Source organism: Actinoplanes sp. NPDC049548 (assembly GCF_040676695.1).
Classification (GTDB): Bacteria; Actinomycetota; Actinomycetes; order Mycobacteriales; family Micromonosporaceae; genus Actinoplanes.
The window spans coordinates 56060-111377 of sequence record NZ_JBFAPM010000020.1; the positions used below are offsets into that span (position 1 = coordinate 56060).

Below are 55318 nucleotides of genomic sequence, written 5' to 3' on the forward strand. Positions count from 1 at the left end.
TCTATGTCACAGCGGAACATCTGTGTGTCCGGCCAGGCCGCACAGGCCAAGGCCTGCACCGTTCGCGAGGTCCTCGACCGCGTCGGCGGCAAATGGAGCATCGGCGTGATCATCGAAGCCAGCCAGGCCCCGGTGCGCTTCACGGAGCTCGAACGCAAGATCGTCGGCATCAGCCGCCGGATGCTGACCCTGACGCTGCGCAACCTCGAACGCGACGGCCTGCTGACGCGGAAGGTCTACCCGACGGTCCCGCCGAAGGTGGAGTACGCCGCCACCGACATGGCCCGGGAGCTGTACGAAACCCTGGTCACGCTGACGGACTGGGCGGAACGGCACCGCGAGGCGATCGCGCAGTCCCGCAAGGCCTACGACAGCAGCCGGGACGTGGCCACGGCCTGAGTGCCGTTCATCGATGTGGCCGGTGCCGTGGCGGCCGCCCGTGAGCTGCTCCGGGCCGACGGCGGCCGAACGGGCGTTCGTAGTGGGAGTCGAAGTTGTCGCGGACCGGCTCGAGGCCGCGCCGGTCGTCGACGGTCACCGCGACCGGCATCGGTGTCGGGGTCCTGGTGAACCGGGCGGGCGTTCGCTCCGTATGGCTTGGGGCGGGGACGAAGTCTCGCGTATCCGGGGCACAACGATGCGGGAAGGGGTTGATGATGCTGGGCGCGGTCCTGGTACTCACGATCCTGGTGGCGCTCATCGCGGTATCCGCCTGGCCGGCCATCCGGGACTGGCGGCACGAGAAGGCGCGGTCGCCCGAGGCCGACAGCGTTGCCGCCCCGGCCGTGGTGCCTGGTCCGGGGACGCTGGAGGGTGTCCTGGCGCGGCAGCTGATGGACCAGGAGATCAGCAGGCGGCAGTACATGCACGCCATGGAGGCGCTCGCGGAGCGGGACAGGGATCGGCACCCCTTGCCCGACCTGCCGGAAGACTTCCTCTTCTAGGTGCGGTCGTGTCGCGGGCCCGGTGCCGTCAGAGCGCTGCGCGGACGGCTGCTGCGTCCGCGAGGTCGAGAGCTCGCGCCGCCATTGCGGCGGCCTGCTGGGTGTCGGTGTCGCGCACTGCCTGTTTGACCTCCGGAATCATCGGTGGTGCGACGCTCAGCTCCCGCACGCCGAGCCCCGCCAGCAGCGGCACCGCTGTCACGTCTGCGGCCAGCTCGCCGCAGACCGAGACGGACACCCGGTCGCCCGCGCCCCGGCAGACCGCGTCGACCAGCCGGAGAACGCCCGGATCCAGCCCGTCCGCCAGGGAGGCGAGTGCCGGGTTGCCGCGTTCGGCCGCCAGCGCGTACTGCGTCAGGTCGTTGGTGCCGACGCTGAAGAAGTCGACGTGCGGCGCGAAGGTCGCCGCCTTCAGCGCGGCCGCGGGCACCTCCGTCATGATGCCCACTTTCAGGCCGGGAGGAGCGCCGCGCCCGGCCCGCGTCACCGCCTCGTCGAGCATCCGGCGTGCCGCCAGCAGCTCGTCCACCGTGCTCACCATCGGGAACATGACATTCACGGGTACGTCGTGCGCCACGCGGACGATCGCGAGGAGCTGGGCCGCGAGAAGTGACGGGTGGGCCAGGGAGTGCCTGATTCCCCGTACCCCTAGGAAGGGGTTGTCCTCGGCGGCGGCGGGCGCATAGGGCAGCGGTTTGTCGCCCCCGACGTCGAGCGTGCGGATCGTGAGGCGCCGGCGGTCCAGCGCCGTCGCGATCTGGCGGTAGACGGCTTCCTGCTCGTCGACGCCGGGCGCCCGGTCACGGCCGAGGAACAGGAATTCCGTACGGATCAAGCCGGCCAGATCCGCCCCGCACTCAGCCGCGGTGATGGCGTCCGCGACCGACCCGACGTTCGCCCCCACGCCGACGAGCACGCCGTCCCGGGTCTCCGCCGCCTCGGATGCCCGGGACAGGGCCCGCGTGCGGCGGGACGCCTGCGCGGCCGCCCGTTTCCGCAGGGACGCGAGCACCGGCTCCGGCGGTTCCACCCGGACCTCGCCCGTGGCGCCGTCCAGCGCCACCGTCGTGCCCTCGGGGATGGCGAGCAGCGCGGGACCGACGGCGACGACCGCGGGGATGCCACGGGTGCGCGCGAGGATCGCGCCGTGCGACGTAGGACTGCCCGCGGCGAGCAGGATGCCGGCGATCCGCGACGGGTCCAGGCCGGCCGCGTCCGCCGGGGCGAGGTCGGCCGCGATCACCACCCCGTCCGCCGGCACCGTCGTGGCAGCGGCGCCGAGCAGGACACGGAGCACCTGCAGCCGGACGGCGCGGACGTCGCTCGCCCGAGCCTTCAGGTACGGGTCGGGCAGGCCGTCGAACTCCGCTGCGATCCGTGCCGCCGCGTCCGCCCACGCCTGTGGGGCCGGGGAGCCCCGGGCGGTCCGTGACCGTACGTCGTCGAGCAGGTCGGTGTCGTCGAGCAGCAGGAGGTGGGCGTCGAAAATGTCGGCCTCGGGACGGTTCCCGACGGCAGCCCGGGTTCGGTGCAGCTCCTCCCGCACCGTCGAGAGGGCGTCCTCGACGCGACGCCATTCGCGCTCGAACCCCTGCGACGGGTGGCCGGGGATCTCTGGCTCGGCGCTGTCCACATGCCGGGCCGGGCCGATCCCGATGCCCGGCGACGCGGCTCGCCCGCTCAGGCCCGCATCCGGCGACGGAGGTGGTTGACCGGCTGGCGCAGGGACGGGGCCCTCTGCCGGCGCAGGGTGCGTCTCGTCGAACGCTCGGTTTGCCAGGGCGATGACGGCGTCGACGGCTTCGGCGGCCTGGGGGCCGGAGGCGCGTACTTCGATCTGATGTCCCTGCAGGACGCCGAGGGTCGCCACGCGGGAAAGGCTGGCCGCCGGCACCCAGTCCGAGCCGGTGGTGGCGTTGCGGATCTCCGTGGCCGCGTCGAACAACCGGACTTGCGTGACGAGGCGCGCGGCAGGGCGTGCGTGCAGCCCGTGCGCATTGACCACGGCCACCGTTGCCGACGGGCCGCCTTCTGGCGGGCCGGCGGGCGGGCCCGTCGGTTGCGTGGCGCCGGGCGAGTGCGGCGGTCCTGCCGGGCCGAGGTGGGCCTGCTTGCCCGTGAGGGCGGCGGCGGCCTCGACCGCCACCTCCTCGCGGGTCGCTTCGCCCGCCGCGGCGACCGTGGCGGCGATGAGGCCCTCGACCAGGGGCGCGGCCGTCAGTACGACCCTTTCCCGGAGGTCGTCGTCCAGGAGGTCGAGGGCCAGCTCGGCGGAGAGCACCGCGCTGCCGAGGTCCATGAGGACCACCACGCCGTCGCCCTGGTCCGCGGCCGCGATCGCCTCGGTGATGGCGACCGCGTCCGTGCCGAACGTCGTGTCGTCCAGACCGGCAGCCACCTCGAGCGGCACCGGACGGTCCGGGACCATCTCGGCCGCCAGCGTCGCGGCGGCGCGGGCCAGGGCGCGGCTGTGGCTGACGATGACCAGTCCGACCATCCGGTCAGGCCTCCCCGGGCAGTGACGCGGCGGCGGCCGTCAGCAGCAGCGTCGCCGACGTGGCGCCGGGGTCCTGGTGGCCGGCGCTGCGCTCACCGAGGTAGCTGGCCCGGCCCTTGCGGGCGACCAGCGGGATCGTGGCGTCCCGCCCCTCCTCCGCGGCCCGGACCGTGGCCTTCAGGGCTTCGCGCAGCGGTTGCCCGGCGGCGAGAGCGGCGTCCAGCGCGTCCACCGCGGGGGCCAGGGCGTCGACCATGGTCTTGTCGCCCACCTCGGCCTTGCCGCGCATCACCACGCCGTCGAGGCCCGCGCGCAGCACCCTGGCGAAGCCGTGGGCGTCCAGGGCGCCGGCGTCGCCCGCCGCGGTGGCCATGCGCAGGAACGCCGTCCCGTACAGCGGGCCGCTCGCGCCGCCCACCTTGCTGACCAGGGTCATGCCGGTGCGCTTGAGGAGCTCCGCCGGAATGGCGGGCGGCGTCTCGTCGTGTGCCGCGACCACCGCGGTCATGCCGCGGTCCATGTTGGCGCCGTGGTCGGCGTCGCCGATGGCGGCGTCGAGCTCCGTGAGCCGGTCCTTGTGCTCGGAGACGAGGCGGGCGAACTCGCGGATCCACGTCGTCAGCGCAGCGGTGTCCACGGTGTCGGTCATGCTGCCCCCTCTCGTGCGCACCGGGTCATGCCGCTCACACTCCCCAGCGCAGCGCCGGCGTACGCACCGGGGCGTCCCACAGCCGCAGGATGTCGTCGTCCGCTTTCAGCAGCGTGACCGAGCAGCCGGCCATGTCGAGGCTCGTGATGTACGGGCCCACCAGTGAGCGCGCGACGCCGATGCCGTTCTTGCCGAGGATCGTCGCGATCTCGTGGTACATCACGTAGAGCTCGATGAGCGGGCTGGCGCCCATGCCGTTGACGAACGCGATGACCCCGGAGTCGCCGGTGAAGTCGAGGTCCGCGAGGATCGGGCTGACCAGCATCTCGGCGATCTCAGCGGCGGGTGCGATGGGCACGCGGCGGCGCCCGGGCTCGCCGTGGATGCCGATGCCGAGCTCCATCTGACCCTCCGGAAGCTCGAACGTGGGCTTCCCCGCCGCGGGCACGGTGCAGGAGGTGAGGGCGACGCCCATGCTGCGCCCGTTCGCGTTGACCTTGCGGGCGACGTCGGCGACCTCGGCCAGCGGCCGGCCCTGGTCCGCCGCGGCACCGGCGATCTTCTCGAGCAGCACGGTGACGCCCACCCCGCGGCGGCCGGCCGTGTAGAGACTGTCCTGCACGGCCACGTCGTCGTCGGTGACCACCGCCGTGACGGAGACACCGGTCTCGGCCTCGGCCAGCTCCGCCGCCATCTCGAAGTTCATGACGTCGCCGGTGTAGTTCTTCACGATGTGCAGCACCCCTGCACCGCCGTCGACCGCCTTGGTGGCGGCCAGGATCTGGTCCGGCACGGGCGAGGTGAAGATCTCGCCCGCGCAGGCGGCGTCGAGCATGCCGGGGCCGACGAAGCCGGCGTGCAGGGGCTCGTGCCCCGACCCGCCGCCGGAGATCAGCCCCACCTTGCCGCGGACCGGGGCGTCGCCGCGGTAGACGATGTGGTTCTCGTGGTCGACGCGCAGCTCCGGATGGGCGGCGGCGACGCCGCGCAGCGCGTCGGTGACGACGGTGGCCGGGTCGTTGATGAGCTTGTTCATCGGGGCTCCTCACCAATCTGGCTGGAGGGGACGGCCTGCTTCTCACAAGCTACGCCGATCACCGGCGGTCGTCGCCGGGCCTGTGGACAACCCGGCCCTGTGGACAACCCGGGCCGTGGACGAGCCGTTGGGCCGGGTCCCACCTTTCGGCGGGTTGGACGAGTAGGGGCGCTTCCTCCATTGCGCGAACTCTGGAATGACATTCCGCACTTTGTGATCGCGTTGCGAAGGAGTGCGCCGGTGGAGGGTTCTGTCCGACACCTGTCATCGGCATTCCGATCAATAATGCGTGGCCGGAGGTCAGCGGGTGGTGCCGCGGCGGTCCTGTCCATCCGTCCAGGCAGGACTCGTTGTCGCCTGTCGCGGGTGACCAGATACTGGCGGCCGTTCCTATCAATGGGGGGATGATGATCGGAACATGGAAAGGCGGCCGGCTCGCGAATGGCCCGAGGCCGCTGCTCGCCATCACGATCACGACAATGCTGATCACCGGCCTCGCCGTCGCGGATGGTCCGGCGGCCGCTGGCGCCGGCGGGTGGCTGGAGATCCAGAGCCTCGACGGCAGGGGAAACAACACACGGCATTCCGGCTGGGGCAGCAGCGGCCTGCCCTATTCGCGTACGGCCCCTGCCCGGTATGCGGACGGGCTCAGCGCCCAGGTCGGCGGCCCGAACCCGCGCTACCTCAGCAACCGCATCTTCAACGACTCGGTACGCACGGCCGAGGGCGCCACCGTCGGCGTCGACGTGTTCAGCGAGACCCAGGTCAGCCAGTGGGGCTGGGCCTGGGGCCAGTTCCTCGACCACAACATCGCCATGCGCGAGGGCGTGCTGGCGAGTCAGCCGCACGGCGAGGACAGCCCCATCGAGACGGTCCCCGGCGACCCGTACGACCCGGTCCGTAACCAGGTGCCGTTCACCCGGTCGGGCAGCGCGCCCGGCACTGGCGTCACCGGTCCCCGGCAGCAGGTCAACATGCAGAGCTCGTACATCGACGCCGCCGCGGTGTACGGCGGCACGGAGGATCGCCTGGAGTGGCTGCGCGAAGGTCCCGTCGACGGCGACATGTCGAACAACGGCGCGCGCCTGCTGCTGCCTGACGATTACCTACCGGTTCGCGGTAGCCGCGGTGCGCCGGACAGCGCGCCGGAAATGGAGCTCGGCGGGCAGCTGGCCCGCGACTCCAGCCCGGCCGTCGTCGCCGGTGACGGCCGGGCCAACAACAACGCCGTCCTCACCGGTATTCAGACGCTGTTCGCCAGGGAGCACAACCGCATCGTCGGGCAACTGCCGAGCGGCCTGAGCGAGGAGACGAAGTTCCAGATCGCCCGGCGCGTCGTCATCTCCGAGATCCAATACATCACGTACAACGAGTTCCTTCCGGCCATGGGCGTCACGCTGGCCGGCTACCGGCGATACGACCCCACGGTCGACGCGACGGTGAGCAACGAGTTCTCCACCGTCGGATACCGGGCGCACAGCGTGGTGCACAGCAACATCCCGGCCGAGACCAACGCCGACCGCTACACGGCGGACGACATCGAGGCGCTGCGCCGGCAGGGCGTACAGGTCACCCTCAGCCCGGACGGCACGAAGGCGAGCCTGGTGGCGAAGATCAGCCTCGCCCAGTTCAACCCGAATCTGGTACGCCTGTATCAGCTGGGCCCGCTGCTGCAGGGCGTCGGGCTGCTCCCGCAGTACAAGAACGACGAGCAGGTCGACATCCTCCTGCGCGACGTCCTCTGCCCGCCCGCGCCGGGGCAGCCGCCGTGCCTGGTCGACCTCGCCGCCATCGACGTGCAGCGGGGCCGCGACCACGGCATGCCCTCGTACAACGATCTCCGTCGCGCGTACGGTCTGCCGGCCCGCACGTCCTTCGCGGAGATCATCGGGGAGTCGAGCGAGTCGTTCCCCGTCGACCCGTTGCTCACCCCGGGCGACGAGCTGAACGACTACAACAGCCTCGACTACACCAGCATCACGAACCTCTTCGGCAGCGACGTGGGCCCGATCAACGGCCCGGCGGAGGACTTCACCGCGTACACCGCAACCCGGCGCACGCCGCTCGCGGCGCGGTTGAAGGCACTGTACGGATCGGTGGATGCCGTGGACGCCCTGGTCGGCATGATGTCCGAGCCGCACCTGCCGCGCTCGCAGCTCGGGGAGCTCCAGCAGGCGATCTGGACGGACCAGTTCGGGCGACTGCGTGACGGCGACCGGTTCTTCTACGGCGCCCAGCAGCCGGCGCTCGACCGGATCCGCCGGACGTACGGTATCGACTTCCGTCATTCGCTCGGCGACCTGATCGCGGCGAACACCGACATCCCGCGAACGGACCTGGCCGACCACGTGTTCTTCGTGGGTGGGTACCTGCCACCCACCGCGTGCCGGGTCAGCTACCGCGTCACCGAGCAGACCGGCACCGGGTCAGGGACGTTCACCGGCACCATGAAGGTCACCAACACCGGCCGCACGAGGCTCGGCAACTGGATCGTCCGCTACCGGTACGCCGACGGCCAGCAGGTCACCGGGGCGAGCAACGGCGTGGCGGCACAGAACGGCACTGATGTGCAGATCGTCAACTCAAACGCCACCACCGGCATCGCCCCCGGACAGACCCGGACGGTCGCCGTCGCCGGCACCTGGTCCGCGCGGAACCAGCGCCCAGCGGGCTTCAACCTGAACAGCACGCAATGCTCCTGAAGGTCGAGCACGACCGCGGCGACAGCTGAGCGGCGGGCAGCCTGACCGGCTCGTCGCCACGGTGGACAGGCCGCGGTTCCGGGCGGTCGACGATCATCAGGACGCCGGTCGCAGGGCTACGCGCCGCACCAAGCGCCCTGCGAACGGCACCACGCCCAGGCAGGTCGCGCCGATGGCGGTCAGCACCACTCCGGTGCCGCCGGATCCGTCGGCGCCGGCCGTGAGCGCACCCACCGCGGCGAAGACGCCGACCCAGATGGCCGTACCCAGCGCCGACCAGCCGACGAACCGCCCGAACGGCATCCGGACGGTGCCGGCGACGATCGGTACCACCGCGTGGATCACCGCGACGAAGCGGATCGCCACCAGTGCCCCCGCACCGTTGTCCCGCAGGTACGCCTCGGCGCGGTCCCACCGCTGCGCGCCGATGCGGCGGCCCAGCCGGGTCTCGCGCAGCCTCGGGCCGAGCGCGCGGCCCACCGCGTACCCGGTTATCTGGCCCGCCATCGCACCGGCCGTACCGGCAGCGACCGCGAGCGCGAACCCACCCGGGCCGTGCGGCAGTGATCCGGCGAGCATCACCACCGACTCGCCGGGCACGAACAGCCCCAGCAGGAACGTGGTCTCGATGGCGCTGCACAGCGTCGTGAACAGCAGCACCGGCCACTGGTCCAGAGTGGCCAGCCAGGCGACGAAGGAGGACGCGGCGCTCATCAGTTCGGCGATCACACCCTCAGCCTTGTGATCACGGCGGCTCGGCACCATCGGGCCATCCCCGGATACGCCCCTGAGACGACCCCGAGTGGTCCTAGAAGAAGTCGCCGGAGACGGTCAGCCTCCTCCCACCGACGGTCGTCGCGACCACCTCGTACGTGTCGTCACCGGCGTCGCGCCCACCCTTCGCCTGCAGGTACCTGGCGGCGAAGACGTGGGTGCCCTCGGCCAGCTTCTCCCCGGCGGCGAGCGTGAAGCGGTAGACCAGGAAGTCCGGCTGGTGCACGATCGTGCTGTCGATGCGGGTTCCGGTGACGTCGTGGACCGCACCCTGGTCGGTGAGGCCGGCGGTCTGCCGGACGCGCACGGTGACTTCCAATGCGGTGGCCGGCTCGTCCAGCTTGAGGGTGATCTCGCTTCGCGCCGCGCGGTCGCCGTCGGTCACGACGGAGCCGTCCGCCCACAGCGCTCCCGGCTCCGCCCTGCTGCCGCCGGTCTGTGCGGGCGACGAGGGGTTCCGCGACGGTCGCCGGGAATGCTGCGGACTCGCAGAGGCCTCAGGCGTGGGGCTTGTCGGAGGCGCGGTCGTCGGGGTCCGTGACAGGGTGACAACCGGGGGAGCGGCGGGCGTGCCGTGGGTGTCGGCGTCCCTGCTGAAAGCCCAGCGTGCCACGCCGCCGACGCCGATCACAGCTGACACCGCCAGCGCCGCACCGGCGACCCGGGCCAGCTGCCAACGCGGCGTGCGGCGGGTGTCGGTCTGCGCGCGTGAGGCCCGGCCCGCAATGCGCGGCCGAAGCGGGCGGCGGCGCGAGGCCCGCGGCCCACGCCCCAGGTCCAGCTCGGGCGGGGTTTGCGGCCGATGGCCGGAGGCCGGCAGCCCGCGGACGCTCCGGTCCGCGGCGGGGAGGTCGGCAAGCCGTTGCGCCATCCGGTCGAGCATCGCGGCCCGGTCCGGATGATGCTCGGCCGCCGCCCGGCCCAACAGGCCGCGCAGATCGTCGTCGTTCACCGCGTCGCCCTCCTTCCGCTGGAACGCGTCGCCCGGCAGGGGAGGGGCACCTGCGGACAGCCGATGGTCATCGCGCCGCCTCCCAACCGTCGAACCGGGACGCCTCGTGGGGCCCGAGCAGCTCCGCCAGCTGCCGCGCACCCCGGGAGGTCTGGCTCTTCACCGCACCTACCGAGATGCCGAGGACCTGCGCCACCTCCCGCTCGGACAGATCGAACGCGTAACGCAGCACCACGCACACCCGGCGCCGGTGCGGCAGGCGACGCAGCGCGCTGCGGACGTCGAGGACCGCCGGCACGTCGGGGTCCGGCGAGCCTCGGGTGCCGGCCAGCAGGTTCAGGCCGAGCAGGCCGCGTCGTTCGCGGACCCGGCGGCGGACCCAGTGGCGGGTCAGGTTGGTGACGATGCCGCGGGCGTACGCGACCGGATCGTCGGCCGTCTGGACCCGGGACCAGTGCCGCCACACCTCCGTCAGGGCGTCCGCCGCCAGGTCGTCGGCGACCGCGGCCTCGCCGGTGAGCAGACAGGCCAGGCGGGACAGCTCGACGTGATGCCGTTCGAAGAACGCGTGGAAGGCCGCGGCGTCGTCCGACATGCTCGCCTCCCGTCTCCGGCTATGACCGCCGAACGGGGGCGGCGGTCCGCAACACGGTAGTTCCCGGCCGCGGCGCCGGCTTCCTCGGCAGTGGCCCGCACGGTGGTCCAGGTGTAGCCGCGATGACGCTAGAGGGGCCCCGCGGAGCCGGGCAAGCCGGGTAAGCGGAGGCTGTGGAAAGCGCGGGCAAGCGGCGGCTGTGGAAGCTGCCGGCAGCGCGGCGGCATGGCCTGGCGCCTAGGTTCCTAGGATGCCGAAGAGAGCGCGACCGGGCAGACACCCGGCCGCGCATGAGAGCCGTCGATCAGGCCGGACGGCGGATCGCCCGCACGCCCGCCACCACCAGCGGCGCGAACAGCGACGTGAACACCAGCCCGTACGCCACCGTCAGGCTGACCGGCACCGTCATCATGCCGACGAAGGCCGCCACGTACATCGCCGGCGCCCACCAGCCGAGCACGCCCGCCCGTGCCAGTCCGACGTACACCAGCAGCAGGCCGAGGAAGCCGATCATGTTGGTGCCACGCCACAGGCTCAGCAGCCCGCTGGCATCCACCGTGTCGGAGATGCGGACCGCGACGTCCATCGGGACCGTACGGCCGATCACCATCCGCCACCAGTCGTCCTTCACCGCCCCCGAGATGTTGAGCATCGTGAGGACCGCGCCCAGCGTGCCCAGCAGGGTCAGGATCCGGCCCTTCGTGCCGCGGACCAGCAACGGGACGACCAGCAGGCCGACGCCGGTGAGCAGGTTTCCGTAGTGCAGCAGGATCGCGGACGTCTCGGTGAGCGTCGTGTCGCGGGCCAGGGAGCTGATGTAGTCGGCGGTGCCCGGCCCGTTCTGCGGCGGGCAGGTCAGCATGCCCGCGAGGTAGAGGGCCGGGCCGGCGATGAGCGCACCTCCGGCGAGCCGGTACAGCGTGCGACGGGTACGGGCCGACGGTTCGGTCGAGGCGGTCGGTGCGGTCGGGGCCGAGACGGTCAGGGTGCTCACGGTGGTGCTCCGTTCGGTGCGGTCGTTGGTCACGCCGACCACCCTGCCGATCCGGGTGCCCGCGGCGCGTCCGTCGTCGCGTACCGTCTCCGGCCTGCCGTTTCCCCCGGATGGTGGACGACCCCGCAGGGCGTGGGTCCGTCGTTCGGCGGACTCCGGGCGGCTACCGCGTCCGTACGATCGGCAAGCGTGACCTTTGATCCGCGTGCGGTGCCGCTCGTTCTGGGACCCGTCGTCGGTGCCCTGGCGGTGGCCGAGGCGAACCTCGACGCCGCCTTCGCGGCCCGCCCGGAGGCGATCTGGGGGCCGGGGCTGCTGCTCGGCGCCGGTATCGTCCTGGCCGCCTGGTTTCCGCTGGCCGGCACCCTGCTGGCGGTTGCCTGCTTCCCGCTGGGCCTGCTGGTCGGCGCGGACGACATCGGCGGCGCGGGGCTGATCGGGCTCATCGGCGTGGTCGCCTGGGCCGGGTGGCGTCTGCCGCCGCGCCGCTCGGTGCCGGCGTTGCTCGCCGCGATCCTCGCCGGTGCGCTGACGTCGCTGCTCGCCGGCCAGTCGGTGTGGGAGGCGATCTTCCAGCCGGCCATCCTGCTGCCCGGCTGGGCGCTGGGCCGGCTGAGCCGCACCAACGGCGAACGGGCCGCCGAGCTGACCCGCCTGGCCGCCGCCCTCGACGCCGAACGCGAGCGCAGCGCGCACGCCGCCGTGGTCTCGGAACGTACCCGCATCGCCCGGGAGGTGCACGACGCGGTGGCGCACTCCGTGAGCGTGATGACGTTGCAGCTCGGCGCGCTGCGGCGGCAGATCGACAACCCGCAGCACCGCGAGCTGGTGCACGGCCTGGAACGCCTCGGCCGGCAGTCGGTGGAGGAGATGCGCGGCCTGGTCGGCATCCTGCGCGACCGGGAGAGCGCCGGCCCGCCGGCGCCGGAGCCGTCGCTGGCCCGGGCGGGCGACCTGGTGAGCGAGGTGCAGGCGGCGGGTCTTCCGGTACGCCTGGAGGTGCGGGGCGAACGCGGCGACGTGCCCCGTCTGCTCGACGCGTCGGCGTACCGGGTGCTGCAGGAGGCGCTGACGAACGTGCTGCGCCACAACGGGCCGGCGCCGACCAGCGTCACCATCGACTACGCCCGCGAACGGGTCGCGCTCAGCATCGTGAACGAGGCCGCCGCGGCGCCGCCGGCGGCTCCGGTGCCGGGCGGGCACGGCCTGGTCGGCATGCGGGAGAGGGTGTCGCTCTTCCGGGGAACGTTGCGCGCCGGTCCGGAGCCTGGCGGCGGTTTCGCGGTACGGGCAAGCTTCCCGCTCGAGGTGGCGCGGTGATCCGGGTGGCGCTCGTCGACGACGAGGCGATGATCCGCGTCGGGCTGCGGATGGTGCTCAGCGGCGAGGACGACATCGAGGTGGTCGGCGAGGCGTCCGACGGCGACGAGGCGGAGGCGCTGGTTGCCCGCGTACGCCCGGACGTCGTCCTGATGGACGTCCGCATGCCCCGGATGGACGGTATCACCGCGGCCCGCCGCATCTGCGCCGACCACCCGGAGAGCAAGGTGGTCATCCTCACCACCTTCGACGAGGACGCCCACGTGGAAGCGGCCCTCCGCGCCGGCGTCAGCGGCTTCCTCCTGAAGGTGGCGCCGCCGGAGGACCTCGTCGACGCGGTCCGCACGGTCGCCGCCGGCCGCGGTCTGCTGGACCCCGCGGTGACGCTCCGCGTGATCGCCGCCTTCGCCGGCCGGCCGGACCCCGAAGAGCAGGACCAGGCCTCGCCGGCGGCCGCCGTGCTGGACCAGCTCACCCCGCGCGAGCTCGACGTGCTCCGGCTGCTCGCCGAGGGACTCACCAACGCCGAGATCGCCGCGCGGATGTACCTGGGCGAGGCGACCGTGAAGACCCACCTGTCCCGGATCCTCATGAAGCTCGGGCTGCGCACGCGCGTGCAGGCCGTCGTCTTCGCGTACCGGAACGGTCTGGTCCGCGGCTGACCGCTCACTGCCCGGAGGCGGCGACGGAGCTCTCGATGTCGAGGCGGACGGCCGTCAGCGCCCGTGGCGGGCGGCCGGCGAAGGGCAGCAGGTACGCCCTATGACACGGGATCGCCTCGAAGGTGCGCTCCCCGCAGTGGATGCGCAGGAACCAGCGACCGGCCGCCTCGTCCGTCTCGAGCGCGGTGATGTCCTCGTACGGGATGCGGTAGCTGCTGCTGATCCAGTGCTGAGTGACGCCACGGTCGTCGACGACCGTCCGGATCCGCCAGTTGAGCAGAAGAAAGGCGACGAAGCCCAGCAGCAGCGTGACGCCGACGACCGTCTTCACGATGGGCTCGAAGGCCGCGTTCCGGACCGCGTACGCCACCAGCGACGGCACGATCGCAGCCGCGCCGACCGCCAGACAGCTGGTCAGGACGAGCCACGGCACGTGCCGGTAGACGCGGGGTTCACTGTCCATGGCGTTCAGGTCACCAGCGTGAAGTTCGGGATTCTGGGCTCCCGCTGGTCGCGGGGGAGGTGAATGTCCTGGACCGTAGCGCCCTCGGGAAGGGGTGCGCGTGAGATGCCGATTCCTCGCAGGCAGTTGTCGCACCAGAAATGACCGTAGCCGATGCCTCGTTCACGATCGCCGGTGAAGACCAGCCGCAGGCTCTGGTGCCCGCAATGAGGGCATGCGACATGAGGATCGTGAGGTATGGCGTCGTAGACGTCACTGTAAGCCACCAGCCAGTCGTCGTAGGTGGCCATCATCTCCTCCTCGGCTCCGGCCGCACCGGCTGATTGTTCCACCAGTTCTCCTCGTGCGCGTACGCACGGTCCTCCCACTCATCGAACTCGCGATCGGTGGTCGGAAACGGCTTACCCGCAGCGAGCTCGTCGCGGTGAAATCGCTCGTGAGCGATCGTCCTCGCGAGATCCTCCTCGCTTCGGAAGCCGGTGGGGAACAGGACGATGCTGCCGTCGGGATTGGTCCGTCCGCACACTCCGCGGATTCGCTTGTCGCCGAGCGTGATGTGCAGGTCCGTGATGTCTATGCCGTACTTGGTCGCGATGGATCGCACCGAGTCAAGGGTGAAGAACTGAACCGGGCCTGCACCCCGCTTCTTGACGCGATGAAGAGCCGGCTCCTCCGGCCCCCGGCGGAGGCGGCCCAGCAGCTCCTTGAGTGCCTTGATGGCTGCATGCATCTTGCCGGCCAGCCCTCGTAACCGCTCGAGGCTCGCCAGCAGACCTCTGAGCCACTTCGCGATTCTCGCGCCCCACGACGCGCATAAGGTGCTCACTTGCTCGACGACCAGCGGCGTGGCGACCCCCAGTGAGAAGACTTCCTCCGCGGCGTACGTGATCAAACGGGACACGAGTACCGCGATCGCGTCCCGCACCATCATCCGTACGCCGGCTACGACGAGGCCGGCGCCCTCAGTGATTGCCGCCATGGTCTCTGCAGCACGGGCCAGGCTGTTCACGGCGTCCCGCTGCTGACCGCTCCAGGCTCGGTAAGCGTCAGCGGCGCGGCCGGTCCAGTCGACTGTGCTCCACCGCGCCGCCCGGTCCAGTTCGTCGGCGCGGTCCTGCAACGCCGAGGCGACGTTCCGCCATGTCTGCACATGGCCGGAGATCTGGCCCGGGTCGCCGGCAAGCCAGTCCAGCGCCTCCGACAGGGGTTTGACATGCTCGATGATCCAGCCGACGCCGTATTGCAGCAAGGATCCGACAGGGTCGGAGACGAAGGCTAGTGCGTCGAGCCCCGCAGAGACGCCGCCGATGGCGGTATCGATCCAGCTGCCGCCCTCGACGCCCGCCATGATCGCCTCGATGTCTTCAGCGATCCAAACGCCTGCCCAGGGGTCGACCGGGCCGGTGACTTCACCTGCAACCAGGGGATTCGTGTCGGCCATGGATTCACCGGATGCCGCGCAGACGGTGGGCAGCACCGGCGTCGATAGCGCTGTATCCGTCAGCGACCGCTCGGAGCGCTTCCGCCGTCTCGTGCGCGGATCCAGCAGCTGTCGTCATGCCGTCGATCATCGAGTCTTGAAGGGCGTTCAGCAGGACCGGAACCAGTTGGCACAGCTGCCCGTAAGCGTTGGCGTCGGTTTGGACCGCCTCGCCTGCTTGCAAGGCCAGGGTGAGCCCGTCGCCGATGTGGTCCACTTCATCGGCATGCATCCTGAGCGCCGCCGGATCGACCTGGAATTCACTGGCATCGCTGCTATTCACGTGGCTCCTCCGGGTCCGGGGGATTGCCCAAACGAGCCCGCATGCCGGCCATCAGGGCTCGGCGGGTGTCGCCTTCTGTCCCGATAGTTCGTGCAGTCACGTCATCGAATTGCCGTAAAAGGTCAGCCTGAGCAGCGCGGATTGTCTCGACGATCCGCCGGGCGGTTTGTTCTGCGGGCGCCCGCCGGATTCCCTCGTCCAGGTGCAGGGCTTCCAGGTGTCCTTCCGCTCCGACTGCGACCTCGATGAGACCGTCAGCGCTGCGGGAGGTGGCGGACAAGCGCGCTGCTTGTCGGGAAAGGAGGCTTGCCTGCTCGGCGCGCTCCTCTAGCTTCCGCTCCCAGTCATCGATGCGCCTCAGTGCCGCAGCTGTCGGCTCGTCGTCGAACATCGCTGACTCCCTCTTGACGCAGGCGCCTCAGCCTAGCGATGTTTGTCCATGTCCATGTCCGTGCTCGAAGGCGAGACTGTCAGGTGTGGTGGTGGCCGGCCGGGAGGGTGCGGGGCACGCTCGCCTCCGTGCCCGGCTCCACGATCACGAACTGGCCCATCATCCCCTTGTCCTCGTGCCGCAGGATGTGACAGTGGTACATGTACGGCGATGCTGGATCGGCATACCGGCCGAACTGGACCGCCAGCCGCACCTTCGCCTTCTTCGGGATGAAGACCGTGTCCTTGGGGCCGGCCTGCCATGCCGGCGGCGGGGTGCCGTTGATGTCGAGGATGCGGAATGCGACCTCGTGGATGTGGAAGTTGTGGGCGAACGTCGTGTTGTCGATCTCCCAGATCTCGAGGGCGCCGGCCGGGACGACCTCGTCGATGCGGGTGAGGTCCATGTCCTTGTCGTTGATCTCCGAGCCGGTGAGGACGAACCGGCGTACCCGGGTGCCGGCCGGCGGGGCCGCGGTGGCCGCGCCGTCCAGGTGGGCCGGTAGGGCCGGGGAGCGTTTCAGTTCGGCGGCTGCCTCGAGTCGCAGCAGCGTGAAGTCTTCCTCCTCGATGTCGTTGGCGGACTTCGAGTCCTCGCCCCGGCTGTCCATGATCGCCGTCTCTCCCGGGGTGAAGCGGACCACGATCTCGGCGCGTTCGCCCGGGCTGATCTTGACCCGGTCGACGGGTACGGGGTGAGCCAGGTGACCGCCGTCCGTGCCGATGACGTCGAAGCGGCGACCGTCGGTGAAGCCCACGCGGTAGACGCGGGCGTTGGAGGCGTTGAGCAGGCGGAACCGGACGAGGCCGGTGCGGACGGCGAACGCCGGTTGCCGGGCGCCGTTCACCAGGACGGTGTCGCCGAGCAGGCCGTAGGTGCCGCCGTCGACCCGGCCGGTGGAGAGTTCGCCGTCGTCGTCGAAGGTCCTGTCCTGGATGATCAGGGGTATGTCGTCGACGCCGTACTCGGCGGGCAGGTGGGGGCCGTGCGGGTCGTCGACGAGGAAGAGCCCGGCCAGTCCTCGGTAGACGTGCATGGCCGTCTTCTCGTGCAGGTGCGGGTGGAACCATGCGGTCGTGGCGGGCTGGTCGACGGTCCACTCCGGGGTCCAGGTGGCGCCCGGCTCGATCATCTGATGCGGGCCGCCGTCCATCCTGGCCGGCAGGTGCATGCCGTGCCAGTGCAGGGTGGTGGCCTCGGGGAGGCGGTTGGTGACGTGCATGCGGACCCGGTCGCCGCGGGTGGCGCGTACGGTCGGTCCGAGGTAGGCGCCGTTGATGCCCCAGGTGCCGGTGCTGCCGCCGGTTTGCAGTGTCAGCGCGTACCGTTTGACGCCGCCGGCTTCGATCTCGGGCTCGGCCAGCGGTGGGATGCGCAGCCGTCCGGCGCTGCCGGACGGCGCCGGCTTCGGTGCGGACGGTGACGAGCAGGCGCCGGCGGTGAGGCCGAAGCCGGCGAGGACGGCCAGGGAAAGGACTCTTCTTCGCTCCACGACGGCCAGCCTGGCAGCCGCCCGGCCGGCGGCGGATCCGGCGTTTCCCTTAAGGCCGTCTGATACATGCTGTCGCGATTGCGCCAGCTCCCTGGCCGGTGCGCGGGTACGCGACGAGACTGCCGCCATAACCCATCCACTGATCGTCACCGGGCTCTTCGCCCGGAGCGGAGCGGGCAGGCACGTATCGGGGGCTACCCGACCTGCTGCGGGCGACGGCGACGATCAGCCGGCGGCACTCAGCGGCAGCGGCGACCCGCCCTTGATCTCCTGCAGCCGCAGGAGCGTGGTGAGCCTCTGCGCACCCTTGATCGACAGCTGGGTGAGCACGTGCTGCAGCTCGGCCACGTCCCGCGCGACCACCAACAGCATGACGTCGATCTCCCCGGCCACCCAGTCGGCGGCGATCACCTGCGGAAGCGCCTGCAACGCCTGCTCGAACGACCGGCTGGCCCGCGGCTCGTGCCGGGCGAGCGTCGCCGACACGTACACCTGCAGCGGGAATCCGGCCTGGGCCGCGTCGAGCCGCGCGCCGATGCGCCGGATGACACCGGACTTCTTCAGCCGCCGTACCCGATTGAGGGTCGCGGCCGGCGACAGGCCCACCAGCCGGGCCAGGTCCAGGTTCGAGCGGTCGGCATCCACCTGCAGCTCGTGGAGCAACTGGACGTCGATTTCATCAAGTCGGACCGCCATATGACCAAATATAGTTTCGTCCTCGGGCCGGTGAAACGAATCCTCAGCCGTCCCGCGGACGATCGGTCGCATGCGTTCCCGCCACCTCACCCTCGCCGCCCTCGCCGCCGCCGGCCTGCTCTGGGGCACCACCGTGCCCCTGACAAAAGTCGCGCTCGCCGGCATGAGTCCCGGATGGCTGACGGTCCTGCGGTTCCTCGTCGCGGCCCTACCCCTGGCCTACCTGGCCCGCCGCCGGCTCCGGGAGGCGATGTCGGCCCGCACGGTCCTTTGGGGCGCGCTCGGCTACGGGATCGTGATCGTCGTGCAGAACATGGGCATCGCCCGGACCAGCGTCAGCCACTCCGCGCTGATCGTGGGCGCGACCCCGGTCCTGACCGCCCTCTTGAGCTTCGCCACCGGCCGCTCCCGCATCGGCACCCCCGCCTGGGGCGGCCTGGCCGTCTCCGCCCTCGGCATCGGCGTCATCGCGTCCCACGGCGGCGGCGAGGCCACCCTCGCAGGCGACGCACTGGTCGGGGCGTCGGCCCTGCTGTCGGCGGCGTTCCTGCTCATCCAGCCGGCCCTGCTGACGAACCGCAGCATCACCGCGGTCACCACCATCCAGTTCGCCGCGGGCGCCGCGGCGGCCCTGCCCTTCGCGCTGCTCTCCGAGGCGCCGGCCGGCCCCGCGCCCGGCAGCTTGCCACTGCTGGCCACGGTGGGCCTCGCGGTGGGTGGCACGCTCCTGCCGTTCACGTTGTTCGCGTACGGTCAGGCCCGCACCTCCCCCGAAGCGGCGGCATCCTTCCTGAACCTCGAACCGATCGTGGGCACGGCCCTGGGCGTGGCAGCCTTCGGCGACGCGGTCACGACGACGCAGCTGGCCGGCGGCCTCACGGCGATCGCGGGAATCGGGCTGGCCTCGGCATCCCTGAACCGCCCGAAACCCCGGCCCGAGAAAGCCTCCACCGTGGTGGGGCCGTCAGTTCTTCCAGCCGAACGTGAGGGTGCTGGCCACCGCGTCGAAGACGTCGTCGAACACCGACGCGAGGGCTGTGTTCGGGGTCAGGAAGGACAGCGTTCCGACGCTGTCCGTGCCGGGCACCGGCACGTGAAAATCGCTTCGGTACGCCGTCAGCACGCCCTCGCCGCCGCCGTCGCGGATCGTGAGGGGGCCGCTCGCGCGGATCGCCGGGCCGGAGGGGAGCGTCACCGTCTCCGCCGCGTCGCCCAGGTTGCGGCGTACGTCGTCGAGGGAGCTGACCGGCGGTGACATGCTCAGCATCGCGTGCGCCGTGACGATCAGGGGGTCGTGCGTGCCGGCGACCGGGACCACGTCGGCGTAGAAGCCGACGACCACGACGTAGGCCTCGGTGGTGCGGCGGCGGAGCTCGGCCGCGGGTGGGGCGAGGCGGGCGACCATCGTCTCCTCGGTGATGAGGTCGTGCCCGGCCCATCGGGCGGCCACGGCGTGCCGGAGCTCGGTGGTGACGTCGTCGGCGCGCGGGTCCAGCTCCACCCAGTCCTGCGGTAGCCGCAGGCTCACGGATGCGGGTGGGGAAGAACTCATCGGCTCACCTTTGCTGCGGTCGGCCGTCTCGGAGAGCCGGTCCGGATTCGATGAAGCCGTGGTGAGTCTCCCGCGACGGCGAATGGTCGGGAATCCTCACCCTTGTCCATGGCGGATGGTCTGACAATCACTCGTCCGGTTGTCTAGGGTGGCCGGTTTGCCGGGGACGGCCGCGGACCGGTGACGGTTACGGCCCGGACGGGTGCACCGGGCGCTGGGGACTGTCGGGAATGGGACAGGCGAGCCAGGTGCCGAACTCTTCCGGTGTACGCACGCCGTGGTCCAGGACGGCGGTGTAGATGTCGGTGCCGCCGACCTCGTCCGGGTAGCGGGCAGGCGGTGCCACACGTCCTTGATCCGCAGGACGGCGTCGCGCTGGTCGGCGGTGATCGAGTCGCGCAGCCTTTCGTGCCAGGCCGTCAGGTTGGCGTGCGGGTCGTGCAGCCAGACGGTGAGCCCAGGACCATCAGGTCGAGGTCGCGCCAGCACATCAGGCCGGAGACGTGGCTGCCGGTGAGCAGCAAACGGCATGCTCGCGATTGGACGAAGCGGCCCCCCGTCCGTTAAGTTGAACTCACGCCGTTGCGAGTTCTTCCCCCGTGGAATTCGCAGCGGCGTCCTACTTTCCGCCGGCGATCCCTCAGTGGCAGCGGCCGGTACCGGTGTCGGTGAACGAGCCGCCCCGCACCGGCAGGAAGTCCCAGCGGAACCAGCCCGGTCGCAACGTCAGCCGCACCACGCCGTAGGTGGTGTTGTTGCGGCGCTCGCTGTTCGCCGCCGTACGCCCGAAGGGGTAGCGTTCCGCGCCGCCGGTGCCCGCCACGATCTCCCGGATGCCCCGCGCGTCGTCCCGGCGCCCGGCCGGTGTCTGCGGGGCGAACCGTTCGTAGACGTGGTTGTGCCCGGCCATGAGGAGCTCGACGCCCGCGTCGTAGAGGGCCTGGACGAGGGGGCGGGTCTCGGTCGCGGGCGGGTGGGTGGCCGCCGACGTGAACAGCGGATGGTGCACCATCGCCACCGTGCACGCCGCGCTGCTCTTCGCCAGGTCCGCGCGCAGCCAGCGCTCCTGCGGGGAGCCCTTGGCGCAGCCGCCCGGCACCGCCGAGCACACCGTGTTCAGCACGACGACGTGCCAGGCGCCGGCCTCGTACGAGTAATAGCCTCTACCGCGCGGCCCGGCGGCCGCGCCGAAGTAGTCGAAGTAGGGCCTGGCGCCCGTGCTGTGGTACTCGTGGTTGCCGACGACGGGACGGGTCCGGGCCTTGACCCGCCCCCACGTCGGCCCGTAGCAGCGGGCGAAGTTCGTACGGCTGCCGTCGGGATAGGCGTTGTCACCCAGGGTGAAGACCGTCCCCGGGAACCGCTGGAGCAACGCCAGCGTGCCGGTGTCCCCGGTGCTGTCGCAGCTGGCGATGTCCCCGGCGCCGATGAGCACGGCCGGAGCGACGGCCGCGTGTTCGGCCTGCGCGGAGGTCGTCATCGCGCCGGCAGCAGGAGGCGGCACTGCGCTGGTGGCGGAGGACGGCGGTGAGCCGGTGGGGGAAGACGGCGTCGCCCCGGCGGAGGGCGACGGCGCGGGGGTGGGGGCGCTCGCCGAGCAGGCGGCGAGCGTCACCACGAGCAGGGCCGTGGCCGGCCGGCTGATCCACACCTGCGCTGGCTTCCCGCCGGCCACCTGCTCAAACCACATGTCACACGACCGCGCGCGACGCACGCCGGACCAGGTCTCGGGCCCAGCGCATCCGGCGTACGGCGGTGTCGGGGTGTTCGCCGAACTCGTACGCCATCCCGGCGGCGCACCCGGCCGGCCCGTTGCGGCGCAGCAGCGTCTCGACGGCGTCGTCGACGGCCTCGGCGCTGAGGGGGTCCGACGTCTGCAGGTGCGAGACGAACACCGCCTCCGCCCGGACCGTCTCATCAGGATTCTGGTGCATGGCGATAGCTCCGTACTCAGGGGATTTGTGCGCTGGTGGCACAACGTCCTGACGACACCCGGCAATCCGACCTGAAGGGTGACTGCGCGCACAGAGGCTCACGATTTGTGTCGTACCCGCCTGCCATGCTGTCGCGGTGGTCGTCGTCTTCGATGCAGAGCTGTGGACCTGGGATGCCCGCCGGGACGACAGCTGGACGTTCGTGAGCCTGCCCGTGGCGGAGTCGGAGACGATCCGGGAGATCACGGCGGGGGTGCAGCGCGGCTTCGGCTCGCTGCGCGTGCGAGTGCGGATAGGCGCCACCACCTGGACGACCTCGATCTTCCCCGACAAGGGCCGCGAGGCGTACGTGCTGCCGGTCAAGAAGGCCGTCCGCCGCGCGCAGCGCCTCGAGCCGGGTGACACGGCGACGGTGGAGGTGGAGCTGCTCGATGTCTGACGGGAGGGAAAATCAACCTTATGGATCTACCGCCGCCATAGGTGGTCATGACTAGTCTCCGAAGGCCGCCCGCGACGGGCGGCGTAGTGGAGAGGCTAGGGATGAGAAAACTCCTGGCGGCTACCGCCGCCGTGGCGATGGGGCTGGCGGTCGGTGGCGGCGTGATCCCGTCGACGGCCCAGGCTCAGGCGAGGACCGGTTCCGGCTACACCCCGGCGCCGATCGCGTGGGGTGCCTGTGCCAGTGCTGCCCTGCAGGCTCGTGGGGCTCAGTGCGGTCTGCTGACCGTACCGTTGGACTATGCGCGGCCCGGCGGCACCAAGATCAAGATTGCCGTGTCCCGGATCAAGCACACCTCGGCCGAGGCCGACTACCAGGGCGTCATGCTCACCAACCCGGGCGGGCCGGGCGGTTCCGGGCTGACCCTGTCGGTGCTCGGTGAGTACGTGCCCGGCGGCGTGGGCGGCGACTACGACTGGATCGGGTTCGACCCGCGCGGCGTCGGGTCCAGCCAGCCGGCGCTGAGCTGCGACGTCGAGTACGCCGGCTACAACCGGCCGTTCTACGTGCCGGTGAGCAAGTCGCTCGAGCGGGCCTGGCTGACGAAGACGGCGACGTACGCGAAGGCGTGCGACCGGGCCGGCGGCGCGCTGCTCGACCACGTCAAGACCACCGACACGATCGCCGACATGGAGAGCATCCGCAAGGCGCTCGGCGCGAAGCAGATCAACTTCTACGGCTTCTCGTACGGCACCTACCTCGGCCAGGTCTACGCGACCCTGCACCCGGGCAAGGTGCGCCGGATGGTGCTCGACGGCAACGTCGACCCGCGGCGGGTCTGGTACGACGCGAACCTCGACCAGGACGTCGCGTTCGACAAGAACATGGACGTCTACTTCGCGTGGGTGGCGAAGTACGACGAGGTCTACCACCTGGGCACCTCGGCCAAGGCGGTGAAGGCGAAGTACTACGCGACCCTGCAGAAGCTGCGCAAGGCGCCGGCCGGCGGGCTCATCGGCCCCGACGAGTGGAACGACATCTTCGTGTCGGCCGGCTACTACGTGTTCGGCTGGGAGGAGGTCGCCGAGGCGTTCGCCGCCTGGGTCAACGAGGGCGACGCCGCCGGGCTGAAGGGCCTCTACGCCGCGCCGGGCGAGCCGGGCGCGGACAACGGGTACGCCATGTACCTCGCGACCCAGTGCACCGACGTGAAGTGGCCCAAGAGCTGGGCGAAGTGGAAGCGGGACAACTGGCGCACGTACGCGAAGGCGCCGTTCATCACCTGGAACAACGCCTGGTACAACGCGCCGTGCCGCACCTGGGGCGGCAAGGTCGGCAAGCCGGTCACGGTGAACGGCAAGAAGGCCCCGGCGATCCTGCTCATCAGCGAGACCGAGGACGCGGCGACGCCGTATTCGGGCAGCCTCGAGGTGCGCAAGCGCTTCCCGCGCTCGGTGCTGCTGGAGGGCGTCGGCGGCACCACCCACGCCGGTTCGCTCAACGGCGTGGCGTGCACCGACGACGTGATCGCCGCGTACCTGGACACCGGTGCCCTGCCGAAGCGGGTGCACGGCAACCGTTCCGACAAGCAGTGCGAGCCGGTGCCGGTGCCGGACCCGACGGCCGCCGCGGCCAAGAGCCTCAGCGCGGCCGGCGGTGCGAACCGGGCCCCGCTGCGGGACCTGGTCCGGATCCGCTGACCCCTGCGAGGTGACGGCCCGGGAGCTGCGGCTCCCGGGCCGTTGCGCGTGTGGGTCCGGCGACCAGAAGCCCTGTTCTCGTCACCAGGTCACGGGCATGGCCCGCAGGCCGCGGACCAGCAGGCCGGACTTCCATGGCAGGTCCTTCTCGTCGACCGCCAGCCGCAGCCCGGGCAGCCGGGTGAGCAGGGTGTGCAGTGCCACCTGGAGCTCCATCCGGGCCAGCTGGGCGCCGAGGCAGTGGTGCACGCCGTGGCCGAAGCCCATGTGCGGGTTGGACTCGCGGGCGAAGTCGAGCTCCTCCGGGTCGGTGAAGACGGCGTCGTCGCGGTTGGCCGCGGACAGGGAGCCGAGCACCGGCTCGCCGGCCTTGACGAGGACGCCGCTGAGCTCGACGTCCTCGACGGCGTAGCGGGCGAACACCGACGACACGCCCAGCGGCACGTAGCGCAGCAGCTCCTCGACCGCGGCCGGCACGAGCTCGGGGTCGGCGCGCAGCTCCGCCAGCTTCGCCGGGTTGGTCAGCAGCACGTACACGAAGTTGGGGATCTGGGTGACCGTGGTCTCGTGGCCGGCGGCGAGCAGGCCGGCCGCGAGCTCGACCATCTCCTGCTCGGTGAGGCGGTCGTTGTCGTCGTCGCGGGCCTGCACGAGGGCGCCGATGAGGTCGTCGGTCGGGGTGACGCGGCGCTGGGCGATCAGGCCCGCCATGTACGCGTGCAGGTTGCCGATGTACTCCTCGATCTGCTGCGGGCTGAGCGAGGTGGTCGAGACGATCGCCTCCGACCAGGTGCGGAACAGGTCCTGGTCGGTGTGCGGTACGCCGAGCAGCCGGCAGATCACCCGTACCGGAAGCGGGGTGGCGAAATGGTCCACCAGGTCGGCCGGGGGCGTCATCGCGTCGACGAGCTCGTTCGCGATGGCGGTGGTGGCCGGGCGTAGCTCCTCGACCCGGCGGGCGGTGAAGGCTTTGGCGACGAGGCGGCGCAGCCGGCTGTGGTCCGGGGGGTCCATGGCCAGCATGCCGCCGCCGATCTGCTGGGGCGTGGTGCGGGGCTCGTCGCGGCCGACGCTTGCGGCCCGGCTGAACCGGGGGTCGCCGAGCACGGTGCGGACGTCCTGGTAGCGGGTTGCCAGCCAGGCGTCCTCGCCGAACGGCAGGCGTACCCGGGTCACGGGTTCGGTGCGCCGCAGCCGGGCGTAGAGCGGGTCGAGGTGGAGCCGGTCGGGCTCGCTGAACGGGTACGGGCGGGTGTCTGTCACCGCGTGCTCCTGCCATCGAGGACTGTGAGCGACGTTCCAGACACGGATCGTAGTATTGAGGGCGGTCGATCGTCCATGCCGGACGGTGGCGGATCAGCGGGCCTGCACCGACTCCCGGCGGGCAAGCGCCTCCGCGGCGGTGTGCAGCAGCTGGTTCACCGCGGCGTCGGCATGGGCGGGAGGGGCCGGGACCGGCTCCGGGTCCAGGCAGCGCTCCAGGAGCAGCTCGACCAGCGCCGCCCGGTGCACGATCTCGTCGGCGGTGATCGCCCCGGGCAGGACCCGGATCTCGATCGTGTCCCGCATCGGCGTGTCGGTCAGCAGCTGGGTCAGGTTGACGTCGAAGAACTTCGTCAGGCCGCCGCGCTCCGCCGCCTCGCACAGCTGCTCGTACGACGGGGCGCCGTCGACGGCCCGCACCAGGGGCTCCGGGAGCGGGGCGAGCCGCCGGCAGGCCGGGTTCGTCTGCAGCAGCGCCCGCAGCGGCTCCCGCCAGTGCGCGAACAGCCGCACCACGTTGGCCAGCGCGTGCGGCTCACGAAACGGCGCGCCGTCGAGGTGCAGGTGCACGGCCGCCTCACGCGGCACGGTGAAGCCCAGCTCACGGGCCGGGCCGAGCAGCTCCTCCAGCGCCTCGCCGTGGCCGGCGGTCAGCGGGGGAGTGACGATCTCGCACGGGCGTTCCCGCTCACCGCCCTGCGGCGCGGCCAGGGCGATCGTCGCGCCCGCGGCGTCGGCCAGCTGGTAGATGCCGCCGTGCCGGTCCACCCGCGCGGCCCAGAGCTGCGCGGTCGCGTCGAGGGCGGCCCCGATCGTGCCGCCCGGGTCGCTGTGCAGGGCGAGCAGGCGGAGCAGCCGGGAGTCGTCGGTGAGGATGCGGAACCAGCCGGGGGGCGGGGGCGTCCGCGGATCGAGGCCGGCGAGCAGGGTGACGTCGTCGACCAGGGTGCACAGGAGGGTGCCGTCGTCACGGCGTACCTCGAAACCCTGGGTCAGGTGCAGGAACCGCCCCAGGCCCGGGACCAGGGACGGCTCGCTGTCGTGATGCCACACCGGGTGGACCCGGCCGCCGTACCGGTCGGCCAGGTCGCGCGCGAGGGTCTGCCGGCTGAGGCCTGGCGGGGCCATCAGCTCGATCTCGAACCCGGTACGCCGGTGCAGCGGGGCGGTCACGGCTGGATCGGCAGGGTCTCGCCGGCCAGCAGCTTCTTGCCGCCCAGGATCTTCGCGTCGTACGCGGTGGGCTTCTTCCAGAGCTTGGCCAGCTCGACCGCGTCGTCGTAGTCGTAGCCCGCCTCGAAGAAGGCGTTCACCTGCTGGTCCTCCTTCGACGAGGGGACGTCCGGGGCGTCCGGCGCGCTGCCGGGCTTGATCGGCAGCTTCTTGCCGGCCAGCAGCTTCTTGCCCGCCGCCGCCTTGACGGCCCCGATGTCGTTCTTGCTCATCTTCCAGAGCTTGGCCAGCTGCACCGCGTCGTCGTAGTCGTAGCCCGCGTTGAAGTAGGCGTCGTACTGCTTCTGCAGCTTCTCCTCCGCCGGCGACAGCGACGGGCTCTCCACCGGCGCCGACGGCTTGACCGCCGGCGGCGCGGCGGACGGCAGGGCCGGGGCGGCGGCCGGGGCCACCATGTTCCCCGAGCTGTTCGAGGGCTGTCCGGGCAGCAGACCCGGCAGCGTGATCACCCCGGCGATGAGCCCGGCACCGAGGACGGCGCCGCCGGCGGCCTGGGCACCCCACCGGCGTCGCTGGTAGCTGCGGGACAGCTCCTTGACCCGGGCGTAGACGGCTGCCGAATCGGGAGCCAGATGTTCATGTGTCTCGAAGGCTTCGCGAAGCCTCTCTCCGTTGTCGATCACGACGTCTCCTCGGCGTGGATCATGGTGTGTCGCTCCGACGTCAGCCGGAGGGTCTTCAGCGCCCTCGACGCGTGGCTGCGCACGGTCGCCGGCGAGCAGCCGATCAGATCGGCGATCGCCTGGTCGTCCAGCTGCTCGTAGTAGCGCAGCACGAGCACGGCCCGCTGCTTGCGGCCCAGCGTGGCCAGCCGTCTCCACAGCTCGTCGGCCTCCACGACGTCCTGGGCGTGGTCGCCCACCCCGCCCCGGGCGTCGTCGAGGTCCACCAGCCGCTCGCCCACGGCGTGCACGTTGCGCGCCGCCCAGCTGCGCCGCCAGGACAGGTACTCGTTGAGCACCATCCGGCGGACGTACGCCTCGGGCGAGTCGGCGTCGCTGATCTTGCGCCACCGGACGTGCGCGCGGGCGAGCACCTCCTGGACGACGTCCTGCGCGAGCTCACGGTCGCCGGTGAGGACGACCGCGTACCGCAGCAGGCTCGGAAGCCGGGCCATCGCGAATTGCTCGAAGGTCACATCGTCTAGGACGCCGCTCGCGCGCGAGATGTTCAACGGTGATCCGGAGAATCTTCCGCACCGGGCAGTATCCTGCGCCGAAATGCGACGGGGAGGACGGATCGTGCACGGACAACAACCCTGTGCCAGCCGCCGCTGTCGCTGGTTCTGCTGCTGTGCATCTGCGGCGGCGGCATCCTGGCGGCGATGACCGGCGACTTCCGCACCGCGCTCAGCGTGCGGGCGGGCCTGAGCTGCTGAGGGCCGGCGCGAACCAGCACTCCGGCATGCTGGGCGCGGGGTGCGTGGGGAGCACGACCGCCTCGGCGGGAACGAAGCCCCAGCCGTCCCACGCCTCGGTGCCGGGCTCGCTGCGGTCACCGCGCGTGTAGTACCAGACGGCGGAGCTTCCCGGCGGGGTGGTCCAGCAGGTGAACCAGCTCTGCTCGGTCTCCATCACGGCGATCTTCCGCGATCCGCCCGGTTCGTCGTAGAGCGCGACCCCTGCGACGTTCGGGCAGACATAGTCGGTACGCCAGACGTGCCCGGATCGCCGCGCGTCGACATGGCGTACCCCGGCCCGGGCCTCGCACGAGCCCGGCGCCGCGCCGGCCTCGCTCGCGGCCGAGGAGGGCCGCGACGCGAGGAGGTCACTGGCCTGCCCGTCGCGAGCGAGAGCGACCACGACGGCGGCGGTGACGCCGCCCATCGCGAGGAACACGGCCGGCGTCAGCCATCGGCGCCGGGACGGCCGGGGAGCTTCCAGCGGGACGTCGTCGGCCGGCGCCGCGTCGCTCTGCTGCTCGGCGGTGGCGTTGAGCCACAACCGGCGCAGCTCGGCGATCTCGGTCGCGCTCGCACCGCACTCGCGGGCCCACAGCTCGACGATGCTGAACCGGGCCGGGACGACCTCGCCCGAGGTGTAGCGGTGCAACGCCGACTTGCTGGTGGCGAGCCGCTTCGCCAGCGCCTCGAAGCTGCGCCCCTGCCGGCTCTTCAGTTCGCGCAGCGCAGACGCCAGGGCATGCGCGGACTCCGACCTCTCCATCATCTCCCCCGTAGGACGGCTGCCCACAGCGTAGAGCGTCCCGCTGCGCCGGGAAATCCCTGGTGGACACGGCGTTCCATCCCTTCCCGTCCCGCCTGCCTTCCATCGGCGCAGCCGGCCCCCCAAGCTGTCCGTGGCTCGCATCCGAGCTGCTTTCCCCGATCCACGATGGAGGAAGACGTGCCTGTAGGCACCCCTAGACGAGCCATCGCCGCATGTGGACTGGCGCTCGCCGGCGTCCTGGCGGCATTGACGACGCCCGGGACCGCGCATGCCGCGGGTCCGCGTCCCCTGTTCCAGTTGCCGTTCACCTGCGGGCAGCAGTGGAACGGGAGCACCCGCGCCGACCACAAGCCCAACTCGAGCAGCCTGGACCTGATGAAGGTCGGCGGCGGCAGCAACAACCAGCCGATCCTCGCCGCGGCCGGTGGCCGGGTGGTCAAGGCCGCCTACGACGACGGCGGTGGCTGGCACGTCCGCATCGACCACGGTGGCGGCTGGCAGACGCGATACCTGCACATGATCGAGGCCCCGTCGGTCTCGTTGAACCAGACGGTCACCCAGGGGCAGCTGATCGGCCACGTCGGCAGCACCGGCGACAGCGGCGCGCCGCACCTGCACTTCGAGCAGATGCAGGACGGCACCACGGTCCGCTCCGCGTTCGACGGTCAGCTCGTCACCGTCGACATCGGCCGGGACCAGGTGCTCACCAGCCGCAACTGCGGTGCGCCGCCCGCGGACCAGTCGCCGACGTCGTCCTCGTCGGTGCTGCACAACCCCGCCAACGGCAACATCGAGGTCTACTTCAACTCCGGTGGCCGGCTGTTCGAGCAGTACTGGAACCCGGCCGCCGGCTGGTCCGGGCGCACCGAACTGGGCGACGCGATCAGCGGTGCCCCGACGGCGCTGCGCAACCCGCACAACGGCAACATCGAGGTCTACTACAACTCCGGCGGGCAACTGCACGAGCGGTACTGGAGTGCCACGGCCGGCTGGTCCGGCGTGGTCAACCTGGGCGGTTCGCTCACCGGGCATCCCGTGGCGGTCGTGAACCCGCACAACCACAACGTCCAGGTGCACTACAACTCGGGTGGACAGCTGGGGGAGAACTACTGGAACCCGTCGACGGGCTGGTCGGGTGACCACGGTCTGGGCGGCAGCGTCTCCGGCAGCCCCGCGGTGATCGTCAACCCGAACAACTCCAACGTGGAGGTGTACTACAACTCCGGTGGCCGGCTCGCGGAGCGGTACTGGAACCCGGCGGCCGGCTGGTCCGGCGAGGTCGCGCTGGGCGGGTCCGTGAGCGGCGACCCGGCCGTGGTCGTGAACCCGCACAACCACAACGTCCAGGTGCACTACAACTCGGGCGGGCAGCTGGGGGAGAACTACTGGAACCCGTCGACGGGCTGGTCGGGTGACCACGCTCTGGGCGGCACCGTCTCCGGCACTCCCGCGGCGGTCGTGAACCCCACGAACGACAACGTGGAGGTGTACTACAACTCCGGTGGCCGGGTGGCGGAGCAGTACTGGAACCCGGCGGCCGGATGGTCCGGTCAGCGTGACCTCGGGGGCACGATCGACGGCGACCCGGCGGTGATCGTGAACCCGCACAACCACAACGTGCAGGTGCACTACACCACCGGCGGGCAGCTGGCGGAGAACTACTGGAACCCGGCCGACGGGTGGTCCGGCCACCACACGGTCGGGTGACGGCACCGGAGGGCTCCGCCGCCTCGGGGGTGGGCGGGGCCCTCCGGCGCGGGGTGGGATATCACTTTCGGTGATTGCTCCGTGACGCCGTGACCCCTCGCGTATTGCCTGGTCACGTTGGTAGCATGCCGCCGTTCTCGGGCCACCAGTGGAGGTCTCCGGTGTCGGAAAATCGGATGAAGGATCGTGTGAGAGTGATGTTCAACGGGACTTCCCCGGAAGGTGCGACCTCGGAGCACGCGCTGATCTCCCCGGCCGGCGGCGTGCCCTCGAACCAGGCGCTGCAGGTGCTCACCATGGCGCAGCGCACCGCCGAGGACCACCTCGCGAAGGCCCAGCAGCAGGCCGACAAGATCCGCACCGACGCGCTGGCCGCCGCCGAGGAGATCGGGCGCGAGGCGCAGATGCACGCCCACAACGTGCGGCGCGAGGCCGAGCAGGTGCTCTTCGACGCCCGGGCCGCGGCCGAGCAGACCGCCCGGGAGGCCCAGGCCCGCACCGAGGAGGCCCAGCGCACCGCCGCGAAGGTGGTCCTCGAGGCCCGCGGCGAGGCCGGCCGGATCACCGCGGACGCGCAGGCGAACGCCGACCAGCTGCGGCTCGCCGCCCAGCAGCGCTACGACGACGTGGTCGGCAGCCTCGGCGCCCGCCGCGAGGCGCTGCAGCAGCAGATCGAGGCGCTCGAGAAGTTCGACCGGGAGTACCGCGCCCGCCTCACCTCCTTCATGCAGAACCAGCTCCGGGCGCTGTGGGTGGACCAGCCGCAGGTGACCGCCGAGCTGCCGGACGTGCCCGCACCGGCCGTCGCGGCGGACCCCGAGGCCCAGGCCGACCCGGACGAGGCCGCCGACGAGCCGGACGACGACGCCACGGAGGAGGAGGTCACGCCGCGGCACGGCGCTCACGCGTCACGCGACGAATAGACCCGCTCACCCCCGACATAGGTGAGCGCGACGCGGGTCTCGCCGATCGCCTCCGGCGGACCGGCGAACGGGTTCCGGTCCAGCACAACCAGATCGGCCCGGTGCCCGGCTGTCAGGCTTCCCGAGTCGTCCAGGTGGTTCGCGTACGCCGACCCGCTCGTGTACGCCCGCAGCGCCGTCGCCAGGTCCAGCCGCTGCCCCGGCAGGAACGGCGGCCGGTCCTGACCCGGCAGCACCCGGTTCACGGCGACATGCACCGCCGCCAGCGGATCGGGGCTGCTGACCGGCCAGTCGCTCCCGGCCGCCAGCCGCGCGCCGGCACGCCACAGGTCGCCGAACGGGTACTGCCGCCCGGCGAGGGCCGGGTCGAGGAACGGCACGGTCAGGTCGTCCATCTGCGGCTCATGGACCGCCCACAGCGCCTGCAGGTTCGCCGTGGCGCCCAGCCGGGCGAAGCGCGGGACGTCGACGGGGTCGACCACCTGGAGATGGGCCAGGTGTGGGCGGGTGTCGCGAAAGCCGTTCGCGTCGCGGGCGGCCGCCACCGCGTCGAGCGCCTCCCGCACGGCCCGGTCGCCGAGCGCGTGGAAGTGCACCTGGAACCCGAGGGCGTCGAGCTCGGTGACGTAGTCGCGCAGCGCCCGCGGATCGATGAACGACAGGCCGGTGTTGGCGGTGGGCCGCCCGCAGGCGTCGCGGTAGGGGACGGTCATGGCGGCCGTGAAGTTCTCCGCGACGCCATCCAGCATCAGTTTCACCGTGTGACACCGCAGGGGCCCCGTCGTGAACCTCTCCCGGCGCTCGACCAGCTCGGGGATCTGCTCGGCACCCCGGTCACGGTCCCACCACAGCGCCCCGGCGACCCGGGAGAGCAGCGAGCCGTCGGACGCGGCGGCCAGGTACGCGTCGGACACGTCGGGATAGCCGTTGCTCGCGCACAGCATCGCGTCCTGCCACGCGGTCACCCCGAGCGAGTGCAGCAGCCGCTGGGCCCGGTGCAGGCCCGCCAGCCGGTCGGTGGCGGTCACGGCCGGCACCAGGGCGGCGACCAGCGCCATCGCGCCCTCCTGCAGCCCGCCGGCCGGCTCCCCGCCCGGCTCCCGGTCGATCCGCCCGTCGGCGGGATCCGGGGTGCCGGCGGTGATCCCCGCCAGCTCCAGCGCCCGGCTGTTGACCCACGCGCCGTGGTGGTCACGGTTCATCAGCAACGCCGGACGGCCCTGCGTGACGCCGTCGAGAAGACCTTTTCCGGGTACGCCGCCGGGAAAGCTCTCCATCGACCACCCGCCGCCGACGATCCACGGCGCGTGCGGATGGGCGGCCGCGTACGCGCTGATCCGCCGCAGGTACTCGGCCGGGTCGGTGGTGCCGGTCAGGTCGCACTGCCCCAGCTCCACCCCGCCCAGCACGGCGTGGACGTGGGCGTCCTGGAAGCCCGGCACCAGCAGCCGCCCGGCGAGGTCCACCACCGCCGTACCGGGGCGGGCGAGGGCGCGTACCTCGTCGTGGCCGGTCGCGACGATCCGCCCGCCCCGCACGAGCAGGGCGCCGGCGTCCGTGCCGAACACCGGCCCGCCGGTGAACAGCAAGTCCACGTCAGGCCGTCACCCGGTACACCCGCCAGCCGTCCGGCGCCGGACGGCCGCGCCAGGTCGCCAGGGCCATCGCGGACGGCCCGAACAGCGGCTCGGGAAGGTCGTCCGGGTCGCACCACGTCCAGGCGTCGAAGGCCTGCGGCTCCACCAGCCGCGGCGACATGCCGGGCCACTCGGCCACCGCCGCGGCCGTGATCCCGCTGCCTTCGGTACGCACACCGACGGCGAAGACGGCGGGCTCCGTACCCCCGATCCCGGTCTCCTCCTCGGCCTCCCGGGCCGCGGCGGCCTCCCAGGTCTCCCCGGCCTCGACGTGGCCCCCGGGCAGGCTCCAGCTCGGCGTCTCACCGGCCGTGATGCGATGCCCGAGCAGCACCCTCCCCTCGGGCCCGACGAGGATGAGTCCCACTCCGGTGACCGGTCTTCCGTTGCTCCCCATCGCACGAGAATGCCACGCCCCGTGCTTGACCTGGACCGCTACCTCGACGCCGGCGGCACCTTCATCGACACGGCGGACTGCTACGAATGGCGGTCGCGGCCGGGCAGCCGGGCGGGGAGAGCGAGGAGCTGCTCGGCCGCTGGCTGCGCGTGGGCGGACCCCCTCGACGCCGCGGGAACGTGAGCCGCGCCGCACAAGCGGCCGGAATGGGCGGCGCCGCCGGTGGGTTCGCGCAGGTATGACGACGATCGGTTTCATCGGTAGCGGAAACATCGGCGGCACCGTCGCACGGCTGGCCGTCGCGGCCGGGTACGACGTGGTGCTCAGCAACTCGCGCGGGCCCGAGACCCTCAAGGCGCTGGCCGAGGAACTCGGCGAGCACGCCCGGGCCGGGCGGCCCGCCGACGCGGCGGACGGGGACATCGTGGTGGTGTCGGTGCCGTTCAAGGCGTACCGCGACGTGCCGGCCGAGCCGCTGGCCGGCAAGGTGGTCATCGACACGAACAACTACTACCCGCAGCGGGACGGGCAGTTCGCCGAGCTTGACGAGGCCTCGGTGACCAGCAGCGAGCTGCTGCAGCGGCATCTCGGCGGCGCCCGGGTCGTCAAGGCCTTCAACAACATCTACTTCCGCCACCTCGCATCGCTGGCCCGCCCGGCGGGAGCGGCCGACCGCAGCGCGCTGACCATCGCGGGTGACGACGCGGCGGCGAAGGAGGCGGTGGGCGCGTTCCTGCACGCCATCGGCTACGACACCGTGGACGCCGGGGCGCTGGCCGAGGGGTGGCGTCTGCAGCCCGGCGCACCGGCGTACGGTGCGCCGTACGGCAGCTTCGAGGACCCGGCGGGAAACCCGGCTCCGGCCGCGGCGGTGCGGGAGGCGGTCGCGGCGGCGCGGCGGTGAACCCGTCGTCCGCAGGCATCGACCACCGTGGACGGAGTCGCTACGGTGGTCCGGTGAGCAGCGAGCGGGCGCAGATCGACGAGACCGTGCCGCATTCCGCGCGGGTGTGGAACTACTGGCTCGGCGGCAAGGACAACTTCCAGGCCGACCGCCAGGTCGGCGACGAGTTCGCCCGCTTCTATCCGGACATCGAGGTGGTGGCGCGCAGCTCGCGGGCGTTCCTCACCCGGGCCGTCACCTATCTCGTGGCGGAGCAGGGGATCCGGCAGCTGCTCGACATCGGCACCGGCCTGCCGACCGTGGACAACACCCACCAGGTCGCGCAGGCCGCCGCGCCGGACGCCCGGATCGTCTACGTCGACAACGACCCGATGGTCCTGGCATACGCGCGGGCGCTGCTGACCGGCACGCCGCAGGGCGTCACCGAGTACATCGACGCCGACCTGCGCGACCCCGGCACCATCCTGGAGCTCGCCGGGCGCAGCACCCTGGATCTCGGCCGGCCGGTGGGGCTGATCCTGATGAACATCCTCGGGCACGTGCCGGACCTCGGGGAGGCGGCCTCGATCGTGCGGCGGCTGCTCGCCGGGCTGCCGTCCGGCAGCTACCTGGTCACGGCCGACGGCACCAACGTGATCGACGGGCCGGCGTTCGAGGACGCGATCGCGGTGTGGAACGCCAACGCGCCGCTCTCCTACCACCTGCGGTCGCCGGAGCAGCTGTCCACGTTCCTGACCGGGCTGGAGGTCGTCGAGCCGGGGCTGGTGCCGTGCTCGCGCTGGCGTCCGGCTGCCGGTGCGACCCCGGAGGACCTGCGCGAGGTCGACGAGTACGGGGCCGTCGCGCGTAAGCCGTAGACATGGCGGAGGCGCAGCTGCTGTCGGCGTACGCCGGGCATTGGACCGGTGCGGGCACCGGCGTGACCGTCATCCTTCCGCCGCCGGGCACCGTCGCTTCCGGCGAGGTGCGCGGCGGCGCGCCGGCGACCCGGGAGTTCGCGCTGCTCGACCCGGCCCGGCTCGTCGACCGGGTGGACGCCGTGGTGCTGTCGGGCGGGTCGGCATTCGGGCTGGCCGCGGCCGACGGGGTCATGGGGGTGTTGCGAGAGCGGGGTGCCGGGTTTCCGACGCCGGCGGGGCCGGTGCCCATCGTGGTCGGTATGTCGATCTTCGACGCATCGGTGCGGACCGGCCCGCCGGATGCCGCCGCCGGGCGGGCGGCCGCGCTGGCCGCGTGGTCCGGGGAGCCGTTCGGCACGGGCCGCGTCGGCGCCGGCGCCGGGGCGTCCACCGGCAAGTGGCGGCAGCGGCTCGACCCGGGCGGCCTCGGTCTCGCCCAGCGCCCGGCCGGGCCGGTGGAGGTCGCGGCGGTGGTCGCCGTCAACGCCTGGGGTGACGTCCTGGCCGCCGACGGAAGTCCCCTGTTCGGCGGGGCACAGGTGACGGCGACGGAGCCGCCGTTCGGCATCGCCAACACGACCGTGGCGGTGGTGCTGACGAACGCCAGGCTGTCCAAGAGCGACTGCTTCCTGCTCGCGCAGAGCGGCCACACCGGGTTCGCCAAGGCCCTCCACCCGGCGCATTCCCGCTTCGACGGCGACGCGGTGGTCGCGCTCGCCACCGGGGAGATCGCCGATGTCGATCTCGACCTGCTCCGCGCCGCCGCCGCCGACACGGTGGCGCAGGCGATCCGGTCGGCGGTGACCGGGTAGCGGGCCCATGGAGCCGAGGACTCCGCTCGGTTACGATTCCACGGCGGACAGTGCCGCGCCGACCGCCGGTGCCGAGGCGGCTGGCCGCTGGGGGGCGCCGTGAACGTGGAGGACCGATTCCCGCCCGTGCTGGCCGACGCCGAGGCAGCCTCGGCGCAGGGCCAGGCGTCGTTCCTCCGGTTCACCCTCGCCGGGCTGGTGCTGGCCTGCATCGCCGCCGTCGGGGGTGCGGTGGACGTGAGCGCCACGGTCGGCGGCAAGCGCCTCGATCTCGGTGCGCTGGTGGCCGCGCTGGCCTTCGCCGCGGCCATCGGCGTCGCGACGTACGCGCTGAGCACCAAGCCGCAGCAGCGCTGGTACGAGGGCCGCGCCGCCGCCGAGTCCGTCAAGACCCTGGCGTGGCAGTACAGCGTCGCCGGTGGGGCGTTCCGCCACGACGCGTCGGTGAACGCCGAGGACCTGCTCGCCGCCCGGCTCGTCGACATCATGCGCGAGATGCGGTCGGTGGTGACGCGGTCCGGCACCGGGCAGATCACCGACGCCATGGCCCGGCTGCGCGACGAGCCGTTGGAGCGGCGCCGCAAGCGGTACCTCAGCGAGCGGGTGGACTCGCAGATCGCCTGGTACGCCGGCAAGGCGGCCTTCAACGAGGCACGGGTGCGCGTCTGGTTCGCCGTGGTGATCGTGGCCCAGTCGGTGGGCCTGGTGGCGGGCGCTCTCAAGGCGTTCGACGTGGTGGACGTCGACGTGCTGGGCATCCTCGCCGCGGTGGCCGCCAGCGCCGCCGCCTGGCTGCAGACCAAGGACCATCAGAACCTGGCCCAGTCGTACGCGGTGACCGCCCGGGAGCTGCAGATCATCCGTACCCGTGCGGAGCGCATGCTCGGTGCAGGCCCGACCGAGGACGAGTGGGCGGACTTCGTGGAGGAGTCCGAGCGGGCGATCTCCCGCGAGCACACGTTGTGGCTGGCGCGCCGCGAGAGCGTGTGACGGCACCCCACGCGGGGGTGGTCGCGTGGGGTGCCGCCGGTCCCGAGGGGGCGGATCGGGACGTCTCAGGAGAAGCGGGCGGCGATCCAGGAGGTGACGCAGTCCACCGACTCGAACACCGCGCCGTCGTGCGTCGCTCCTTCGAGGGGGACGAAGGTGACCGGCTGGTCGTACTGCGCGAGCTGGTCGAGCAGCGGGCCGGCGGTGATGTCGTACGGGACCGCGTCGTCGGCGGTGCCCTGCACGATGAGGATGGGCGCGCCCGGGGCCGTCGTCGCGGGGTTGCCGTACTGCGCGAGCTTGGTGAGGACGGCCGGGGCGACGACCCCGCCCGGCACCAGCTGCTCGGCGGTCAGCGGCGCGTACGCGTCCAGGATCTCGTTGAGGCAGCCGTTCTGCAGCACCGAGGAGCGCTGCTTCGCGGACGGGGTCAGGTAGGCGTTGGGGTTGAAGGTCGGCTCGACGGCGTTGATGCCGTGCAGGGCCATGACCAGGTACCCCTGCCCGGGCGTGCCCGGGATGTACGGCGCGATGAGGTCGAGGTTGGAGACCGGCGCGATGGCGGCCACGCCCTTGAGCACCAGGGCGCCGTCGTACGAGGCCGCGAGCTGGGCGGCGAAGAGTGCGCCCTGGCCGCCCTGGGAGTGACCGTCCACGGCGTACTGGGTGGACAGGGCGCCGTCGAGGCTGCGGGCCGCCTTGACGCTGTCGATGATCGCGCGGCCCTCGCTGGCGCCCACCAGGTACGGGTGGGCCTCGGGCGTGCCCAGCCCGGGGTAGTCGGGGGCGGTGACCGTCCAGCCCTTCTTGAGCAGCGCGGCGATCGCGGCGCGCGCCTCGGGCCAGAACACTGCCTGGCTCGCCGAGGGTGCGCACTTGTCGGCCAGTCCGGTCGTGCCGTGGCTCCAGGCGACGGTCCGGTTGGTCTTGCCGCTCTTCGGGGTGATGACCAGGCCCGAGGCGACGGTGGAGGCGCCTGAGACCGTGGTGGTGAGGTACTGGATGCGCTTGCCGGTGGCGAGCGGGCTGAGCTCGGGCGGCAGCGTGGCGGTGGTGGCGGAGACGACGGTTCCGGGGGAGAGCAGCGCGTTCGCGGGGCTGCCGGTCACCACCACGACGCCGAGGACAGCGAGGGCGGTGGCCTGGAAAGTGGCGGCCAGTCTGACGGCGAGTCGCCGCCGGGGCGCACTGGTCATGGAGGTGGTTCCTTCCGGGCGGTGGGGTGGTGCTGGCATGGTGAACAACCGCCCGGCACGGCCCGCGGTCGTGGGGTACCGCGGGCGCGGGGCAGCCGGGCGGGACTGCGGTGGGAGGTGAAGAGGCTCAGGCCAGGTGGTCGGAGATCCGGCGCAGCGCGGTGATGGTCTCGCGGTCGCGGATCGGGTCGTCCTCGGTGGGCCAGGCGCTGCACTTGACGATCACCACGTCGGCGGCCGGGTCGACGAACAGGTACTGCCCGTGGACGCCGAGGCCGGTGAAGGCGTGGAAGCAGCTCTCGCCGAGGGTCCACCACTGGTTGGCGTACCCGTAGTGGTCGTAGCCGCTGGGGCCCAGGGCGCCGACGGCGAGGTGGGGAAGGTCGGCGCCGCGGCTGCGGCGGACCCAGTCGGTGGGGACGACCTGGCGGCCGGCGACGACGCCGTCGTTGACCATGAGCAGGCCGACGCGGGCGAGGTCGCGGGCGGTCGCGTTGAAGGCTCCGGCGCCGATGGCCGTTCGTGGCTGGGAGCGGGTCAGTCCGTAGTACGCGTCGCGCTCGGCGCCGATGCGGGTCCAGAGCCGCTCGGACGCGTACGCCGCCAGGGTCCGGCCGGTGGCGGCCTCGAGCACCCAGCCGAGCACCTGGGCGTCGAAGGTGGAGTAGTTGAAGCGCTCGCCGATCGCGGCGGTACGCGGCGCCGAGCGGATGATCGCGGCCACGTCGCCGCCGCCGATCACCGCCCGCTCGAACTGGCGGATGAAGCTGTCGGTGCCGTCCCAGGTCTCCAGGTCGCCGACGCCGCTGGTCATGTCGAGCAGGTCGGCCAGGGTGGTGCCCTCGTACGCGGTGCCCAGGAAGTCCGGGCGGTAGTCGGTCACCTGGTCCTTGACGCTGCCGACGGCGCCGTCGGCGAGCGCGATGCCGAGCAGGATCGAGGTGACCGACTTGGACAGCGAGAACAGCTGCATGCGGGTACGCGGCCCGGCGAAGGCGCCGGGGTAGCTCTCGTGCACGATCGCCCCGTGGTGCAGCACCACGAACGCCGTGGTGAAGGTGCGCCGGTGCAGGTCGGTGAGGGTGTGGTCGGCGTCGTCGAAGCGGTAGGTGAGGTCGAGGGGCAGGTGCGCGGCGGGCAGCGGCCGGGCGGCCGGGCCGCGGGCGACGCGCTCGGTCGGGATCAACCAGTTCATGTGGGTGAACGTGAACTCGTTGAACGGGCGGCGCATGATCACGTCGCTCTGGCGTTCCCACCAGGACGGTGTCCCGGCCGGGTCGAGGACCGGCTGCTGCGTCGTGCTCGTCATGTCATTCCCCGCTGTCGTCGATGGTGCGGTCGGCAGGACGCGCTCTGTGCGAGACGCTTCGGAAGTGTTCACGCAGCGTTCGGCCGGTGGGTTCAGCGACGGGTTCGAGGTAGCTGTTGAGGATGCCGAGGACGGCCATGCCGACCAGGTTGTCGGCGATCTCGTCGCCGACGATCCCGGCGGCCGGGTCGCCCAGGTGGTGCAGGGCGAAGCCTTCGGTGACCGCGGCCAGCATGTACGCGAGCTGGTCGAGGGTCACGCCGGGGCGCAGCTGGAAGCCGCGGGAGGCGAAAGTGGACTCGTAGATCTTCTTCCACGGCTCCAGAGCGCCGGCGTAGTTGTTGGCGATCGCGTCGTGGATGCCGTCGTTGCGGTCGGCGGTGGCCACCATGATCAGTTGCAGCCGGAACAGCGGCATCCGGCAGATCGCCTGCAGCTCGTGGAAGGTGGCCCGGTCGATGGCGTCGACGAAGCTCTCCTCGTCGTCCAGCCAGCCCCGGGTCTCGACCTCCGCGTCGTACTGCGGGTCGTAGTTCATGGCGTGGAAAAGGAACGTCAGCAGGTCGTTGAGGTAGTCGTCGTGGCTGGCCCAGGTGGCGCGGTAGGGCCCGTCGCCCTTCTGTCGCAGGAAGGGCGGCTCCAGGCTTTCCATCTCCCGCGACAGCGCGCGTTCGGTGAGGAACCGCAGGCCCGACCAGTACTGCTTGCGGCCGTCGGCGGCCGGTGGGCCGTCCCAGGCGCCGAGATTCTGCTCCACCAGGTTGGCGCCGGCCTTCAAGTACGACGCGACCTTCGGCGAGTTGACCAGCGCAGCACGGGTCGCCTCCCGGACCCCCTTGACACGCGTCACAATGCCGGAGAAGTCCTGGTTGTACGGGAATGGCAGATCCTCTTTGCCGGGCGTCATGATGCGATTCTTCGTCCGATTCCCCGGCGGGGACAAGTGCGCGGGTGCGTAGTACTCGGAGGCTAGGCCTCGGCTTTTGTCGATATCGGCCCTTATAACTTTATGTAGCCGATCAGTAACGCAATGAAATTGTTAAGCCACGCGTTGCACCTGCCGGATGTGTTCTCGTTCCGAGTGGTCCGCGACGAGCGGTCCCACGTCGAGGATGAGGGCGATCTCGCCGCTGCCCAGGATCGTCGAGCCGCTGATGCACTTGAGGTGGCTGAACAGGACCCCCAGGGGTTTGATCACGGTCTGCAGCTCGCCCAGGAGGGCGTCCACGACCAGCCCGGTCCGCTGCCCCGACTGTTCCACGATGACCACACTCTGCCGGCGCGCCGGCTCGCCGGGTATGTCGAAGATCTCGCGGAGCCGGATGAACGGCAGCACCTCGCCTCGCAGATTCATGCAGTCGCGCCCCAGCGGGCCGGCCGGCAGTTCCACGATCTCCGTCACCCGGTCCAGCGGGACGATGAAGGACGACGGGCCCACACCCACCAGGAAACCGTCGATGATGGCCAGGGTCAGCGGCAGCCTGATGCGGATCGTGGTCCCCAGGCCGCGGGTGGTGTCCACCTCGATGCTGCCGCGCAGGGCGGTGACGTTGCGGCGCACGACGTCCATGCCCACGCCGCGCCCCGACAGATTGGAGACCGTCTCCGCGGTGGAGAAGCCCGGCTCGAAGATGAGGTCGTACACCTCCTGGTCGCTCAGCACCGCGTCGGCCGAGACCACCCCGCGTTCCACCGCCTTGGCCAGGATCCGGTCCCGGTCCAGGCCACGGCCGTCGTCGCTGACCTCGATGACGATGCTTCCGGCGTCGTGGTAGGCGTTCAGCCGCAACGTGCCCTGTGTCGACTTGCCCTGCCGGCGTCGTTCGGCCGGTGTCCCGATGCCGTGGTCCAGGGAGTTGCGCACCAGGTGCAGCAGCGGATCGCTGATCCGCTCCACCAGGGCCTTGTCCATCTCGGCGTCGCCACCGGTGATCACCAGCGACACCTCCTTGCCCAGCTCCAGGCACACGTCGCGGACCACCCGCTCGAAGCGGCGCAGCGTGGTGCCGATCGGGACCATCCGCAGCGCGAGGGCGCTGTGGCGTACCTCGTCGACCAGGCGCATCAATTCGCCCTGCGCCTCGCCGCCGGCCCCCGAGCCCAGCCCGGTGCTCGACTGGGCGATGACCAGCTCGCCGACGAGGTCGATCAGCCGGTCGAGGCGCGCCGCGTCGATCCGGATCGTCTGGGTGTCCTGCGAGCGCGTCTCGGCCGTCTTGCGCTGCCGGTTCAGCGCCGCGTCCACGATCGGCCGCGGCACGATGCCGTGCTCGACGAGGATCTCGCCGATGGGCACCGGCTGGGTGCCCTTGCGGACGGCCTGCTCCTTCTGGATGCGCAGCGCTTCGTCCATCTCCAGCTCGGTGACCGCACCGCTGTTGATCAGCACGTCGCCGAGCCGGTCGCTCTCCGGCATCGCGCGGATGGCCCGCACGTACGTGTCGAGATGCTCCTCGGCCGGCACGATCCGGATGTCGCTGTCCTCGCGGACGAACTCGAAGACCGCCTCGATGTCGGCCTTGGCGGCACCGGTCGTCAGCCTGACCTCGAAGGCCAGGTAGCAGGTCTCGGGGTCCATCTCGTCGGCGGGCGGCAGCCCGTCGGCGTCCACGGTCACCCCGGTCACGGTGCCGATCGTGCCCAGGTAACGCAGGAAGGACAGCGGGTCCATGCCATTGCGCAGCGAGTCCGGGCCGAAGCGGAGGCGCAGCTGCCAGGCCCGCTCCGGTGCGGTCGACTCGCCGGCCGTGGCACCGCGCTCGGCGGCGGGTGCGTCCGGACCATCCACCAGGTACGGCTGCAGCTCCGTGAGCAGCATGGCACCCAGGGCCTCGTCCGCGGCGTCGACATCCAGGCGCCCCCCGGCGACCGTCTCGATCACCGCGGCTATGTGGTCGGCGCACGGCAGCAACGCGCTGACCAGGCCCGGGGACACCTCCAGCTCGCCCTCGCGCACGAAGCCCAGCACCGTCTCCACGACGTGGGTGAACTGCACCAGATGATGCAGCCCGAAGAGCCCGGAGGAGCCCTTGAGCGTGTGGGCGGCGCGGAACACGGTGTTGACGGTCTCCGCGGCCGAGGGGTGCGTCTCCAGCTCGAGCAGCCCCTCCTCGAGCTGCTGCACCAGGTCGCGGGCCTCGGTGACGAACGTGTCGAGCGCCTCGCGCATGTCGTCGTCTGCGGACATCACCCCTCCTCGGCGGTGGCCAGCCCGGCCATGGCGAGCACCTCGGCGACGCTTCCGCCGGCGGCGCCGATCTCGAACGGCAGTTCGAGGCGCTGGGCCTCCCGGCGTACCAGGAGCAGCACCTGCAGGCCCGCGGTGTCGATCTCCTCCACGCCGGACATGTCGACCCGGAGCCCGTCGTTGCCGGGCAACGCGCTGAGCAGCCGGTCCTTGTGTGCCGCGGCGGTCATGATGGTCAGCTCCCCGTCCAGGGTGATGCGGCGTGGATCCCGGGCGGTCATGGCGCGATCAGCTTCGCCACTGCATTGAGCATCTGCTCCGGCTGGAACGGCTTGGTCACCCAGGCCTTGGCCCCGGCGGCCTGCGCCTGCCGCTTCTTCTCCTCCTGCGACTCGGTGGTCAGCATGATGATCGGAGTGAACTTGTACGCCGGCAGTTTGCGCGCCTCGGACACGAACGTGATCCCGTCCATGTTGGGCATGTTGACGTCGGAGATGATGAGGTGGATGCGCTGGCCGTTCAGCTTGGTCAGCGCGTCCTTGCCGTCCACCCCGGCGATGACGTCATAGCCCGCGCCCTTGAGCGCGATGCTGACGACCTGCCGGACCGAGGCCGAGTCGTCCACGATGAGTATGGTCTTGGCCATCGTCTCCCCTAGAAGAACGTGATTTCGGATTCGGACGGCGCCGTGCTCGTCGTCCCGGACCGGTGAGCCTCGAGTTCCTCGGCCATGGTGTAGTTCGCTGCCAGGGCGTCGAGCAGGACCTGGGGGTCCAGCTGCCGGCCCTGCCCGGCCCCCTCGCTCGCCTCGGCGACGACCTCGGGAAACTGGTCGATGCTCGTCCGCAGGTGCTCCAGGACCTGCCCGACCCGGTCCTGGAACTGCAGGTTCACCAGCGACTGACCGATGTCCGACCGGATGCCGACAGCGGCCTGCTCCAGCTCCGCGGACGAGCTCTGCAGCCCGGCCAGCACCGTCCGGAGGTCCTCCAGCACCGCCTGCACCTCGTCGTTGGCGTGCGCGACCGCCTCGTCCTCGCGCCCGGCGCTGCGGTGCGCGCTCTCGATCACGGCCCCGATCGCGGCGGCCACCCCGTCCACCTTCGCCGAGATGCGCTCGCTGGTGCTGTGCGACCGTTCCGCGAGGTCGCGGACCTCCAGGGCGACCACGCCGAAGGCCGCGCCCGCCGCACCCACCCGGGCCGCCTCGATGGCCGCGTTGAGGGCGAGCAGGTTGGTCTGCGCGGCGATCCGGGTCACCTCGCCGGTCATCTGCCGGAGCTCGTCGTTGAGGCTCAGCAGGGTCTGCAGCTCCTCCAGCGCCGCCCGCTTGGCGGTCAGGGCCTGGTCGAGCGTCCCCACCACGTCGCCGAGGCGTTCCCGGCTGCGCTCGAAGGCCGCCGCGTTCGCGTCGTGCAGCGCTCCGGACGAGGAGGTGAGCACGGAGTCCAGGTTCTCCACGATGCCGGCGAACTTCTCCGTCAGCCCGCCGATCGCCGACTCCATCTGGCTGCGGGAAGAGTCGATCTGGGCCGACCAGACCGGCGCGACGGCGCTGGCGAACTCCGTCATTCCGGCCATCGGATCGACGGCCGCCGTACCGCCGGTGGGTTGGGAGCGCTTGCCGCGCCATTGCGCGTACCCGTAACCGGCCGCTATGCCGGCCAACAGGGCCACGAGGATGCCGATCAGCTCAGCCATGGTGGTGGATCACCTCCGCGATCGAGCCCAGCGGGCTCTCCCGGTCGACAGCACCGAGCGCGACGGCCTCGCGGGGCATGCCGTGCACGACGCAAGTGGCTTCGTCCTGGGCGACGGTGAACGCGCCCGCCCGGCGCATCTCCAGCAGGCCACGGGCGCCGTCGTCGCCCATGCCGGTCATGATCACGCCCACGGCGTTGCGCCCGGCCACCTTCGCCACCGAGCGGAACAGCACGTCGACGGAGGGGCAGTGCCGGTTGACCGGCGGCCCGTCGAACACCCGCACCCGGTACGTGTCCGGACGGCGCAGCTCCATGTGCCGCCCGCCCGGTGCCACGAGCACCTGCCCCGGCAGGACCGGGTCGCCGTCGCGGGCCTCGCGGACCCGGACCCGGCACATGGCGTCGAGCCGCTCGGCGAACGCGGCGGTGAACTTCGCCGGCATGTGCTGCACCAGCACCACGCCCGGGCAGCCGGGGGCGAGGCGGGGCAGGACGACCTCGAGTGCCTGAGTGCCGCCGGTGGAGGTGCCCATCGCCACTATCCGGTCCGTGTCCCGCACCACCGGCGTGGTCGCGGTGCGGCTCGCGGGCGGCGCGGCCGTGTACGCCGGGACCGCGGCCGGCCGGCGCAACCGGCTCGCGTTGGTGGCGGCAGCCGCCCGGACCGCGGCGACGATGTCGGCCGACTCGTCCTCCAGGAACTTCTTGAGCCCCGACTCCGGCTTGGCGATCACCGCGGCGGCACCGGCGGCCAGCGCCTCCAGGGTCGTCTCGGCACCGCGGCGGGTCAGGGTCGAGCAGATCACGACCGGGGTGGGCCGCAGGTCCATGATCTTCTTGAGGAAGGTCAGGCCGTCCATCCGGGGCATCTCGATGTCCAGCACGACGACGTCCGGCCACTCGCGGTTCATGTGCTCCATGGCGAACACCGGATCGGACACCGTCCCGATGACCTCGATGTCCGCGCTGGCCCGCAGGCGGGTGGCGAGGACCTGCCGCACCACCGCCGAGTCGTCGACGATGAGCACTTTGATCCGCCCCGTACGCGCGCTCATGCGCTGACCTGATCGTCGAAGAGCTGCAGGCTGCGCAGCCAGACATGGCCGGTGTTCAGGTCGAAGACGATCCGCCGCGAGCCGTGGCCGCCCACCTGGCAGGCGTCGACCCGGAAGCCGTTGCGGGCCAGCAGGTCCAGGGCGGCACCGGCGTTGCGCCCGGCGACGCCGGTGAGCGGGCCGGCGATGTGCGGGAACTGGTCCGCCCCGCCGAACACCTTGACCTCGTACTCGCCCGGGTGGGTGCCGTGCCGGTCCACTTCGCGGCGGAACAGTGCCACAGCGTCGTCGGCGAAGCGGCCGTCGAGGCCGGCGCCCTCGGCGCCCGCCTGCCGCGACGGCAGCAGGTAGTGGCACATCCCCCCGATGCGCCGCTGCGGGTGCCACACGGTGATGGCGACGCAGGAGCCCAGCAGGGTGTGCAGGCGCGTGCCGGCGGCGGCGAAGCGGAAGTCGCCGGGGTTGAGGAACACGTCGATGGTCTCCGTCATGGCGCGCCCCTGTCGAGGCGGTAGATCGACGGCTCCACCATGCGCAGGTCCGAGGGGATGGAGTTGAGCGACTCCGAACTGCCGATGATCAGGTAGCCGCCCGGCTGCAGGACGTCCTGCATGCGGTCGACGAGGTCCCGCTTCGTCGGCAGGTCGAAGTAGATCATCACGTTGCGCAGGAATATCACGTCGAAGTGGCCCAGCCGGCGGAAGTCCTCCATGAGATTGACGCAGTGGAACTGCACGCGCTCGCGCAGTTCCCGGCAGATGGTCAGCAGGCCCGCGTACTCCTCGCGGCCCCGCAGGCAGTACCGGCGCAGGAGCTGCTGCGGGATCTTCTCGGCCGCCGCCAGCGGGTAGAGCGCCTTGCGCGCCGTCTCGACCACCCGCGTCGAGATGTCGCTGCCGAAGATCTCCCACGGCGACGACGGCAGCGCCTCCGCCAGGACCATCGCGGCCGTGTACGCCTCCTCGCCGGTGGAGCTCGCCGCGCTCCACATCCGGAACCTCCGGTCCGGCCGCCGTCCGGGCACGATGACCCGGCTGAGGAACTCGAAGTGGCGCGGCTCGCGGAAGAAGAACGTCTCGTTGGTGGTCAGCAGGTTGATCATGTGGTGCAGCTCGATCTCGTCCCGGCCGTCGCCGAGCAGGGCGAGATACTCGCCGTACCCGCTCAGGCCGAGCTCGCGGACCCGCCGGTCCAGCCGGCCCGCCACCAGCATCTCCTTGCCGGGCGCCAGCGCGATCCCGGTGTGCTCGCGGAGCAGTCCGGTGACGTGGCGGAACTGCTCGTCGCTGAGCTGCCGGGTCGCCGCGAACGGCAGCATCACCGCGGCTCGGGGCCGGGGGACGTGCCCGCCTCATCGCCGGGTGGCCGGCTCTGGGCGATGTCGCCGAGGCTCACCATGTCACTGATGGACAGGACCCGGCTGACGTCGAGCACGATGAGGAAGTCGTCGTCGCGCCGCGCCATGCCGCTGATGTAGTCCGCCCGGACGCCCGCGCCGAAGGCCGGGGCCGGCTCCATGTCGCCCTCGTCCAGGGTCACCACCTTGTTGACCGCATCCACCAGGACGCCGATGTCCTGGCCGTTCTGGTCCGGCTTGGACCCGGCCGCGTCCCGTTCGTCGTCGGCGACTGCCGTCTCGCGAATGTGGACGATGACGATCGTCGTCCGGCGCTGCACCGTGGTGCTGCCGCGCCCGAAGCGGATCGCCAGGTCGATCACCGGCACAGCCCGGCCGCGCAGATTGATCACTCCGCGGATGAAGTCGGGCATCATCGGCACCACGGTCAAGGTCCGGTACTCGAGGATCTCCTTGACGTGGAAGATGTCGAGCGCAAACGACTCGCCGTTCAGGGTGAAGGTCAGATAGCGGCCCGACTCGGTCGCGGCGCCGGTGCGCAAGCCGCCCGCCGCCGTCATGGAACTGCTGGTCACGCCGGTTCCTCCCGCCTGGTGCGCGCTCGCTTTCCGGTGTCCATTCGACCAGATTCGCCACGGCTTCGGGGGGCGTCAGCCACTTGCGCCGTCTGCTACCGTACGTCCTTTTTAAGGCGTCCCGTCGCATTCTGGAATGCATTTCCGAAAGGGCTTCCGAATTGCAATTCTCGCGACCTTTGCGTCGATAAGCTGATCCCGTCATGCCGGCGGCCCAGCGCGGTCGCGAGCGGCTCGGCGGGGGAACAGAAAGGGCCTGGACATGACGGAGACGGTGAGTGGGCGCCGCCATCGGAGCGGATTCTCGTTCCGGGATCTGCCGATCGCCTGGAAGCTGCGAACCCTGGCCGTGCTGGTCTGCGGCCTGCTGCTGGCGGTCGGCCTGGTCGGCATGGTGCAGCTCGGCAGCGCGCAGGACCGGCTGAGCCAGCTCTACAACACCAACCTGCACGACGTCCGCCTCCTCGGTGAGGTCTCCAGTCAGTACAAAGAGATCCGCCTGGACTCGCGCGCGATGGCGATGGCCGATGTGGGCGAGGCCTCCGACAAGGCGGAGGTCGTCCTCGACGCGGCGGTCGCCAAGCTCGAGGAGGTCTGGAGCGACTACCTCGACGGCTCACAGACCACTCCGGAGGAGCAGACCTTCCAGAACGCGTGGAACTCCTACAAGCAGGTCCTGGAGGACAAGCTCAAGCCGCCTGCTGCCAGCAACGACGTCAAGGAGTTCAACCGGATCGTCGCCACCGAGGTGGCCCCGAAGGCGCAGGCGATCGAGACGGCGCTGAGCTCCCTCATCAACCAGCAGAACAATGCGGCCAAAGCCATGCTCGACAAGTCCGCGGACGCCTACAAGACCTCCCGGATGCTGCTGATCATCCTGATCGTCGTCGCTCTACTGGTGACCTTCACCGTGGTGCAGATGATCACGCGGGCGGTCGCGAAACCCCTGCGGGAGACCGTCGACGTGCTCACCGGCCTCGCCCAGGGCCGCCTCGACGACCGGCTCGAGGTCCGCAGCCGGGACGAGGTCGGGCGCATGGGCACCGCGCTCAACAGTGCGATGACCCGGCTGGCCGAGACGGTCGGCACGGTGGTCGACTCGGCCGCCCAGCTCAACATGGCCGCCAACCAGATCAGTGGTGCCTCGCAGAGCCTGTCGCAGGCCGCGACGGAGCAGGCCGCCAGCGTGGAGGAGACCACCACGAGCATCCAGGAGATGACCGCCGGTATCGCGCAGAACAGCGAGAACGCGATCGCCACCGAGGGCATCGCCGCGACCGCGGCCGCCGAGGCTCAGGAGGGCGGGGACGCGGTGCAGAAGACTGTGGCGGCCATGAAGGAGATCACCAGCAAGATCGGCATCATCGACGACATCGCCTTCCAGACGAACATGCTGGCCCTCAACGCCACCATCGAGGCCGCCCGGGCCGGCGAGCACGGCAAGGGGTTCGCGGTCGTCGCCACCGAGGTCGGCAAGCTCGCCGAGCGCAGCCAGGTCGCCGCGCAGGAGATCAGCCAGCTGGCCGCGGGCAGCGTGCAGACCGCCGAGCGGGCCGGCGAGCTGCTCAACACCATAATCCCGAGCATCGTGCGAACCTCGGACCTGGTCCAGGAGATCGCCGCGGCGAGCGGAGAGCAGTCGACCGGGGTACGCCAGGTCAACGTCGCGATGACCCAGATCGGCAAGGTCACCGAGCAGACCGCCTCGTCGAGCGAGGAGCTGGCGGCCACCGCGGAGCAGATGTCGGCGCAGACCGCCCAGCTCAAGCAGATGATGGACTTCTTCGTCACCGGCGCGAGTTCCCGGCAGGTCGTGACCGGGACGGTGCAGCCTCCCGCGCGAGGCGGCTGGCCGAACGACGGATACCCGGCCTCCCGCCGCGACACCGCAACGTTCAACGAGAACACGTCGGCGACGAGTCAGCGCCGTGAGGTGGCCGTACCGGATCTCGAGAGCAAGTTCGAACGGTTCTGAGCGGAGTCGCGCCCGTCGGGTATAACCGGGCACATGCAGAGTGAAGCACTCCTGGGCCTGCTCGATGAACTGCCCGGCACGCAGGTGTCGGCGGCGGGTGGCGTCGTGACGGTCCACGTGCCCGCCATCGGCGACTCGGTCCGCCTGGCGGTCCGCGACGTGCTCAGCGTGGCCCAGGTCGTCGTGCCGACCGGGGACCCGGGCGTCGAGATCGGCGTACGGCGGGGGCACGAGGAGCTGCCACTGATCGTGATGAGCGACAACGTGGCCTTCATGCCCGCGTACGCGGCCGACATGCTGGTGCCGGGCGCGGAGGTGCGGGTGCCGGCCACGCCGGACCTGATCGCGTATTCGGAGATGCATCGCGACGTGCGCGCCCTGGGCCGCGCCATCGATGACGAGGACGTCGAGCTGGACGACGACATCCTCGCCGGCACCCTGCTGATCCACCGCTGCTTCCTCGCCGGAGCCGTCCGGGTCGGACTCTGGCCGGTACGGGTGGCGGCATGGTGGGAGTACACCTGGGCGCGGGTGGGGGACCGGCTGCCGCTGGGGCCGTTCCGCCCGGACCCCGCGTGGGACCGGCTGATGGCCGACGTGACCGAGGCGCGCCGCCGCACCGCCCAGCCCGCCGCCGTTCAGGAGTGAGCCGCCCGGCCATCGCCTGAGAGGGGTGCGCGGGGTCGCTAGCGTCGTCGCCATGACCGTGGGACGTCTGCGCGTCGCGGTGCGGACAGCCGATCCGCTCCACCGTGCCGGGCTGGTGGCGTTGCTGCACGGCGCCCGGCAGTTCGCCGTGCTCGGCGAGGACGACGGCCGGCCCGACGTGCTGGTGGTGGCCACGTCGTCGAACACCGAGCTCGGCATGCTGCTGAGCCGGGCCGCGCGCGAGGTGGACGTACCCGTCGTGCTCGTCGCCGACGACCTGTCGCCGGACGACCTGCTCTCCCTCGTGCGCTTTCACGTCCGGTCCGTCGTGCCGCGCCGGGTGGTCAGCGCCGGCGCGCTCCTGCGCTGCGTCACCGCGGTGGCGGTGGGCGGTGCGGTCCTGCCGCCGGACCTGCTCGGCGGACTGTTGCAGGAGGTCGACCGGCTGCACCGCGACCTGCGCGGCACCGCACCGGCCGGGGCGAGCGGGCTCACCGAACGTGAGCTCGAGATCCTGCGGCTGGTGGCGGACGGTTCCGACACCGGCGAGATCGCCGAGCGGCTCGGCTACTCGACCCGGACGGTCAAGAACATCATGTACGGCATCACCCAGCGCCTGAACCTGCGCAACCGGACCCATGCGGTGGCGTACGCGGTGCGTGCCGGCCTCATCTGAGCCTGCCAGTTGTAAGTTGTCTTCAACGTTCATGGGAGGTGCGGCACGATGACGGCGGAGCGCAGCCGGTCGAGCGGACGGCCGACGCTGGATCAGGTCGCCTCCCTGGCCGGGGTGGGCCGGGGCACGGTGTCCCGGGTCGTCAACGGCTCGGCGCAGGTCAGCCCGCAGGCGAAGGCCGCCGTCGAAAACGCGATCGCCGAGCTGGGGTACGTGCCCAACCGCGCCGCCCGCACCCTGGTCACCCAGCGCACGGACTCGGTCGCGCTGGTCATCTTCGAGTCCGGCGAGCGGTTCTTCGGCGAGCCGTTCTTCGGCCGGATCGTGCAGGCCATCTCCTCCGGGCTGGTCGAGCGGGGCCTGCAGATGGTGCTGATGATCGCTCAGGACCCGCAGGAGCGGCAGCGGCTCGAGGGCTATCTGACCCGGCAGCACGTCGACGGGGTGCTGCTGCTGTCCCTGCACGGCGCCGACACGTTGCCGGCCCAGCTCGAGCAGCGCGGCGTGGCCACGGTCCGGGCCGGTCGCCCGACCAACCCCGAGCCGGGGTGCTATGTGGACGCCGACAACCGGGGCGGCGCGCGGGACGCTGTCGCCTACCTGCGCAGCCTGGGGCGCCGGCGGATCGCCACGATCACCGGGCCGCTCGACATGGCCGCGGGCATCGCCCGCCTGGAGGGCTTCCGGGACGTGGTCGGCGCGGGCCCGATCGCCCAGGGTGACTTCAGCGAGGAGAGCGGCGCGGCCGCGATGGACTGGCTGCTCGACCGGCACCCGGACGTCGACGCCGTCTTCGCCGCCTCGGACATGATGGCCGCGGGCGCCATGCGGGTGATCCGCGAGCGCGGTCGGCGGGTGCCGGACGACGTGGCGATGATCGGCTTCGACGACTCGGTGATCGCCCGGCACACCGATCCGCCGCTGACCAGCGTGCACCAGCCCATCGAGGCGATGGGCCAGGAGATGGTCCGGCTGCTGCTGGCCAAGATCGACGGCCCCGATCCGGGGAACTGCGAGAAGGTGCTGAGCACCAGGCTGGTGCTGCGTCGCTCCGCGTGACGTCCTGTTGTCAACACGTCATCACCGAGAGTTACCGCCGAAAGCCTTGCACCGGTCCTGAAACTGTCTTGAGCCTGCGATGAGGCACGCGGGCGAATCTGGATGCACGAACCCGGGGCGGCAAGTCGCCCGGGCCGGCAGAAGGAACTGATATGTGGGCTAGCGGGGTTAAGACGTACGCGGTGGTGGCGGCGGTTGTCGGCGGCATCGCGGTGAGCTCGGGGGCCATGTGGCAGGCGTCGAACGCGGCCTTCACGGCGCAGACCGACAACGGCGCCAACAGCTGGGCCGCCGGTACGGTCACGCTCGGCGACGACGACTCCGGTTCCGCCATGTTCGCCGCGACGAACATCCGGCCCGGGTCGGTCGGTGAGCGCTGCATCAAGCTCACCTACAACGGCAGCCTGTCCACCTCGGTGAAGCTGTACGGCACGGCGGTCTCCGGGGCGCTGAGCCCGTACATCGACCTGGTGGTCGAGGAGGGTACGGGCGGTACCTTCGGCAGCTGCACCGGCTTCGTCGCCTCCGCGACGGACTACACCGGCACGCTCGCCGCGTTCGGCAGCGGCAAGACCGACTTCGCCTCCGGCGTGGGCTCGTTCGCGCCCACCGGTGCCGGCCAGACGAAGACCTACCGCATCGCGTACACGGTCAACACGGGCACGCCGGACAGCGCCCAGGGCGCCGCGGCGAACGCCACCTTCACCTGGGAAGCGCGCTGACCGTGAGCACGGCGACCGAGGCACTCCGGGGCCCGCGGGCCTGGTCCCTGCCGCTCGTGCGGTTGGTGGCGATCGGTGTGCTGGCTGCCGCGGCGGCGATCGTCGCCTGGTCGGCCCTGCCGATGGTCTGGGGCTGGCGGCCCACGGTCATCGTCAGCGGCTCGATGAGCCCGTCGGTGCACCGCGGCGACATCGTGGTCAGCTCGCCGCCGACGGCCGACTGGCAGCCCGCCGTCGGCCAGGTGGTGACGGTGCCGTACCCGGGGCACGCCGGGCAGACGCTCACCCACCGCATCGCCGGCTTCGACGAGCGTGGCCTGCTGATCACCCGCGGTGACGCGAACGGCAGCGACGACAGCTTCCGGACCCCGCCGGCGCAGGTGCGCGGCGTGGGCCGGCTGCTCGTCCCGCGGATCGGCCTGGCCACCCTGAAGCTGCGCGAGGGACACCCGTGGCTGTTCATCGCCCAGAGCGTGGCCGTGCTCGCCGCGGTCGGCCTGGCATCGCGGTTGCCCGCGGCGCCGGTGGAGACGCCGGCCCCGGCCGCGGCGCCGGTGCCCGCCTCGGGCCCGAAGGAAAGCGCGCCAGAGCCTGCCCCGGAGTCTGTCTCGGCGGCGAAGGAGAGCGCGCCGGAGCCTGCCCCGGAGTCTGTTCCGGCGGCGAAGGAGAGCGCGCCGGAGCTCGTTCCGGCTGCGAAGGTGAGTGCGCCTGTGGAGACGCCCAAGCCCACCGTGCCCGCGAAGGGCGGAGCGGACCAGCCCGCCGCGTCGCTGCGGCGCGAGCCGAGCCGCCAGAGCACCCCGCGGCGCCGCCAGAAGACCCGTGGCCGGGCCGCCTCCCGGCCCCGCGCCACCGGTCCGCGGAGCCGGTGACGCCGAAAGCTTGAGTTCGGCGTACCGCTGCCGACTTACCCGGGGGGAGGATGGTGATGGCTGGACGAGACGCCCGCGCGGCGCGCCACCGCTTCATGCGGGCGGGCGCCGCTCTGCTGGCGTTGCTGTGCCTCGGCGGCTTCGCCCTGATGCCGTCCAGCTCGGCCGCGTTCACCGCCATTGCCGGAGGACCCGCGTCCTCGTTCACCGCGCGCGCCACCTTCGGCCTCAGCCAGACCGCCGGCTGCTTCAGCGACAACGGCACCGGCGGCTGCACGACGGCCGCCGGCATCACCGACGACACCAGCGTCGTCGTCAGCCCGGACGGCAAGCACGTCTACGTCGGGTCGGTGGCCAAGGGGGCTGTGTCCGCGTACACCCGCAACGCCACCACGGGAGCCCTGACGCAGCTGACGAGTCCGACCGGCTGTTACAGCAACGCCTCGGTGCCCGGTTGCACGACCGTCCTCGGCGTCATGGGTGCCCTGTTCGACCTGACAGTCAGCCCGGACGGCAAGCACCTGTACGCGGTGGGCTACAGCACCCACACGATCGCCGCCTTCTCCCGCAACGCCACCACGGGCGCGCTGACCCCCCTCGCGAGTCCCAACAAGTGCCTGTACGACAACAGCCTCAGCTCGCCGCCCAGCGGCTGCGCGTCCGCCTACAAGATCATGGGTGCCGACGGCATCGCGATCAGCCCCGACGGCGCCTATGTCTACGTCGTCTCGGTCCAGTCGAACTCGCTCACCGTCTTCTCCCGCAACGCGACCACCGGGGTGCTCACCCAGCTGAGTGGCACGGCCGGCTGCTACACCAACTCGACCACCTCCGGCTGCACGACCGCAAGCGGGCTGGGGTCACCGTTCGCCGTGCGGACCTCCCCGGACGGCACGAGCGTGTACGTGGCGAGCAACCTCAGCAACGCGGTCGCGGTCTTCCAGCGCAACATGACCACGGGCGTCCTGTCCCAGCCGGCCCCCCCGAACTCGTGCGTCTACAACAACGGCAGCACCGCGATCCCGAACTGCACGGCGGTGCGGGGTCTCTCCGGCGCGTACAACGTCGGCATCGCGCCCGACGGTGCCACCGTGTACGCCGTCGGCAACGCCGGCAACGCCGTGGCTTCCTTCACCCGCAACACCACCACCGGCGTCCTCACCCAGGTGGCCGCACCCAACGCCTGCATCTACCACAACAGCAGCACCGCGATCACCGGATGCACCGCCGCCAGGGCCATCTCGTCCCCGACCAGCATCACGTTCAGCCCCGACGGCATGTTCGCCTTCGTGGCTGCCTCGGTCAGCCAAGGTGTCGCGGTCTTCCGGCACAACAGCAGCACCGGCGTACTGACCCAGCTGTCGACCACGAGCGGCTGTATAGCCCTCTCCTCGACTACCGGATGCACCACCGGCGTGGGCCTGGGCACCGCCACGGGCATCGCCGTCAGCCCGGACGGCCGCGACGTGTACGCCGTGGGCGGAGGCGGCAGCCGCGGTTACATCGCCGTCCTCAACTTCACGCACTAGATCCCGGCGGCCCGGCCCAGGTCGTCGAGGCGTGACTGCAGGACGGCCGCCCGGTCCTCGGCGAGGCTGCCCTCGTCGGTGCGGGCCCGTACCTTGCGCCGCAGGTCGTCGAGGCGGGTCCCGACGTCGGCGGCCCGCGGGCTGTCGAGCGTGTCGAGCAGGTTGTTCAGGTCCGTGGCGACGTCCGGGCGGATCTGACCCGCGGTGCGCCCGTCGTCGACCGCCGCGCGGACCCGCTGGACCGCGTCGTCGAAGCCGATCCGTGCCCGGGCGGGCCGGGCGCTGGTGGGCCGCGGCGGCGACGGCGCGACGGACGGCGTGGCGGTGACGGTGGCCGGCGGGGGAGCCAGGACCGGCGGTGCGTCCCGTACGGACGGGCCGATGAGCACGACCGTGCCCGCCGCGGTCGCCAGCACCGCCGCGATCCCGGCCGAGACGGCGACCCGCCACCGGCCGGAGTGCCGCGGCGGTGCCGGCTCGTCGGTCGTCGCGGCCAGGCGGTCGCTCACCTCCTCGGCGCTGGGCCGCCGCCCGGGCTCGTCGAGCAGGCAGTCGGTGACCAGCACCCGGAAGGGCGCCGGCAGCCCGGGCCGCAGCGGGGTGGGGCCGTGCGCGCGGGCTGTCGCCAGCTCCTCCCACGTGTCCACCGGGTACGGCGGGTCGCCGGTGACCATCTCGAAGAGCAGCACGCCGAGCCCGTACACGTCGGTGGCGGGTTCCGCCGGCTTGCCGTCGAGGCGCTCCGGGGCCACGTACGCCGGCGTACCGAAGGTGATGCCGCTCTCGTCGTCGTCCGGCTCGCCGGTGAGGGCGCTGATGCCGAAGTCGAGGATCTTGACGCCCGCCGGTGTGAGCATCACGTTGCCGGGCTTGATGTCGCGGTGCACCACCCCGCTGGCGTGCGCCGCGGCGAGCGCGTCGGCGACGT

The 55318-nt window shown here is 71.6% G+C and carries 58 protein-coding genes and 1 pseudogene (1 of these 59 only partly in view); 22 read left to right on the top strand and 37 right to left on the bottom strand.

Translation table 11 applies throughout. The features are described 5' to 3' along the window. Positions 1 to 3 precede the first annotated feature (3 nt). Both AB0J80_RS30785 and AB0J80_RS30790 read left to right on the top strand, forming a co-directional pair. Positions 4 to 399 carry a helix-turn-helix domain-containing protein gene (locus AB0J80_RS30785; RefSeq protein ID WP_364711883.1) on the top strand — a complete coding sequence of 132 codons (396 nt, stop codon included), beginning with the start codon at positions 4 to 6 and terminating at the stop codon, positions 397 to 399. Positions 400 to 653: 254 nt separating this feature from the next. Further along, positions 654 to 944, top strand: a complete 291-nt coding sequence (locus AB0J80_RS30790; protein WP_364711885.1) for a hypothetical protein — start codon at positions 654 to 656, stop codon at positions 942 to 944. 28 nt (positions 945 to 972) lie between these two features. Here AB0J80_RS30790 and ptsP read toward each other — a convergent pair whose 3' ends face one another. Genes ptsP through dhaK form a run of 3 tightly spaced genes read right to left on the bottom strand, consistent with a single transcriptional unit; the run spans position 973 to position 5126 of the window. Next, a complete protein-coding gene (gene ptsP / locus AB0J80_RS30795) occupies positions 973 to 3441 on the bottom strand; it encodes a phosphoenolpyruvate--protein phosphotransferase (RefSeq protein WP_364711887.1) in 2469 nt (822 codons plus the stop codon). Between the two features lie 4 nt (positions 3442 to 3445). Next, positions 3446 to 4090, bottom strand: coding sequence for a dihydroxyacetone kinase subunit DhaL (gene dhaL / locus AB0J80_RS30800; protein WP_364711890.1), 645 nt, complete (start codon positions 4088 to 4090; stop codon positions 3446 to 3448). Between the two features lie 34 nt (positions 4091 to 4124). Then, positions 4125 to 5126 (bottom strand): dihydroxyacetone kinase subunit DhaK, encoded by a 1002-nt coding sequence (gene dhaK / locus AB0J80_RS30805; RefSeq protein ID WP_364711892.1) that lies wholly within the window; start codon positions 5124 to 5126, stop codon positions 4125 to 4127. A gap of 479 nt (positions 5127 to 5605) precedes the next feature. Between dhaK and AB0J80_RS30810 the strand changes: the two genes are divergently transcribed. Next, positions 5606 to 7828, top strand: a complete 2223-nt coding sequence (locus tag AB0J80_RS30810) for a peroxidase family protein (protein WP_364711893.1) — start codon at positions 5606 to 5608, stop codon at positions 7826 to 7828. Positions 7829 to 7924: 96 nt separating this feature from the next. On the opposite strand, the gene AB0J80_RS30815 is transcribed toward AB0J80_RS30810, so the two are convergent. From AB0J80_RS30815 to AB0J80_RS30830, 4 genes are all read right to left on the bottom strand, one after another. Further along, positions 7925 to 8557, bottom strand: a complete 633-nt coding sequence (locus AB0J80_RS30815) for a VTT domain-containing protein (protein ID WP_364711895.1) — start codon at positions 8555 to 8557, stop codon at positions 7925 to 7927. A 79-nt stretch (positions 8558 to 8636) separates the two neighbouring features. Then, positions 8637 to 9554: a hypothetical protein gene (locus AB0J80_RS30820; RefSeq protein ID WP_364711898.1), complete on the bottom strand. Its 918-nt coding sequence runs from the start codon at positions 9552 to 9554 to the stop codon at positions 8637 to 8639. Positions 9555 to 9621: 67 nt separating this feature from the next. After that, positions 9622 to 10149 (bottom strand): SigE family RNA polymerase sigma factor, encoded by a 528-nt coding sequence (locus AB0J80_RS30825; protein WP_364711900.1) that lies wholly within the window; start codon positions 10147 to 10149, stop codon positions 9622 to 9624. A 304-nt stretch (positions 10150 to 10453) separates the two neighbouring features. Next, entirely contained in the window at positions 10454 to 11176 is a 723-nt protein-coding gene (locus tag AB0J80_RS30830) for a hypothetical protein (protein WP_364711902.1), read from the bottom strand. A gap of 156 nt (positions 11177 to 11332) precedes the next feature. On the opposite strand from AB0J80_RS30830, the gene AB0J80_RS30835 reads away from it, so the two are divergent. Further along, entirely contained in the window at positions 11333 to 12463 is a 1131-nt protein-coding gene (locus tag AB0J80_RS30835; RefSeq protein ID WP_364711905.1) for a histidine kinase, read from the top strand. Continuing rightward, the gene (locus AB0J80_RS30840; RefSeq protein ID WP_364711907.1) at positions 12460 to 13125 is read left to right on the top strand and encodes a response regulator transcription factor; all 666 of its coding nucleotides are present in this window, start codon (positions 12460 to 12462) and stop codon (positions 13123 to 13125) included. Before AB0J80_RS30835 ends, AB0J80_RS30840 begins: the two co-directional genes overlap by 4 nt. A 4-nt stretch (positions 13126 to 13129) precedes the next feature. On the opposite strand, the gene AB0J80_RS30845 is transcribed toward AB0J80_RS30840, so the two are convergent. The 7 genes from AB0J80_RS30845 to AB0J80_RS30875 all read right to left on the bottom strand — a co-directional run bounded on the left by AB0J80_RS30845 (position 13130) and on the right by AB0J80_RS30875 (position 18041). Further along, on the bottom strand, positions 13130 to 13588 hold the full coding sequence (locus AB0J80_RS30845) for a hypothetical protein (RefSeq protein ID WP_364711910.1): 459 nt from the start codon (positions 13586 to 13588) through the stop codon (positions 13130 to 13132). A 5-nt stretch (positions 13589 to 13593) separates the two neighbouring features. After that, positions 13594 to 13878, bottom strand: a complete 285-nt coding sequence (locus AB0J80_RS30850) for a hypothetical protein (protein ID WP_364711911.1) — start codon at positions 13876 to 13878, stop codon at positions 13594 to 13596. Then, positions 13878 to 15029 carry a hypothetical protein gene (locus AB0J80_RS30855; protein WP_364711914.1) on the bottom strand — a complete coding sequence of 384 codons (1152 nt, stop codon included), beginning with the start codon at positions 15027 to 15029 and terminating at the stop codon, positions 13878 to 13880. The genes AB0J80_RS30850 and AB0J80_RS30855 overlap by 1 nt, the downstream gene beginning before the upstream one ends. Before the next feature lie 4 nt (positions 15030 to 15033). Continuing rightward, on the bottom strand, positions 15034 to 15351 hold the full coding sequence (locus AB0J80_RS30860) for a type VII secretion target (RefSeq protein ID WP_364711916.1): 318 nt from the start codon (positions 15349 to 15351) through the stop codon (positions 15034 to 15036). Beyond that, entirely contained in the window at positions 15344 to 15742 is a 399-nt protein-coding gene (locus AB0J80_RS30865; RefSeq protein ID WP_364711919.1) for a YbaB/EbfC family nucleoid-associated protein, read from the bottom strand. The genes AB0J80_RS30860 and AB0J80_RS30865 overlap by 8 nt, the downstream gene beginning before the upstream one ends. A 79-nt stretch (positions 15743 to 15821) precedes the next feature. Next, positions 15822 to 17273, bottom strand: a complete 1452-nt coding sequence (locus AB0J80_RS30870; RefSeq protein ID WP_364711921.1) for a multicopper oxidase domain-containing protein — start codon at positions 17271 to 17273, stop codon at positions 15822 to 15824. Positions 17274 to 17498: 225 nt separating this feature from the next. Then, positions 17499 to 18041: an Lrp/AsnC family transcriptional regulator gene (locus AB0J80_RS30875; protein ID WP_364711924.1), complete on the bottom strand. Its 543-nt coding sequence runs from the start codon at positions 18039 to 18041 to the stop codon at positions 17499 to 17501. Between AB0J80_RS30875 and AB0J80_RS30880 the strand changes: the two are divergent. Continuing rightward, a pseudogene (locus AB0J80_RS30880) lies at positions 18040 to 18816 on the top strand (DMT family transporter); the annotation flags it as partial. The gene AB0J80_RS30875 and the pseudogene AB0J80_RS30880 sit on opposite strands and share 2 nt — an antisense overlap. A 117-nt stretch (positions 18817 to 18933) precedes the next feature. On the opposite strand, the gene AB0J80_RS30885 reads toward AB0J80_RS30880, so the two are convergent. The 4 genes from AB0J80_RS30885 to AB0J80_RS30900 form a co-directional block, all read right to left on the bottom strand. Beyond that, complete coding sequence (locus AB0J80_RS30885) at positions 18934 to 19521, bottom strand: hypothetical protein (RefSeq protein WP_364712061.1); 588 nt, start codon at positions 19519 to 19521, stop codon at positions 18934 to 18936. 187 nt (positions 19522 to 19708) lie between these two features. Beyond that, on the bottom strand, positions 19709 to 19867 hold the full coding sequence (locus AB0J80_RS30890; protein ID WP_364711926.1) for a hypothetical protein: 159 nt from the start codon (positions 19865 to 19867) through the stop codon (positions 19709 to 19711). Between the two features lie 294 nt (positions 19868 to 20161). Next, positions 20162 to 21211 carry a metallophosphoesterase gene (locus tag AB0J80_RS30895; RefSeq protein WP_364711928.1) on the bottom strand — a complete coding sequence of 350 codons (1050 nt, stop codon included), beginning with the start codon at positions 21209 to 21211 and terminating at the stop codon, positions 20162 to 20164. Position 21212: 1 nt separating this feature from the next. Beyond that, the gene (locus AB0J80_RS30900; protein WP_364711930.1) at positions 21213 to 21455 is read right to left on the bottom strand and encodes a hypothetical protein; all 243 of its coding nucleotides are present in this window, start codon (positions 21453 to 21455) and stop codon (positions 21213 to 21215) included. A gap of 136 nt (positions 21456 to 21591) precedes the next feature. On the opposite strand from AB0J80_RS30900, the gene AB0J80_RS30905 reads away from it, so the two are divergent. Both AB0J80_RS30905 and AB0J80_RS30910 read left to right on the top strand, forming a co-directional pair. Then, positions 21592 to 21894: a DUF1905 domain-containing protein gene (locus AB0J80_RS30905; RefSeq protein ID WP_364711932.1), complete on the top strand. Its 303-nt coding sequence runs from the start codon at positions 21592 to 21594 to the stop codon at positions 21892 to 21894. A gap of 101 nt (positions 21895 to 21995) precedes the next feature. After that, a complete protein-coding gene (locus tag AB0J80_RS30910; protein ID WP_364711935.1) occupies positions 21996 to 23594 on the top strand; it encodes an alpha/beta fold hydrolase in 1599 nt (532 codons plus the stop codon). 81 nt (positions 23595 to 23675) lie between these two features. On the opposite strand, the gene AB0J80_RS30915 is transcribed toward AB0J80_RS30910, so the two are convergent. From AB0J80_RS30915 to AB0J80_RS30935, 5 genes are all read right to left on the bottom strand, one after another. After that, complete coding sequence (locus AB0J80_RS30915) at positions 23676 to 24857, bottom strand: cytochrome P450 (RefSeq protein ID WP_364711938.1); 1182 nt, start codon at positions 24855 to 24857, stop codon at positions 23676 to 23678. Between the two features lie 93 nt (positions 24858 to 24950). Then, positions 24951 to 26030 carry an amidoligase family protein gene (locus tag AB0J80_RS30920; protein ID WP_364711940.1) on the bottom strand — a complete coding sequence of 360 codons (1080 nt, stop codon included), beginning with the start codon at positions 26028 to 26030 and terminating at the stop codon, positions 24951 to 24953. Beyond that, positions 26027 to 26713, bottom strand: coding sequence for a hypothetical protein (locus AB0J80_RS30925; protein ID WP_364711943.1), 687 nt, complete (start codon positions 26711 to 26713; stop codon positions 26027 to 26029). The genes AB0J80_RS30920 and AB0J80_RS30925 overlap by 4 nt, the downstream gene beginning before the upstream one ends. Continuing rightward, on the bottom strand, positions 26710 to 27228 hold the full coding sequence (locus tag AB0J80_RS30930) for a SigE family RNA polymerase sigma factor (protein ID WP_364711945.1): 519 nt from the start codon (positions 27226 to 27228) through the stop codon (positions 26710 to 26712). The genes AB0J80_RS30925 and AB0J80_RS30930 overlap by 4 nt, the downstream gene beginning before the upstream one ends. 211 nt (positions 27229 to 27439) lie before the next feature. Then, entirely contained in the window at positions 27440 to 28282 is an 843-nt protein-coding gene (locus tag AB0J80_RS30935) for a helix-turn-helix transcriptional regulator (RefSeq protein ID WP_364711948.1), read from the bottom strand. Between the two features lie 153 nt (positions 28283 to 28435). Between AB0J80_RS30935 and AB0J80_RS30940 the strand changes: the two genes are divergently transcribed. Then, positions 28436 to 29965, top strand: a complete 1530-nt coding sequence (locus AB0J80_RS30940; RefSeq protein WP_364711951.1) for a peptidoglycan DD-metalloendopeptidase family protein — start codon at positions 28436 to 28438, stop codon at positions 29963 to 29965. Positions 29966 to 30162: 197 nt separating this feature from the next. Then, a complete protein-coding gene (locus tag AB0J80_RS30945) occupies positions 30163 to 30888 on the top strand; it encodes a hypothetical protein (RefSeq protein WP_364712057.1) in 726 nt (241 codons plus the stop codon). On the opposite strand, the gene AB0J80_RS30950 is transcribed toward AB0J80_RS30945, so the two are convergent. Both AB0J80_RS30950 and AB0J80_RS30955 read right to left on the bottom strand, forming a co-directional pair. Further along, positions 30867 to 32483: an amidohydrolase gene (locus tag AB0J80_RS30950; protein ID WP_364711953.1), complete on the bottom strand. Its 1617-nt coding sequence runs from the start codon at positions 32481 to 32483 to the stop codon at positions 30867 to 30869. The two genes, AB0J80_RS30945 and AB0J80_RS30950, sit on opposite strands and share 22 nt — an antisense overlap. A gap of 1 nt (position 32484) precedes the next feature. Next, positions 32485 to 32922: an NUDIX domain-containing protein gene (locus tag AB0J80_RS30955; protein WP_364711956.1), complete on the bottom strand. Its 438-nt coding sequence runs from the start codon at positions 32920 to 32922 to the stop codon at positions 32485 to 32487. A gap of 21 nt (positions 32923 to 32943) precedes the next feature. On the opposite strand from AB0J80_RS30955, the gene AB0J80_RS30960 reads away from it, so the two are divergent. From AB0J80_RS30960 to AB0J80_RS30980, 5 genes are all read left to right on the top strand, one after another. Continuing rightward, a complete protein-coding gene (locus AB0J80_RS30960; RefSeq protein WP_364711958.1) occupies positions 32944 to 33105 on the top strand; it encodes a hypothetical protein in 162 nt (53 codons plus the stop codon). A 55-nt stretch (positions 33106 to 33160) separates the two neighbouring features. Next, positions 33161 to 33826, top strand: coding sequence for an NADPH-dependent F420 reductase (locus AB0J80_RS30965; RefSeq protein WP_364711960.1), 666 nt, complete (start codon positions 33161 to 33163; stop codon positions 33824 to 33826). 53 nt (positions 33827 to 33879) lie between these two features. Continuing rightward, complete coding sequence (locus AB0J80_RS30970; protein ID WP_364711962.1) at positions 33880 to 34683, top strand: SAM-dependent methyltransferase; 804 nt, start codon at positions 33880 to 33882, stop codon at positions 34681 to 34683. A gap of 2 nt (positions 34684 to 34685) precedes the next feature. Beyond that, entirely contained in the window at positions 34686 to 35537 is an 852-nt protein-coding gene (locus AB0J80_RS30975) for a P1 family peptidase (protein WP_364711964.1), read from the top strand. A gap of 99 nt (positions 35538 to 35636) precedes the next feature. After that, the gene (locus tag AB0J80_RS30980) at positions 35637 to 36527 is read left to right on the top strand and encodes a DUF4231 domain-containing protein (protein ID WP_364711967.1); all 891 of its coding nucleotides are present in this window, start codon (positions 35637 to 35639) and stop codon (positions 36525 to 36527) included. A 65-nt stretch (positions 36528 to 36592) separates the two neighbouring features. Here the strand turns inward: AB0J80_RS30980 and AB0J80_RS30985 are convergent, their stop codons facing one another. The 11 genes from AB0J80_RS30985 to AB0J80_RS31035 form a co-directional block, all read right to left on the bottom strand. After that, positions 36593 to 37723, bottom strand: a complete 1131-nt coding sequence (locus tag AB0J80_RS30985; protein WP_364711968.1) for an alpha/beta fold hydrolase — start codon at positions 37721 to 37723, stop codon at positions 36593 to 36595. Positions 37724 to 37850: 127 nt separating this feature from the next. After that, complete coding sequence (locus tag AB0J80_RS30990; RefSeq protein ID WP_364711969.1) at positions 37851 to 39032, bottom strand: serine hydrolase; 1182 nt, start codon at positions 39030 to 39032, stop codon at positions 37851 to 37853. A 1-nt stretch (position 39033) separates the two neighbouring features. Next, a complete protein-coding gene (locus AB0J80_RS30995; protein WP_364711971.1) occupies positions 39034 to 39939 on the bottom strand; it encodes a hypothetical protein in 906 nt (301 codons plus the stop codon). A 132-nt stretch (positions 39940 to 40071) separates the two neighbouring features. Beyond that, positions 40072 to 42219: a chemotaxis protein CheA gene (locus tag AB0J80_RS31000; RefSeq protein WP_364711974.1), complete on the bottom strand. Its 2148-nt coding sequence runs from the start codon at positions 42217 to 42219 to the stop codon at positions 40072 to 40074. Continuing rightward, entirely contained in the window at positions 42219 to 42500 is a 282-nt protein-coding gene (locus tag AB0J80_RS31005) for an STAS domain-containing protein (RefSeq protein WP_364711975.1), read from the bottom strand. Before AB0J80_RS31005 ends, AB0J80_RS31000 begins: the two co-directional genes overlap by 1 nt. Further along, positions 42497 to 42865, bottom strand: coding sequence for a response regulator (locus AB0J80_RS31010; protein WP_364711977.1), 369 nt, complete (start codon positions 42863 to 42865; stop codon positions 42497 to 42499). The genes AB0J80_RS31005 and AB0J80_RS31010 overlap by 4 nt, the downstream gene beginning before the upstream one ends. Positions 42866 to 42873: 8 nt before the next feature. After that, entirely contained in the window at positions 42874 to 43920 is a 1047-nt protein-coding gene (locus AB0J80_RS31015; RefSeq protein ID WP_364711979.1) for a methyl-accepting chemotaxis protein, read from the bottom strand. Further along, positions 43913 to 44977, bottom strand: coding sequence for a chemotaxis response regulator protein-glutamate methylesterase (locus AB0J80_RS31020; RefSeq protein ID WP_364711982.1), 1065 nt, complete (start codon positions 44975 to 44977; stop codon positions 43913 to 43915). Before AB0J80_RS31020 ends, AB0J80_RS31015 begins: the two co-directional genes overlap by 8 nt. Further along, positions 44974 to 45468, bottom strand: coding sequence for a chemotaxis protein CheD (locus tag AB0J80_RS31025; RefSeq protein WP_364711985.1), 495 nt, complete (start codon positions 45466 to 45468; stop codon positions 44974 to 44976). Before AB0J80_RS31025 ends, AB0J80_RS31020 begins: the two co-directional genes overlap by 4 nt. Further along, positions 45465 to 46295 carry a CheR family methyltransferase gene (locus tag AB0J80_RS31030; protein ID WP_364712059.1) on the bottom strand — a complete coding sequence of 277 codons (831 nt, stop codon included), beginning with the start codon at positions 46293 to 46295 and terminating at the stop codon, positions 45465 to 45467. Before AB0J80_RS31030 ends, AB0J80_RS31025 begins: the two co-directional genes overlap by 4 nt. Further along, positions 46295 to 46909 (bottom strand): chemotaxis protein CheW, encoded by a 615-nt coding sequence (locus AB0J80_RS31035; protein ID WP_364711987.1) that lies wholly within the window; start codon positions 46907 to 46909, stop codon positions 46295 to 46297. Before AB0J80_RS31035 ends, AB0J80_RS31030 begins: the two co-directional genes overlap by 1 nt. Before the next feature lie 262 nt (positions 46910 to 47171). Between AB0J80_RS31035 and AB0J80_RS31040 the strand changes: the two genes are divergently transcribed. The 7 genes from AB0J80_RS31040 (at position 47172) to AB0J80_RS31070 (ending at position 54390) form a co-directional block, all read left to right on the top strand. After that, on the top strand, positions 47172 to 48884 hold the full coding sequence (locus tag AB0J80_RS31040) for a methyl-accepting chemotaxis protein (RefSeq protein WP_364711990.1): 1713 nt from the start codon (positions 47172 to 47174) through the stop codon (positions 48882 to 48884). A gap of 33 nt (positions 48885 to 48917) precedes the next feature. Beyond that, the gene (locus tag AB0J80_RS31045; RefSeq protein ID WP_364711991.1) at positions 48918 to 49532 is read left to right on the top strand and encodes a hypothetical protein; all 615 of its coding nucleotides are present in this window, start codon (positions 48918 to 48920) and stop codon (positions 49530 to 49532) included. A gap of 52 nt (positions 49533 to 49584) precedes the next feature. Further along, on the top strand, positions 49585 to 50208 hold the full coding sequence (locus tag AB0J80_RS31050; protein ID WP_364711992.1) for a response regulator transcription factor: 624 nt from the start codon (positions 49585 to 49587) through the stop codon (positions 50206 to 50208). Between the two features lie 48 nt (positions 50209 to 50256). Next, on the top strand, positions 50257 to 51267 hold the full coding sequence (locus tag AB0J80_RS31055) for a LacI family DNA-binding transcriptional regulator (protein ID WP_364711995.1): 1011 nt from the start codon (positions 50257 to 50259) through the stop codon (positions 51265 to 51267). A 152-nt stretch (positions 51268 to 51419) separates the two neighbouring features. Further along, complete coding sequence (locus AB0J80_RS31060) at positions 51420 to 51989, top strand: hypothetical protein (protein ID WP_364711998.1); 570 nt, start codon at positions 51420 to 51422, stop codon at positions 51987 to 51989. 2 nt (positions 51990 to 51991) lie between these two features. After that, on the top strand, positions 51992 to 52861 hold the full coding sequence (locus AB0J80_RS31065) for a S26 family signal peptidase (protein ID WP_364712000.1): 870 nt from the start codon (positions 51992 to 51994) through the stop codon (positions 52859 to 52861). Positions 52862 to 52917: 56 nt separating this feature from the next. Further along, complete coding sequence (locus tag AB0J80_RS31070; RefSeq protein WP_364712002.1) at positions 52918 to 54390, top strand: hypothetical protein; 1473 nt, start codon at positions 52918 to 52920, stop codon at positions 54388 to 54390. Here the strand turns inward: AB0J80_RS31070 and AB0J80_RS31075 are convergent. Next, positions 54387 to 55318: the 3' portion of a serine/threonine-protein kinase gene (locus AB0J80_RS31075; protein WP_364712004.1), read on the bottom strand. 376 nt of this gene lie beyond the right edge of the window; the window shows 932 of its 1308 coding nt (coding positions 377–1308); the start codon falls outside the window, past its right edge — the gene reads right to left on this strand; its stop codon occupies positions 54387 to 54389. The two genes, AB0J80_RS31070 and AB0J80_RS31075, sit on opposite strands and share 4 nt — an antisense overlap.

What these genes read in the sequence shown, in the direction of transcription:
- AB0J80_RS30785 (WP_364711883.1), top strand. Translation starts at nt 4, where the DNA reads ATGTCACAGCGGAACATCTGTGTGTCCGGCCAGGCCGCACAGGCCAAG.
- AB0J80_RS30790 (WP_364711885.1), top strand. Translation starts at nt 654, where the DNA reads ATGATGCTGGGCGCGGTCCTGGTACTCACGATCCTGGTGGCGCTCATC.
- ptsP (WP_364711887.1), bottom strand. Translation starts at nt 3,441, where the DNA reads ATGGTCGGACTGGTCATCGTCAGCCACAGCCGCGCCCTGGCCCGCGCC.
- dhaL (WP_364711890.1), bottom strand. Translation starts at nt 4,090, where the DNA reads ATGACCGACACCGTGGACACCGCTGCGCTGACGACGTGGATCCGCGAG.
- dhaK (WP_364711892.1), bottom strand. Translation starts at nt 5,126, where the DNA reads ATGAACAAGCTCATCAACGACCCGGCCACCGTCGTCACCGACGCGCTG.
- AB0J80_RS30810 (WP_364711893.1), top strand. Translation starts at nt 5,606, where the DNA reads ATGCTGATCACCGGCCTCGCCGTCGCGGATGGTCCGGCGGCCGCTGGC.
- AB0J80_RS30825 (WP_364711900.1), bottom strand. Translation starts at nt 10,149, where the DNA reads ATGTCGGACGACGCCGCGGCCTTCCACGCGTTCTTCGAACGGCATCAC.
- AB0J80_RS30845 (WP_364711910.1), bottom strand. Translation starts at nt 13,588, where the DNA reads ATGGACAGTGAACCCCGCGTCTACCGGCACGTGCCGTGGCTCGTCCTG.
- AB0J80_RS30850 (WP_364711911.1), bottom strand. Translation starts at nt 13,878, where the DNA reads ATGGCCACCTACGACGACTGGCTGGTGGCTTACAGTGACGTCTACGAC.
- AB0J80_RS30855 (WP_364711914.1), bottom strand. Translation starts at nt 15,029, where the DNA reads ATGGCCGACACGAATCCCCTGGTTGCAGGTGAAGTCACCGGCCCGGTC.
- AB0J80_RS30865 (WP_364711919.1), bottom strand. Translation starts at nt 15,742, where the DNA reads ATGTTCGACGACGAGCCGACAGCTGCGGCACTGAGGCGCATCGATGAC.
- AB0J80_RS30875 (WP_364711924.1), bottom strand. Translation starts at nt 18,041, where the DNA reads ATGCGACCGATCGTCCGCGGGACGGCTGAGGATTCGTTTCACCGGCCC.
- AB0J80_RS30885 (WP_364712061.1), bottom strand. Translation starts at nt 19,521, where the DNA reads ATGAGTTCTTCCCCACCCGCATCCGTGAGCCTGCGGCTACCGCAGGAC.
- AB0J80_RS30895 (WP_364711928.1), bottom strand. Translation starts at nt 21,211, where the DNA reads ATGTGGTTTGAGCAGGTGGCCGGCGGGAAGCCAGCGCAGGTGTGGATC.
- AB0J80_RS30900 (WP_364711930.1), bottom strand. Translation starts at nt 21,455, where the DNA reads ATGCACCAGAATCCTGATGAGACGGTCCGGGCGGAGGCGGTGTTCGTC.
- AB0J80_RS30910 (WP_364711935.1), top strand. Translation starts at nt 21,996, where the DNA reads ATGAGAAAACTCCTGGCGGCTACCGCCGCCGTGGCGATGGGGCTGGCG.
- AB0J80_RS30945 (WP_364712057.1), top strand. Translation starts at nt 30,163, where the DNA reads ATGTTCAACGGGACTTCCCCGGAAGGTGCGACCTCGGAGCACGCGCTG.
- AB0J80_RS30955 (WP_364711956.1), bottom strand. Translation starts at nt 32,922, where the DNA reads ATGGGGAGCAACGGAAGACCGGTCACCGGAGTGGGACTCATCCTCGTC.
- AB0J80_RS30965 (WP_364711960.1), top strand. Translation starts at nt 33,161, where the DNA reads ATGACGACGATCGGTTTCATCGGTAGCGGAAACATCGGCGGCACCGTC.
- AB0J80_RS30975 (WP_364711964.1), top strand. Translation starts at nt 34,686, where the DNA reads ATGGCGGAGGCGCAGCTGCTGTCGGCGTACGCCGGGCATTGGACCGGT.
- AB0J80_RS30985 (WP_364711968.1), bottom strand. Translation starts at nt 37,723, where the DNA reads ATGACCAGTGCGCCCCGGCGGCGACTCGCCGTCAGACTGGCCGCCACT.
- AB0J80_RS30990 (WP_364711969.1), bottom strand. Translation starts at nt 39,032, where the DNA reads ATGACGAGCACGACGCAGCAGCCGGTCCTCGACCCGGCCGGGACACCG.
- AB0J80_RS30995 (WP_364711971.1), bottom strand. Translation starts at nt 39,939, where the DNA reads ATGACGCCCGGCAAAGAGGATCTGCCATTCCCGTACAACCAGGACTTC.
- AB0J80_RS31000 (WP_364711974.1), bottom strand. Translation starts at nt 42,219, where the DNA reads ATGTCCGCAGACGACGACATGCGCGAGGCGCTCGACACGTTCGTCACC.
- AB0J80_RS31005 (WP_364711975.1), bottom strand. Translation starts at nt 42,500, where the DNA reads ATGACCGCCCGGGATCCACGCCGCATCACCCTGGACGGGGAGCTGACC.
- AB0J80_RS31010 (WP_364711977.1), bottom strand. Translation starts at nt 42,865, where the DNA reads ATGGCCAAGACCATACTCATCGTGGACGACTCGGCCTCGGTCCGGCAG.
- AB0J80_RS31015 (WP_364711979.1), bottom strand. Translation starts at nt 43,920, where the DNA reads ATGGCTGAGCTGATCGGCATCCTCGTGGCCCTGTTGGCCGGCATAGCG.
- AB0J80_RS31020 (WP_364711982.1), bottom strand. Translation starts at nt 44,977, where the DNA reads ATGAGCGCGCGTACGGGGCGGATCAAAGTGCTCATCGTCGACGACTCG.
- AB0J80_RS31025 (WP_364711985.1), bottom strand. Translation starts at nt 45,468, where the DNA reads ATGACGGAGACCATCGACGTGTTCCTCAACCCCGGCGACTTCCGCTTC.
- AB0J80_RS31030 (WP_364712059.1), bottom strand. Translation starts at nt 46,295, where the DNA reads ATGCTGCCGTTCGCGGCGACCCGGCAGCTCAGCGACGAGCAGTTCCGC.
- AB0J80_RS31040 (WP_364711990.1), top strand. Translation starts at nt 47,172, where the DNA reads ATGACGGAGACGGTGAGTGGGCGCCGCCATCGGAGCGGATTCTCGTTC.
- AB0J80_RS31045 (WP_364711991.1), top strand. Translation starts at nt 48,918, where the DNA reads ATGCAGAGTGAAGCACTCCTGGGCCTGCTCGATGAACTGCCCGGCACG.
- AB0J80_RS31050 (WP_364711992.1), top strand. Translation starts at nt 49,585, where the DNA reads ATGACCGTGGGACGTCTGCGCGTCGCGGTGCGGACAGCCGATCCGCTC.
- AB0J80_RS31055 (WP_364711995.1), top strand. Translation starts at nt 50,257, where the DNA reads ATGACGGCGGAGCGCAGCCGGTCGAGCGGACGGCCGACGCTGGATCAG.
- AB0J80_RS31060 (WP_364711998.1), top strand. Translation starts at nt 51,420, where the DNA reads ATGTGGGCTAGCGGGGTTAAGACGTACGCGGTGGTGGCGGCGGTTGTC.
- AB0J80_RS31070 (WP_364712002.1), top strand. Translation starts at nt 52,918, where the DNA reads ATGGCTGGACGAGACGCCCGCGCGGCGCGCCACCGCTTCATGCGGGCG.